General features: G+C 70.2%; 50 protein-coding genes (2 of these 50 cut by a window edge). 23 read left to right on the forward strand and 27 right to left on the reverse strand.

Translation table 11 applies throughout. The features are described from left to right. The 3 genes from lon to IT371_07315 form a co-directional block, all read right to left on the reverse strand. Positions 1 to 1,330: the 5' portion of an endopeptidase La gene (gene lon / locus IT371_07305; protein ID MCC6747447.1), read on the reverse strand. Its footprint begins 1,097 nt before the window's first position; only the first 1,330 of its 2,427 coding nucleotides appear in the window; its start codon is at positions 1,328 to 1,330; the stop codon falls past the left edge of the window. Positions 1,331 to 1,406: 76 nt separating this feature from the next. After that, a complete protein-coding gene (locus IT371_07310) occupies positions 1,407 to 2,657 on the reverse strand; it encodes a thiolase domain-containing protein (GenBank protein MCC6747448.1) in 1,251 nt (416 codons plus the stop codon). A gap of 146 nt (positions 2,658 to 2,803) precedes the next feature. Then, positions 2,804 to 4,396, reverse strand: a complete 1,593-nt coding sequence (locus IT371_07315) for a serine/threonine protein kinase (protein ID MCC6747449.1) — start codon at positions 4,394 to 4,396, stop codon at positions 2,804 to 2,806. A 196-nt stretch (positions 4,397 to 4,592) separates the two neighbouring features. On the opposite strand from IT371_07315, the gene IT371_07320 reads away from it, so the two are divergent. Next, positions 4,593 to 5,069, forward strand: coding sequence for a hypothetical protein (locus tag IT371_07320; GenBank protein ID MCC6747450.1), 477 nt, complete (start codon positions 4,593 to 4,595; stop codon positions 5,067 to 5,069). A gap of 13 nt (positions 5,070 to 5,082) precedes the next feature. Here the strand turns inward: IT371_07320 and IT371_07325 are convergent, their stop codons facing one another. The 9 genes from IT371_07325 to IT371_07365 all read right to left on the reverse strand — a co-directional run bounded on the left by IT371_07325 (position 5,083) and on the right by IT371_07365 (position 15,414). Beyond that, positions 5,083 to 6,258 (reverse strand): PLP-dependent transferase, encoded by a 1,176-nt coding sequence (locus tag IT371_07325; protein ID MCC6747451.1) that lies wholly within the window; start codon positions 6,256 to 6,258, stop codon positions 5,083 to 5,085. Between the two features lie 10 nt (positions 6,259 to 6,268). Next, on the reverse strand, positions 6,269 to 7,645 hold the full coding sequence (locus IT371_07330) for a pyridoxal-phosphate dependent enzyme (protein MCC6747452.1): 1,377 nt from the start codon (positions 7,643 to 7,645) through the stop codon (positions 6,269 to 6,271). Positions 7,646 to 7,742: 97 nt separating this feature from the next. Continuing rightward, the gene (locus IT371_07335; protein ID MCC6747453.1) at positions 7,743 to 8,540 is read right to left on the reverse strand and encodes a GGDEF domain-containing protein; all 798 of its coding nucleotides are present in this window, start codon (positions 8,538 to 8,540) and stop codon (positions 7,743 to 7,745) included. A gap of 131 nt (positions 8,541 to 8,671) precedes the next feature. Further along, the gene (locus IT371_07340) at positions 8,672 to 8,824 is read right to left on the reverse strand and encodes a hypothetical protein (protein ID MCC6747454.1); all 153 of its coding nucleotides are present in this window, start codon (positions 8,822 to 8,824) and stop codon (positions 8,672 to 8,674) included. Between the two features lie 133 nt (positions 8,825 to 8,957). After that, positions 8,958 to 9,248: a hypothetical protein gene (locus tag IT371_07345; GenBank protein ID MCC6747455.1), complete on the reverse strand. Its 291-nt coding sequence runs from the start codon at positions 9,246 to 9,248 to the stop codon at positions 8,958 to 8,960. After that, complete coding sequence (locus tag IT371_07350; GenBank protein MCC6747456.1) at positions 9,245 to 9,649, reverse strand: hypothetical protein; 405 nt, start codon at positions 9,647 to 9,649, stop codon at positions 9,245 to 9,247. The genes IT371_07345 and IT371_07350 overlap by 4 nt, the downstream gene beginning before the upstream one ends. Positions 9,650 to 10,190: 541 nt before the next feature. Continuing rightward, positions 10,191 to 12,197 (reverse strand): cation:proton antiporter, encoded by a 2,007-nt coding sequence (locus tag IT371_07355; protein MCC6747457.1) that lies wholly within the window; start codon positions 12,195 to 12,197, stop codon positions 10,191 to 10,193. A 29-nt stretch (positions 12,198 to 12,226) separates the two neighbouring features. Beyond that, positions 12,227 to 13,648, reverse strand: coding sequence for a Na+/H+ antiporter NhaA (gene nhaA, locus IT371_07360; protein MCC6747458.1), 1,422 nt, complete (start codon positions 13,646 to 13,648; stop codon positions 12,227 to 12,229). After that, a complete protein-coding gene (locus IT371_07365) occupies positions 13,645 to 15,414 on the reverse strand; it encodes a glycoside hydrolase family 15 protein (protein MCC6747459.1) in 1,770 nt (589 codons plus the stop codon). The genes nhaA and IT371_07365 overlap by 4 nt, the downstream gene beginning before the upstream one ends. A gap of 64 nt (positions 15,415 to 15,478) precedes the next feature. Between IT371_07365 and IT371_07370 the strand changes: the two genes are divergently transcribed. The 7 genes from IT371_07370 to IT371_07400 all read left to right on the forward strand — a co-directional run bounded on the left by IT371_07370 (position 15,479) and on the right by IT371_07400 (position 22,495). Further along, a complete protein-coding gene (locus IT371_07370) occupies positions 15,479 to 17,713 on the forward strand; it encodes a trehalose-6-phosphate synthase (protein ID MCC6747460.1) in 2,235 nt (744 codons plus the stop codon). Then, on the forward strand, positions 17,710 to 18,468 hold the full coding sequence (otsB, locus tag IT371_07375) for a trehalose-phosphatase (protein ID MCC6747461.1): 759 nt from the start codon (positions 17,710 to 17,712) through the stop codon (positions 18,466 to 18,468). Before IT371_07370 ends, otsB begins: the two co-directional genes overlap by 4 nt. After that, positions 18,465 to 18,959, forward strand: coding sequence for a winged helix-turn-helix transcriptional regulator (locus IT371_07380; protein MCC6747462.1), 495 nt, complete (start codon positions 18,465 to 18,467; stop codon positions 18,957 to 18,959). Before otsB ends, IT371_07380 begins: the two co-directional genes overlap by 4 nt. A gap of 163 nt (positions 18,960 to 19,122) precedes the next feature. Next, the gene (locus IT371_07385) at positions 19,123 to 19,392 is read left to right on the forward strand and encodes a hypothetical protein (GenBank protein ID MCC6747463.1); all 270 of its coding nucleotides are present in this window, start codon (positions 19,123 to 19,125) and stop codon (positions 19,390 to 19,392) included. 104 nt (positions 19,393 to 19,496) lie between these two features. Continuing rightward, a complete protein-coding gene (locus tag IT371_07390) occupies positions 19,497 to 20,432 on the forward strand; it encodes a hypothetical protein (GenBank protein MCC6747464.1) in 936 nt (311 codons plus the stop codon). Positions 20,433 to 20,521: 89 nt separating this feature from the next. Continuing rightward, positions 20,522 to 21,412, forward strand: coding sequence for a carbon-nitrogen hydrolase (locus tag IT371_07395; protein ID MCC6747465.1), 891 nt, complete (start codon positions 20,522 to 20,524; stop codon positions 21,410 to 21,412). Positions 21,413 to 21,472: 60 nt separating this feature from the next. Continuing rightward, positions 21,473 to 22,495: an agmatine deiminase family protein gene (locus tag IT371_07400; protein ID MCC6747466.1), complete on the forward strand. Its 1,023-nt coding sequence runs from the start codon at positions 21,473 to 21,475 to the stop codon at positions 22,493 to 22,495. Positions 22,496 to 22,701: 206 nt separating this feature from the next. On the opposite strand, the gene IT371_07405 is transcribed toward IT371_07400, so the two are convergent. The 3 genes from IT371_07405 to IT371_07415 all read right to left on the reverse strand — a co-directional run bounded on the left by IT371_07405 (position 22,702) and on the right by IT371_07415 (position 25,025). Further along, positions 22,702 to 22,986 (reverse strand): hypothetical protein, encoded by a 285-nt coding sequence (locus IT371_07405; protein MCC6747467.1) that lies wholly within the window; start codon positions 22,984 to 22,986, stop codon positions 22,702 to 22,704. A gap of 2 nt (positions 22,987 to 22,988) precedes the next feature. Further along, on the reverse strand, positions 22,989 to 23,318 hold the full coding sequence (locus IT371_07410) for a hypothetical protein (protein ID MCC6747468.1): 330 nt from the start codon (positions 23,316 to 23,318) through the stop codon (positions 22,989 to 22,991). A 162-nt stretch (positions 23,319 to 23,480) separates the two neighbouring features. Then, positions 23,481 to 25,025, reverse strand: a complete 1,545-nt coding sequence (locus IT371_07415) for a universal stress protein (protein ID MCC6747469.1) — start codon at positions 25,023 to 25,025, stop codon at positions 23,481 to 23,483. A 378-nt stretch (positions 25,026 to 25,403) separates the two neighbouring features. Here IT371_07415 and IT371_07420 point away from each other — a divergent pair, with 378 nt between their 5' ends. Continuing rightward, positions 25,404 to 25,913 carry a MarR family transcriptional regulator gene (locus IT371_07420; protein MCC6747470.1) on the forward strand — a complete coding sequence of 170 codons (510 nt, stop codon included), beginning with the start codon at positions 25,404 to 25,406 and terminating at the stop codon, positions 25,911 to 25,913. A 200-nt stretch (positions 25,914 to 26,113) separates the two neighbouring features. Here the strand turns inward: IT371_07420 and IT371_07425 are convergent, their stop codons facing one another. The 4 genes from IT371_07425 to IT371_07440 form a co-directional block, all read right to left on the reverse strand. Then, complete coding sequence (locus IT371_07425; protein ID MCC6747471.1) at positions 26,114 to 27,028, reverse strand: mechanosensitive ion channel; 915 nt, start codon at positions 27,026 to 27,028, stop codon at positions 26,114 to 26,116. 23 nt (positions 27,029 to 27,051) lie between these two features. Beyond that, the gene (locus tag IT371_07430) at positions 27,052 to 30,075 is read right to left on the reverse strand and encodes an AAA family ATPase (protein MCC6747472.1); all 3,024 of its coding nucleotides are present in this window, start codon (positions 30,073 to 30,075) and stop codon (positions 27,052 to 27,054) included. Between the two features lie 387 nt (positions 30,076 to 30,462). Beyond that, positions 30,463 to 31,332, reverse strand: a complete 870-nt coding sequence (locus tag IT371_07435; protein ID MCC6747473.1) for a mechanosensitive ion channel family protein — start codon at positions 31,330 to 31,332, stop codon at positions 30,463 to 30,465. Continuing rightward, complete coding sequence (locus IT371_07440; GenBank protein ID MCC6747474.1) at positions 31,317 to 32,582, reverse strand: cation:proton antiporter; 1,266 nt, start codon at positions 32,580 to 32,582, stop codon at positions 31,317 to 31,319. Before IT371_07440 ends, IT371_07435 begins: the two co-directional genes overlap by 16 nt. Before the next feature lie 668 nt (positions 32,583 to 33,250). Here IT371_07440 and IT371_07445 point away from each other — a divergent pair. Next, entirely contained in the window at positions 33,251 to 34,741 is a 1,491-nt protein-coding gene (locus IT371_07445; protein ID MCC6747475.1) for a DUF21 domain-containing protein, read from the forward strand. A 36-nt stretch (positions 34,742 to 34,777) separates the two neighbouring features. Here IT371_07445 and IT371_07450 read toward each other — a convergent pair whose 3' ends face one another. Further along, the gene (locus IT371_07450; GenBank protein ID MCC6747476.1) at positions 34,778 to 35,950 is read right to left on the reverse strand and encodes a hypothetical protein; all 1,173 of its coding nucleotides are present in this window, start codon (positions 35,948 to 35,950) and stop codon (positions 34,778 to 34,780) included. A gap of 280 nt (positions 35,951 to 36,230) precedes the next feature. Next, positions 36,231 to 37,319 carry a hypothetical protein gene (locus IT371_07455; protein MCC6747477.1) on the reverse strand — a complete coding sequence of 363 codons (1,089 nt, stop codon included), beginning with the start codon at positions 37,317 to 37,319 and terminating at the stop codon, positions 36,231 to 36,233. Positions 37,320 to 37,442: 123 nt separating this feature from the next. On the opposite strand from IT371_07455, the gene IT371_07460 reads away from it, so the two are divergent. From IT371_07460 to IT371_07475, 4 genes are all read left to right on the forward strand, one after another. Continuing rightward, the gene (locus IT371_07460; GenBank protein MCC6747478.1) at positions 37,443 to 39,086 is read left to right on the forward strand and encodes a trypsin-like peptidase domain-containing protein; all 1,644 of its coding nucleotides are present in this window, start codon (positions 37,443 to 37,445) and stop codon (positions 39,084 to 39,086) included. Then, entirely contained in the window at positions 39,083 to 39,562 is a 480-nt protein-coding gene (locus IT371_07465) for a transposase (GenBank protein ID MCC6747479.1), read from the forward strand. The genes IT371_07460 and IT371_07465 overlap by 4 nt, the downstream gene beginning before the upstream one ends. An 84-nt stretch (positions 39,563 to 39,646) precedes the next feature. Next, the gene (locus tag IT371_07470) at positions 39,647 to 39,820 is read left to right on the forward strand and encodes a hypothetical protein (GenBank protein ID MCC6747480.1); all 174 of its coding nucleotides are present in this window, start codon (positions 39,647 to 39,649) and stop codon (positions 39,818 to 39,820) included. 504 nt (positions 39,821 to 40,324) lie between these two features. Continuing rightward, entirely contained in the window at positions 40,325 to 41,752 is a 1,428-nt protein-coding gene (locus IT371_07475; protein MCC6747481.1) for a hypothetical protein, read from the forward strand. 131 nt (positions 41,753 to 41,883) lie between these two features. Here IT371_07475 and IT371_07480 read toward each other — a convergent pair whose 3' ends face one another. The 6 genes from IT371_07480 to asnB all read right to left on the reverse strand — a co-directional run bounded on the left by IT371_07480 (position 41,884) and on the right by asnB (position 48,356). After that, entirely contained in the window at positions 41,884 to 42,825 is a 942-nt protein-coding gene (locus IT371_07480) for a hypothetical protein (protein ID MCC6747482.1), read from the reverse strand. A 38-nt stretch (positions 42,826 to 42,863) separates the two neighbouring features. After that, on the reverse strand, positions 42,864 to 43,589 hold the full coding sequence (locus IT371_07485; GenBank protein MCC6747483.1) for a hypothetical protein: 726 nt from the start codon (positions 43,587 to 43,589) through the stop codon (positions 42,864 to 42,866). Between the two features lie 143 nt (positions 43,590 to 43,732). Further along, entirely contained in the window at positions 43,733 to 44,566 is an 834-nt protein-coding gene (locus IT371_07490; protein MCC6747484.1) for a hypothetical protein, read from the reverse strand. 97 nt (positions 44,567 to 44,663) lie between these two features. Beyond that, positions 44,664 to 45,188 carry a molybdenum cofactor biosynthesis protein MoaB gene (locus tag IT371_07495; GenBank protein ID MCC6747485.1) on the reverse strand — a complete coding sequence of 175 codons (525 nt, stop codon included), beginning with the start codon at positions 45,186 to 45,188 and terminating at the stop codon, positions 44,664 to 44,666. Positions 45,189 to 45,196: 8 nt separating this feature from the next. Next, entirely contained in the window at positions 45,197 to 46,270 is a 1,074-nt protein-coding gene (locus IT371_07500; GenBank protein ID MCC6747486.1) for a serine/threonine protein kinase, read from the reverse strand. A gap of 82 nt (positions 46,271 to 46,352) precedes the next feature. Next, entirely contained in the window at positions 46,353 to 48,356 is a 2,004-nt protein-coding gene (gene asnB / locus IT371_07505; GenBank protein ID MCC6747487.1) for an asparagine synthase (glutamine-hydrolyzing), read from the reverse strand. A 245-nt stretch (positions 48,357 to 48,601) separates the two neighbouring features. On the opposite strand from asnB, the gene IT371_07510 reads away from it, so the two are divergent. The 9 genes from IT371_07510 to IT371_07550 all read left to right on the forward strand — a co-directional run. Then, entirely contained in the window at positions 48,602 to 49,276 is a 675-nt protein-coding gene (locus IT371_07510; GenBank protein MCC6747488.1) for a hypothetical protein, read from the forward strand. 96 nt (positions 49,277 to 49,372) lie between these two features. Beyond that, positions 49,373 to 49,648 (forward strand): hypothetical protein, encoded by a 276-nt coding sequence (locus IT371_07515; GenBank protein ID MCC6747489.1) that lies wholly within the window; start codon positions 49,373 to 49,375, stop codon positions 49,646 to 49,648. A 65-nt stretch (positions 49,649 to 49,713) separates the two neighbouring features. After that, on the forward strand, positions 49,714 to 50,982 hold the full coding sequence (gene miaB, locus IT371_07520) for a tRNA (N6-isopentenyl adenosine(37)-C2)-methylthiotransferase MiaB (GenBank protein MCC6747490.1): 1,269 nt from the start codon (positions 49,714 to 49,716) through the stop codon (positions 50,980 to 50,982). A gap of 20 nt (positions 50,983 to 51,002) precedes the next feature. Then, positions 51,003 to 52,283, forward strand: a complete 1,281-nt coding sequence (locus IT371_07525; protein ID MCC6747491.1) for an HD domain-containing protein — start codon at positions 51,003 to 51,005, stop codon at positions 52,281 to 52,283. A gap of 114 nt (positions 52,284 to 52,397) precedes the next feature. Beyond that, positions 52,398 to 53,762 carry an FAD-dependent monooxygenase gene (locus tag IT371_07530; protein MCC6747492.1) on the forward strand — a complete coding sequence of 455 codons (1,365 nt, stop codon included), beginning with the start codon at positions 52,398 to 52,400 and terminating at the stop codon, positions 53,760 to 53,762. A 10-nt stretch (positions 53,763 to 53,772) separates the two neighbouring features. Continuing rightward, positions 53,773 to 54,309: a hypothetical protein gene (locus IT371_07535; GenBank protein MCC6747493.1), complete on the forward strand. Its 537-nt coding sequence runs from the start codon at positions 53,773 to 53,775 to the stop codon at positions 54,307 to 54,309. Between the two features lie 123 nt (positions 54,310 to 54,432). Continuing rightward, positions 54,433 to 55,002 (forward strand): hypothetical protein, encoded by a 570-nt coding sequence (locus IT371_07540; protein MCC6747494.1) that lies wholly within the window; start codon positions 54,433 to 54,435, stop codon positions 55,000 to 55,002. Between the two features lie 6 nt (positions 55,003 to 55,008). Next, on the forward strand, positions 55,009 to 55,938 hold the full coding sequence (locus IT371_07545) for an ABC transporter substrate-binding protein (protein MCC6747495.1): 930 nt from the start codon (positions 55,009 to 55,011) through the stop codon (positions 55,936 to 55,938). After that, positions 55,935 to 56,381, forward strand: the start of a protein-coding gene (locus IT371_07550) for an iron ABC transporter permease (protein ID MCC6747496.1). Its footprint extends 567 nt past the window's final position; 447 of the gene's 1,014 nt are visible here — the first part of the coding sequence; it begins with the start codon at positions 55,935 to 55,937; the stop codon falls past the right edge of the window. The genes IT371_07545 and IT371_07550 overlap by 4 nt, the downstream gene beginning before the upstream one ends.

A 56,381-nucleotide genomic window follows, 5' to 3' on the forward strand; every position in this document is an offset into this window, starting at 1 on the left:
CGCCCACCTTGTCCACCTCGTCCAGCATGAAGACCGGGTTCTGGACCTGCACCCGTCGCAGCGCCTGCAGGATGCGCCCGGGCATGGCCCCCACGTAGGTGATGCGGTGGCCGCGGATCTCGGCCTCGTCGCGCATGCCGCCGAGGGCGATGCGGTAGAACCGTCGCCCGAGCGCGTCGGCGATGGCCTGCCCGAGCGAGGTCTTCCCCACCCCGGGAGGCCCGAGGAGGCAGAGGATGGCTCCTCCGCGTCGCGGGTTCAGCTTGCGCACGGCGAGGAACTCGATGATGCGCTGCTTGACCTCCTTCAGGCCGAAGTGCGAGCGCTCGAGCTGGCGCGCCGCCTTGCGGATGTCCTGGCAGTCCTCGGTCCGCGCGGTCCACGGGAGCTCCACGAGCCAGTCGAGGTAGGTGCGGAGCATGTGGTACTCGCTCGAGTCCGCCGGGAGCAGCTGGGCCTTGGCCAGCTCTCGCCGCCCGCGCTCCTGAACCGCCTCGGGCAGCTCGTCGAGGCGCTTCGCGAAGCGCTCGAGCTCGAGCTCCTTCTCGTCTACCTCCTCGCCCAGCTCGCGCCGGATCTCGCGCAGCTGTTCGCGCAGGTAGGTCTCGCGCTGGCTCTTCTCGACGTTCTGCTGGATCTCCTCCTGGACCTTCTGGCCGAGCCGGGCGAGGTCGGTCTCGCGCGCGAGCAGCCCGAGGATACGCCGCAGCCGCTCGTCCACGAGGAGGGTGGCCAGGAGCGCCTGACGCTCCTCGATGGGAAGCGCGAGGCTCGCCGCCACGAAGTCCGCGAGCTGTCCCGGCTCGTCCAGCTCGGCGGCAGCGCGGCCGATGTCCTCGGGGGTCCAGCGGGAGAGGCCCGTCAGCTCGGCGACCGCCGAGCGCACGTTGCGCATCAGCGCCTCGACGCGCTTGGGGCTGCGGATGCGCTCCTCGGGGTAGGTCACCTCCGCCATGAGCCAGCCCTGGACCCGCTCGTAGCGCGTGACGTGCATGCGCCGCACGCCCGCCACCATCAGGCCATGCCGTCGCCCCGGCAGCCGCGCGTTGCGCAGGATCCGCCCGATGCAGCCCACGTCGAAGAGGCCGGGCTGGAGCTCTGGCTTCTCCGCCTCCCCCGGTGCCGCGGTCGTCGCGGCCGCGTGGACCGCGTCGCTTCGGAGGGCCACGCCCACGAGCCCCGTGGGGCCGGTGAGGGCCAGCAGCGCCTTCTGCTCCCCCTTCGGCACCGTGATCGGCAAGACCAGCGAGGGAAAGAGCACCTCCTCGGCCGGAAGGACCACCACGCGCGCGGGAAGCGCGACCTCGAGTTCCCGGGGCTCAGACAGCATGAGGGGAGCATACCGCGGGGGCGGCGGAGCGGCCACGGAGGGTTTTGTTATTAAATTATAGTAACTTGCGTAGCGACTAGACGTTTCGGAGCACGCAGACGACGGCGGTGCGGTCGTCCCCGCCCATGTTGGCGCTCAGGCCCAGGGTGGGGGCGGTCTTCAGCTGATAGTCCCCGCACTGGCCCTTCATCTGGCGGTAGAGCTCCAGCACCTGCTTGATCCCCGTCGCACCGACGGGATGACCGAAGGCCACCAGGCCGCCGCCCGTGTTCACGGGGAGCGTCCCGCCGAGCTCCGTCTTGCCCTCGCGGACCAGCCGCGCCCCCTTGCCCTGCTCGGCGAAGCCCAGGGCCTCGTACATGAGGAGCTCGGTGATGGTGAAGCAGTCGTGGACCTCCGCGACCTGCACCTGATGGGGCTTCACCCCCGCGGCGGCGTAGGCCCGGGCTGCGGCCGCGGCCGTGTTCTCCATGCGCAGTGGCGGGGGCTCGGCGCGCAGTGAGGCGGTGGCCACCTCGCAGGCGAGAAGTTCCGCGCAATCCGCGGCCTTGCGGCCGATGCGCTTCAACCCCTCCTCGGAGCAGAGCAAGAGCGCGGAGCCGCCGTCGGAGACCTGCGAGCAGTCGGAGACCCGGAGGTACTCCTTGTATTCGGGGTTCGAGATGAAGAGGGGATTCGCGTCCGAGGCGGTGTTGGCCTGCGCGAGGCCCATCTTCACAGTATGCATATGAGCGAAAGAATTGCGGTTTGCGTTGGCGTAGGCCTTCACGGCGGTCCGCGCGCAGTCCTCCATGGTGGTCTCGGTCTCCGCCATCACGGCCTTGGCCCGGCGCGCGAAGAGGCACGGGAAGGTGAAGGGGTCGATCGCGCGCTGGGTCTTGTAGTGCGCGGCACGCGCCAGGTAGTCGGCTCCGACCTTGGCGTTCTGCGTGGTCTGGATCTCCGCCCCCACCACGAGCACGACCTCGGCGCCGGCGCGGATGGCGTCCACCCCGCAGGCCACGGCCAGGCCCCCCGACGCGCAGGCTCCCTCGACCCGTGCGATCGGCTTGCCGCCCAGATCGGGGTCGGCCCCGGCGAGGAGCGCCCCCGCGTGGCCCTGGTTGTCGAAGAGCTCGCCCGCGAAATTCCCGACGAAGGCCTTGTCCACTGCCACCGCCGCGGCGTGCGTCGCCGCCAGCGCGCCGAGGGCCGCCTCCTTGATGTACCACTCCAGGTCGGGGTTCTCTCGCTTGCCGAACTCGGGGTGGCCCTTCCAGACGAAGTCCGGATGGAACTTCCCGATGTACTTGGTGTGGGCCCCACCCGCGACGAAGACCTTGCGCATGATTTCCTCCCCGGCGGGCCTAACCCGCCGCCGCGCGCCCGCAGCGCGCATATAGGATGGCGTACGTCGGGCCGGAAGCTACCGGATCGCTCCAGGGATGGCAAGGCGCGGCCCGGGCGGCAGGCGGGGCGCTCCCGCCCGCGCGGCTACTTCTTGCTCGGTGGGCGGTCGACGGCTGTGCCGAAGGGCGCCGTCGGGGTCTTCTTCTTCACGGGAGAGGTGGGGTGCTGCTCCACGGTCTCCTCGTCGGAGAGCGTGCCGATGCCGATGTCCGTGTCGCGACCGCTCCCCGTGCGCGAGCGAGGGGTGCCGATCACCGCATGGCGGCCCGCGGTGATGCCGCCCGTGCCGTGCGGCAACAGCGGCGGCGCCTCCCTTTCGGGGGGAGTGGCCGTCGAAGCCGGCGTGTTTGGCACGACCGCGCGCGCACTCGCCGACGGGAGCGCGCCGGGCGAGCCGCCCGAGGGATTCGTGGCCGAGAAGAGCTCGGCCAGCTCGTCGGTCAGGCGGGAGCTGGGCGTCCGGCCTCCCTGAGCGCCGGGGCGCGACGCGACCACTGCGGGGGAGGGCGGACTCGCGGGGCGCGGCGGCGCGGCGGCCGCCCCGGTGCTGCTCGCTCCCGCGGGGAGGGGGAGCTCGTCGGGCCGATCAGGCACGTGCGGGGGCACGATCCCCGCTTCCACGGCCCCGGGGAGCCGGTGGGCATCGCGCAGGAAGACCGTGTCGGTGAAGCAGTCGGCGAGCGCTTCGACCAGGTCGTCCATCGTCTGAAAGCGCCGGTCGGGCTTCTTCTCGAGGCAACGCATGATCGTGCGGTGCGTGCCCTCGTCCACTTGGACGCGCGGATTGCGTTCGCCCGGGGGGACCACCTTCCCCGAGACGTGCCCGTTCAGGATGTCGAGCGCCGCGTCTCCCTCGAAGGGCACCGTCCCCGTCACCATCTCGTAGAAGAGGATGCCGAGCGCGTACACGTCGCTGCGGCCGTCTACCGCCTCGCCGCGGGCCTGCTCGGGAGACATGTAGTGGGGCGTGCCGAAGATGATGCCGGTCTTGGTGCTCCAGCCCGAGGGCGCCTTGTCGGCGATCATGCGCGCCACGCCGAAGTCCAGGACCTTCACGAAGTCGAAGGTCCCTTCGGCCTCGACCACGAACTGGCGTCCGGTGTCGTTCTGCACCGCGCGAACGACGCGGCGGCGCCCCTCCCGATTGGTCAGGAAGATGTTGTCGGGCTTGAGGTCCTGGTGAACGATGCCGTGGTCGTGCGCGGCGGCGAGGGCGTGTCCGATCTGCCGCACGATGTTCACGGCCTTGAAGATCGGCACCACCCCCTGCCGCGCCAGGATCGTCTCGAGGCTCTCTCCCTCGAGGTACTCCATGATGAAATAGACCGACCCGTCGGGGCTCGTGCCGAAGTCGGTCACGTCCACGATGCTCGGGTGGCGAATGCGGCTCGCGGCGCGAGCCTCCTTGAGGAACTGGTCCGCGGCCCCTTTGCGGCGGGCGAAGCGTTCGTGCAGGACCTTGATCGCCACGGGCTTGCCGAGCAGGCTGTGCTCCCCGCGGTAGACGACCCCCATCCCCCCCTCGCCCAGGATCCCCTGGATGTCGTAGTTGCCGAGCTTGGCGCCCACGCGGGCCAGCACCTCCGGCCCGTAGAGCGGCGAGCCGTCGACGGAGCAACGGTCCGCGGGTTCGGCGAAGCGCCGACCACACTGCGGGCAGCTCAGCGTCAGGCTCATGGGCGTGGTCCCCGTGGCTTCATCGGCGGGATGATCGCGTCATTGAGGCAACGGCTACTATCCCACGCGGGCGCGGGGCGGTGCAAGGCTCACGCAGGGTTTCGGCTCGCGCTCGCTCAGCGGCTCGAGCGTCCCTCGTTGTGACCGGGTACGAGGGACTGCTACCATGCGGCGCGTTGCAGAGCGGAGTTGCCCGATGTCGTCGCGATCCCTGCGTGCGTTGCTCTTCCTGGTCCCTCTTAGCGCGCTCTCGGCGGGGTTCACGCCGTTCAGCCCCATCACGAGCGTGTGTCCGAAGTGCCCCGCGCCGAACGAGGACGTGGTGGTGCTCCTCTCCGGGGTGCGCGTCCCCTGCCGTGTCGTGGCGCACAACCGCAGCTACTACATCCTGGAGCGGCTCGGGGAGGTGCGCGCGGTGAAGAAGCGCGAGGTGGGGCAGGTCGTGTGGCGGGGGTCCGAGCAGCCGGTCCTGCAGACGGCCGACCAGGTGATCCTCAAGAACGGGGTGGTGCTGCACGGCTCCATCGTCGAGGAGGAGAAGGCGCGTTTCTTCGTCGTGCAGAGCGGGAGCCGGCGGCTCGTGGCCTGGGTGAGCCAGATCGCGGCGGTCTACAAGCAGGGGGAGGCCTACCGGTTCAAGAACTCCGAGCCGACGGCCCAGCCGAGCCCGTAGAACGTCGCGGGGACTACACCCGCTCTGCGGCGGCCAGCGCTGCGGCCAGATCGCCGCGGAGGTCCTCGAGGTCCTCGATCCCCACCGACAGGCGAATCAGGCCGTCGTCGATGCCGAGCTGCGCGCGCAGGTGCGGCTCCACCGAGGCGTGGGTCATGATCGCGGGGTGCTCGACGAGGGATTCGACGCCGCCCAGGCTCTCGGCGAGGGCGAAGACGCGGAAGGCCTTCAGCGCCGCGCGGGCCGCGGGGAGCCCGCCCTTGACCACGAAGGTGATCATCCCGCCGAAGCCCGTCTGCTGCGCCTTGGCGAGCGCGTGCTGTGGATGGCTCGACAGGCCCGGGTAGATCACCTTCTGCACGGCGGCGTGCTCGGCGAGGAAGCCGGCCAGGGCGCGCGCGTTCGTCTCGTGGCGCTCCATGCGGACGTGCAGGGTCTTCAGCCCGCGGAGCACGAGGAAGCAGTCGTTCGGCGACGGCACGGCACCGACGGCGTTCTGCAGGAACTTCAGCCGCGCGTGGAGCTCCGCGTTCGAGGTGAGCGCGATCCCCCCCACCGCGTCGGAGTGGCCGTTCAGGTACTTCGTGGTCGAGTGCACGACGAGGTCGGCGCCGAGCTCGAGCGGGCGCTGGTTGAAGGGGGTCATGAAGGTGTTGTCCACGACCAGGAGCGCCCCCGCCTGGTGCGCGAGCTCGGCCACCTTGCGGAGGTCGATGACCTTCAGCATCGGGTTCGTCGGGGTCTCGAGCCAGACGAGCTTGGTCCCCGCGAAGCGCGCCGGCACGAGGTTCTCGGGGCGGGTGAGGTCGAGGAAATCGAACGAGAGCCCGTGGCGGCGGTAGACCTTGTCGAAGATGCGGTAGGTCCCGCCGTAGACGTCGTCGGCGGAGACGACGCGGTCGCCGGCGTCGAGCAGGTGCATCACCGCGTCGGTGGTGGCGCAGCCCGAGGCGAAGGCGATCCCGTGCGCGGCTCCCTCGAGCGCCGCGATGCAGCCCTCGAGCGCCTCGCGGGTCGGGTTCTGCGTGCGCGCGTATTCGTAGCCCAGGTGCTCGCCTGGCCCCGACTGGACGTATGTCGAGGTCTGGTAGATGGGCGTCATGATCGCGCCCGTCGTGGGGTCGGGGCGCTGCCCGGCGTGGATGGCCTTCGTGCCGAAGCCGCCGGTAGGAGTGCGATCGTTCGACATGTCCTTCGTCCTAGGCGGCGGTGCGCTTCGAGATGTAGTCGATGAGGTCGATCTTGGTCAGCAGGCCCGTGAGCTTGTCGCCGTCGCGCACCACGGCCACGAGCCCCTGGGCCAGGATGTCGTGGAGCTTGCTCACCGGCGCGGTGGAGAGGATCACGCCGTTCAGCGGCTGCATGACCGTTTCCACCGGGGACTGCTTGGTCGCGCGTCCTTCGAGGAGCGCGTCGAGGAGGTCCAGCTCGTGGAGCATGCCCACGGGGCGGCCCGCCGCGTCCACCACGGGCATCTGGCTGAACGAGCGCTCCTTGAGCGTCGCGATGGCCTGCCCCACTCCCATCCCGGTCGACGCGGTGAGCAGAGTCTGGTCGGCCTTGCCCGCGAGCACGTCGGCCACGGTGCCGAAGGTCTCCGGCCGCGCCATGAAGCCGTTATCGATCATCCACTCGTCGGAGTAGAACTTGGAGATGTAGCTCTTCCCACCGTCGGGGAGCACGACCACCACCGTCTTGCCCTTGCCGAGCTCCTTGGCCACCTGCACCGCCACGTGCACCGCCGCGCCCGAGGAGCCGCCCGCGAAGAGCCCCTCCTGGCGGGCCAGCTTTCGCGCCGCCACGAAGGACTGCTTGTCGTCGATCTGGCGGATATCGTCGATGACGGACATGTCGAGCGCGCCGCAGATCATGTCCTCGCCGATCCCCTCCACTTTGTAGACGTGGGGCTTGGACATCTGGCCGGTTTTGAAGAGGCTGTGAAAGACGCTCCCCACCGGGTCGGCGGCGACGTTCTGCACCTTGGGATTCTTCTCCTTGAGGTACTTGCCGGCGCCGCTCATCGTGCCGCCCGTGCCGATGCCGGCCACGAAGACGTCGATCTTGCCTTCGGTGTCCTCCCAGATCTCGGGGCCGGTGCTGCGGTAGTGGGCCTCGATGTTCAGCTTGTTGTGGTACTGGTTCAGGTAGAAGGAACCCGGCGTCTCGCGGGCGATGCGCTTGGCCGTCTCGTAGTAGCTGTCGGGGGAGTCGGCGGGGACGTTGGTCGGCGTGACCACCACCTCGGCGCCCATGGCCTTGAGCGTGTTCACCTTCTCGGTGGACATCTTGTCGGGGATCGTGAAAACGCAGCGAAAGCCGTTCACCGCGGCCCAGAGCGCGATTCCGGCGCCGGTGTTTCCGGAGGTGTTCTCGACGATCGTGCCCCCCTGCTTGAGCTGCCCGGTCTGCACCGCCTTGGCGAGGATGTGCATGGCCATGCGGTCCTTCACGCTGCCGCCGGGGTTCAGGTACTCGCACTTGGCGAGCACGGTGGCGTCCTCGGGTCCCACCAGCTTGCGCAGGCGGACCAGCGGGGTGCGTCCAACAGCCTCGAGAATGGTTTCGAAAACGCGCATCGGGGGCTCCTCGTTTCGGCGTCTCTCATTAGATCAATCGCCCGCAAAAGACAATCGCCGCTGCGTGGGGCGCCAGAGTCGGAGGACGAGCTATTCGCTAGCGTTCCGGGAGCTGCATAGCCGCGAACGGCTCGACGTGCGCCGCGTTTTTCCCCGCGGCCTTCACGCGATACATGAGCTGGTCGGCCGCCGTGATGATCGCGTCGACGCTATCGGGTGGCGCATCGAAGGTGACGGCGCCGATGCTGCACGAGACAGGCCAGGAGCTCGCGGCCATGGCCTCCGCGACGCCCGTCCCGAGCCTTCGCAGCAGTCGGCGCGCGCCGGCGACGTCGGTCTCGGGCAGGAGCAGGGCGAACTCGTCGCCGCCCAGGCGGGCCACGGTGTCCGTTGCGCGCGTGGCCGCGCGCATGGCGTTCGCCGCTTCGAGGAGCGCCAGGTCTCCGACGGTGTGGCCGTAACGGTCGTTGACCTCCTTGAAGTTGTCGAGGTCGACGAAGGCGAGCGTCACGGGACGGGGATAGCGCTGCTGGCGGCCGAGCTCCGCCGTCGCGATCTCGTAAAAAGCGCGGGCGTTCAAGAGCCCCGTGAGGGGATCCGTGCGGGCCAGGCGGCGCTCGGTCGCCCTGCTTCGCTGCAGGAACACCACGAGGAAGACCACCACGGCGAAGGCCAGCAGGTGCGCCACGGCGTTGAAGGCCCAGGCCCAGGCCGGGAAGTTCTGACCAGCCAGCAGATGTGAGCCGGCCCAGGCCGCCAGGGCCAGCAGCGCCACGATGAGTCCTGCAGCCAGGCCCAGCTTCCAGGCGGTCAGCGCAACCGGCACGACGTAGAGCGGGTAGAGGCGCAACTCGACGCCCATCACGTGGTCGAGTAGCCCCGTGGCTCCGATCATCAGCAGGCAGGTCGCCAGGACCGTCGCCGCGCCTCCCCGCGGCTCAGTGAACGCCGGAGGGGGGTCAGAGAGACCCGTGGTCACAGCTCGCGCGGCTGCGTGTGGCGTCGGGGCGCTCACGGCGTCCGACCTCAGTAGCGACAGACCGCGCCCACCGGTGAGCCACGAAGGAGGACGCTCCTGGCGATCTCGAAGACCACTCCCCCCTTCAGCAACGTCAGCTCGCAGAGGTCATCGATGATGTCGCCGTCCTCGGTGTCTCGCTGCTCCTGCTTCTCGTGCATGACGAGCTCTCCGGTGTCGGGATCGACGCGTCCCCAGACGACGGCGTGGTGGCGACGTCGCTGCCCTCATTCGAGCGTTTGGACCGATGCCGTGATGCTCGTCTGAAACGCCCGAAGCCGGCCGTCGCTCTCCCTAATGGTGTTTCGCCGAGACGGCCTTTGGCTCCTCACCCTGGCCCGCGTAGGCCTCGACAAAGGCCTCCTTCGCCGCGTGGGAGGCCTCCTGGACAGCCTGCGGGAAATGACCAACTTTGCCCCGCGTGCGCGTGACGAAGGAACGAACGCGCGCGCGGTTATCGGCCTGGGCCAGGTAAGCGACCGCGGCGCCTGCCAGCGCCCCACCGGCGAACATCAGCAAGAGCGAGGTCCCACTGTAGCCCGCCCGACCATTGCTCGACTGTCCATTCATTCCTTCACTTGTCATGGCGAACGCTCCTTTTGCGCTGGAGCTGACGGCTCCGTTGCGGCCGATATTCCGTTTCCCCCCGCAGGGTCTTCGGCTTCTGCCGCCGGCTCGCGGAGCGCGCGGACGAGCGCGACCACGGCGGGTCCAACGGCGGCACCGATGGACGACATGATGCGGATCGAATCCTTGATCTGGGCGGCCGCGTGGGCGACCTCCTTGACCTCGGCGATGGTCTCGTTCAGTGCGACCACGGTGGTGGACACCTCGGCCAGAGTCTGTTCGCCGCGGCTACCCATGGTCTTGAGAAACCTTTGCCCAGCGCGCAGGGTGGCGAACAGCTGCAAGCTAACCGGGATCCACATCCCGACGAAAACCGAGGCCACCACCAACAGCGCGATCTGCCAGCTTTGCATGCCCATCGCTCCCCTCTTCGGACTGAGCCACCCTCGATGGAGGCAGTGGCAAGACCTGGACCGCGGCGCGAGAGCACGTGGAGGCCCAAGGCCCCGGCGGTCAAGACGCGCTCAATCGCACCAGATAGCCGTTCTTCAGCAGGATCGACGCCAAGGTTCGGCGCCGCAGCCGTTGCAATCTGCGGGCAGGAGCCGGCATTCCGCACGAGCTCCTCCCCGGCAACGCCATGGGCCCCCGGGGCCGCGAGGCCGAGACGCCTGGGCCGGAGATAACGGTTGCCTCACCGGGCGACTCGGCCCCCGGACCTCCTCCAACCCCGCGACAGGCCTTGTACAGCGGGTGAGGTGGGACATACTGTCTGGGGTGCTCACGATGATCGGTGCTTCCGCCACGGCCTCGGTGATTCGTCTGGCCTGTCCGCACTGCGGGGAGGTCCAGGCGCGCGCTCGCAAGCCGCGGGGAGAACGATACCGTTGCCGCGCCTGCCAGAGGCTCTTCTCGCGCGAGGAGGGTGAGGAGGCCGCAAAGCGAGCGCCCCGATAGAGCTCAGGGGCCGCCTGGAGGTGGCGGCTCCCCGAGCAGGACCAGCGCGTCGCGGATCGATTCCCGGGATCCAACCAGGTAGACCACGTCCCCCACGCGCAGCGGCTCTTGCGGCCCCGGATGCTCGAGGAGCTTCCCCTCGCGCCGGATCGCCACGACGAGCGCGCCGGTCCTCCGGCGCAGGTCCAGCTCGAGGGCGGTGCGTCCCGCGCAGGGGCTGTCACTCGTTACGAGCAGGCTCTCGATCTTCAGGTGCGCCAGCGCCTCGTGCTCCGCGAGGGTGGCTCGGGGTACGGAGACCTCGCGGCGGGAGGTGCGGTGCTCCTCGCGCGCGGCCTCGACGCGGCGGTCGATGACGTTGCGTGGGAGCTCGAGGCGGCGGAGGAGCCGCACGAGGATCTCGATGCTCGCCTCGACCTCCTCGGCGATCACGTCGGTGGCGCCGAGCGCGAGAAGTCGCTCGCTCTCGGCGAGGTGCCGGGTGCGCACAAAGAGGGGGACCTCCGGGGCGACCCGGCGCAGCGTGTCCACGACGCGAAGGGCGGCTTGTGGATCGTTGATGGCGACCACGACGGCGCGCGCGCCGGCCACGTTCGCGTGGGCGAGGGCCTCGGGGCTCGTGGCGTCGGCGTACTCGACAGGCTCCCCGGCGGCTCGGGCCCGACGCACGGTCTCGATGTTCAGCTCGAGGGCGATGTGCCTGAGGTTCGTGGCCCCGAGGGCGCGTGAAACGATGCGCCCCGCGAGGCCGTAGCCGATGATCACGGTGTGCCCCTCGGTAGCAGGAACCCCGCCTCCTTCGGGAAGGCTGTGGGCGCGGAGCCAGCGGGCGAGGGGGGCGAGCAGCGTCTCGGCGAGAGTGATCCGGGGACCGAGCGCGATGAGTAAGGGGGTGAAGAACATGCTCAGGATCCCGGCCGCGAGGATGAGCCCCGAGGTCGAGCGGTCGGTCAGCCCCGCGGCCTGGCCGAGCTTCAGGATCACGAAGCCGAACTCGCTGAACTGCGCGAGGCTGAGCCCGGCGAGCCAGGCGGAGCGCGCGGGGAGCCGCACGAGAAGCGCCGCGAGGGCGGCGAGCACGCCCTTACCGACGAGCAGGGCGAGGAGCAGACCGCCGACGGCCGCCGGTCGCGCTAGGACGAGTCGCGCGTCGAAGAGCATGCCGAGAGAGATGAAGAAGACGCTCATCAGGGCGTCACGCAGCGGCAGGATGTCCCCCATCGCGCGGTGCTGGAAGTCCGTGTCGGCGATCACCATGCCGCCGAGGAAAGCGCCGAGCGCGAGCGAGAGACCGGCGAGCGAGGTCAGCCAGGCGGTCCCCACACAGGCCGTGAGGATCGCGAGGAGGAAGACCTCGCGGCTGCGCGCGGCGTCCACGAAGCGGAGTGCACGCGGCAAGAGGAGGCGCGCGGCGAGGAGCACGGCGGTCACCACGAGCGCGGCCTTGGCGAGAGCCCAGCCGAGGGCGAGCGCCGTCGCGCTGGCGGTGCCCTTGCCGGCGAGGGCCGGGACGACGAGAAGCATGGGGATCACGCAGAGATCTTGCAAGACGAGCGTCCCGACGGTGAAGCGGCCGTGCGGGGCGTCGACCTCTCCGCGGTCCCCGAGCGCGCGGAGCACGATGGCCGTGCTGGAGAGGGCGCAGGCGAGCCCGTAAAAGGTGGCGCGACGCAGGTCGTGGCCGAGGAGTGTGGCGATGCCCGTGCCGCCGGCGAGCGTCGTCAGGACCTGGACCAGCCCGCCGAGCGCCGCGTTGCCGAGGACGCGGCGCAACCGGTCGGTGGAGAACTCGAGCCCGATCGTGAAGAGGAGGAAGACGACCCCGAGCTCGGCGAGGGTCTCGATCGCCTCCGCGTTGCGCACGAGCCCCAGGTCGAAGGGGCCGAGGAGGGCCCCCACCACGAGCAGGCCCGCGACGGTGGGCACGCGCGCCTTGGCGAGCAGCACCGTGACGAGGGCGGCGAGCCCTGCCGTGATCGCGAGCTGTTCGAGCAGCGCAAGGTGTCCCACGTCGGTCGCACTCCCACGTTTCGCGCGCGTCAGGTCGACAGTGCGGCTTCGGCCTCGTCCGCCGACCGCTCCGCCGCTGCGCCCTGTGGGGGTTTTAGCATCAGTCGGCCGAGAAGGAGCCCGCCGATGGCGGCCACAGCGCTGGCGCCGAGGATCCCGAGCTTGGCTCCCACGAGGAGCGTGGGCTGGGCGAAGGCGAGCTGGGCGATGAAGAGGGCCATGGTGAAGCCGATGCCCGCCACGACGCCGAGCACTGTCAGGTGGCGCCAGGTCAGGCCAGACGGAAGCACCGCGACGCCGAGCTTCAGGGCGAGAGCCACGGAGAGGAGGACCCCGACGGGCTTGCCGAGGACGAGCCCGATCGCGGTGCCGAGCGCGGCCCGAGTCGATTCGGGTCCGAGCGTGAGGTCGCCGAGGGACACACCGGCGTTGGCCAGCGCGAAGATAGGCATGACGCCGAAGGCAACCCAGGGGTGCAGCGACTCGATGAGGCTCTCCGCCGGAGACATCGCTTCTCGGCGCGCGAGGTCGACGCGTCGCAGCCGCTGGGCGAGGTCGTGAGAGGAGACGGTCGCGGGGGAGGTCTGCCCGAGGGACTCGAGCTCTCTGCCGACACTCTCGGCGAAGCCCTCCGAGCCGAGCCAGGCCCGAACCGGGGTGAGCAGTCCGACGATGACGCCGGCGATCGTCGGATGAACCCCTGCTGCGTAGGTGCCGCCCCAGACCACCAGCGCCGGGACGACGTAGGCGAGCTTCGTGCGGACGCCCACCCCTTGCATGGCCAGGATCCAGCCGATGCCGAGCGCCGCGACGACAAAGCCGGCGATGGAGACGCCCGAGGAATAGAAGACGGCGATCACGATGATCGCGCCGAGGTCGTCGATCACGGCGAGGGCAAGCAGGAGGACACGCAACGATGCAGGAACCCGCCGTCCGAGGAGCGTGAGGATCCCCACGGCGAAAGCGATGTCCGTGGCCATGGGCACGCCCCAGCCGCTGCGCGTGGCGGGGGCCCCCGCGATCGTCAGGTAGAGCAGGGCCGGAGCGACCATCCCGCCGAGGGCCGCGATGGCAGGCAGTGCTGCGCGTCGGGGGCTGGAAAGCTCACCGTGGTGCAGCTCGCGCCGGATCTCGAGCCCCACGACGAAGAAGAAGATGACCATCAGGCCGTCGTTGACGACCCAGTCGAGCGAGCGCTCGAAAGACCACGGCCCGAGCTTCACGCCGAGAGACAGGTGCCAGAGCTCGCGGTAGCTGCCGGCCCAGGGTGAGTTCGCCCAGACGAGCGCGACCGCCGCCGCCAGGAGCAGCAGGATGCCGCTCGCGGCCTCGATCTTGAGGAACCTGTCGAGTGGGCGCCGCGCGAAGCGAGCGAGCCGGATGAGCGGCTCCCAGGAGCCGGGGGGGGCAGGCGGCAGCGGGGCTGCGCCGTCGGCCCGGGTCGCGGTCATGAGCCCACCTCGGACCACCGCGGAGAGGCGGCGAAGGCCGCGTGGATGAGGCCCACGTGCGAGTAGGCCTGCGGGAAGTTTCCCCACATGGTGCCTGTCGCGGGATCGACGTCCTCGGAGAGCAGGCCGAGGGGGGCGCGGATCGCACGAACCCGTTCCATGAGGGAGCGAGCCTCCGCAAGACGCCCGAGTCGTGCAAGCGCCTCGATCTCCCAGAAGGTGCAGAGCATGAAGGCGACGCCCGGCACCCCGAAGCCATCGTCCGTCCGGTACCGCCGCAGCCAGCTCGCGTGCGCGAGATCCGCGCGGACCGCGTCCACTGTCGCGTGCAAGAGGGGTGACTCGTGCGGCACGAGGTGCAAGGTCACGGCCTGCAGGAGCGCCGCGTCGACCTCGGTTCCTCCGTAGTCTGCGACGAGGCAACCGCGCAGGGGATCCACCGCGTGGGTGAGAATCTCCTGCTTCAGTCGCGCCGCCGCGACCTCGAACTCGCTCGCGTCATTCGGCCGGTGCCGCTGTGCGATGCGGTGCATCCGGTCGGCGGCGGCCCAGCACATCAGGGTGCTGAAGGTCTGGGGCCGCCAGCCCGAGCGGTACTCCCAGATCCCGGCGTCGGGCTGCCCGGCCACGGCTATAGCCTTGCGGGCCAGGCGCGTGACGAGGTCCACGACCGGGAGCGTCACGTGCTCCTGAAACCGTGCGTCGAGAAAGAGGGGCGTCAGCGCCAGGACCATCTCACCGAAGACGTCGTGCTGCCGGTGCGCGGCCGCCGCGTTGCCCACGCGCACGGGGCGTTCGCCGCGAAAACCGGGCCACGCGTCGAGGACCTGCTCTTCGAGGTCCGCCTTGCCATCGATGCGGTAGAGTGGCGCGAGGTCCAGCTCGGGGGAGGACGCGGCCACGTTCAGGAGGAAGTGCAGAAACTGCTCCCGCTCTTCGAAATGCCCGAGCAGGCGGAACGCTCCGAGCGCATAGTACGCGTCACGGAGCCAGCAGTAGCGATAGTCCCAGCAGCGGCCGGAGCCTGGAGCCTCAGGAATCGAAGTGGTGAGGGCCGCCACGATCGCGCCGGTGTCCTCGAAGCAGTGGAGCTTCAGGGCCAGCGCCGAACGAATGACCTCCTCCTGGTAGACGGGGGGAATGTCGCAGTGCTTGACCCATTGCCGCCAGTATCGCTCGGTTTCCCGGAGGAAGCGGTCGCACAGCGGCTCGAGGGGCTCCTCCACGGGCGCACCCCAGGCGAGGACGAAGTGCTCGCGCTCGGTGAGGGCGAACGGAACGCCGTCCAGGTAGGAGATCGGCGCGTCCGTGGTGAGCCGGAGCTCCGCGTCGTAGCCCCAGAACGCGACGTGGTGGGATCCGAGCTCTCGCCGTGGACGGCCGCGCGACCAGCCCCGTATCGGGTCGCACACGACGCGAATGCGAGGGGTGCCGGAGAGCGGCTCGACCACGCGCACGAGCTTCGTTGGGCGGAAGCTGCGCTGGTGCTCGACGAAGCGCGGGGCGAAGTCGAGGACGCGAAACTCGCCGTCTGGGCCGGAGAACTTCGTCTCGAGGATGTTTGTGTTGGTCAGGTAGCGCTGCGTGCCCGTGGCACCGTCGGCCGGGCCGATCGAAAACGTGCCACCGGCGACGTCGTCGAGGAGAGCGGCGAAGATAGGTGGGGAATCGAAGCGCGGAAAACAGGACCAGACAATGGCTCCGTCGCGACGGACCAGCGCCGAGACCTGGCAATTGCCTATGAGACCCAGCTCCGAGAGCGTCATGGCTAGAGACCGTAGCACGAGATGGTTGGATATCCAATGAGTGTGTGCTAGCGTGTCGTTCGTGATTCCCCGCGCGGTAAGATTCCTTGGCTTGCTGCTGGCTGGGCTGGCGCTCCTCGCCTGGCTCGTCTTCCTGGCGCTCACTGGCGTGACCCGTCAGTGGCTGGAAAAGGATCTGAAGCTGCGTGCGCAGCTCGCGGTGACCGCGGCCCAGCAGGGCCTCGCGGCGCACTGGACGACCGACAAGCAGCGTCTGACGGCGATCCTGACGGATATCACCCGGGACGAACGGATCATGGGCGCCGCGGCGTGTGCGTCTGACGGCGTGCTGCTGGCCTCCACGGAGGCCTATCCGCACGAGTTCGGCTGCCGGAAAACGCTGGAGGCGATGGACCGGGAGTCGGGCGGCGCGCACGTCGCTTGGGCCATGACGACCGCCCTTCCGTCGGGGCGGGTTCAGCTCAGCGCGACCCGGATCGAGCCTCGCGGTGTCCCACTGGGCGTCCTCCTGCTGGTGCACGATCTGAGCTACGTCGAGCGGCGCGAGGCGACGACGCGGAACGTTATCCTCGGCATGTTCTTCGTGCTCGCGGTCTCCGCCTCGGTGCTGACGCTCGGCTTGGCTCGTCTCGCCTGGCGGAGGTGGGCGCGCGAGCTCCGCAGCGCCATCGCGGGGGATGGGAGCAAGGAGTTCCAGCCCTTGGCGCGGGACGTGCGCGCGCTGGTCGACGAGCTGGCGCGTGACCGCGAGGCCGAGGTGCGAACAGGAGCCTGGGGCCCCGACCGGCTGAGGGCCACCCTGAAGCAGCACCTTCACGGGGAGCGCGTGGTGGTCCTCGCGAACCGCGAGCCGTACATACACGAGCGCGACGGCGCGGGGGTGCGCGTCGTGCATCCCGCGAGCGGGCTCGTCACGGCGCTCGAGCCGGTGATGCGGGCCTGCTCCGGCGTCTGGGTGGCGCACGGTAGTGGCGGAGCGGACCGCGACGTGGCCGATTCGGCGGGACACGTGCGCGTGCCGCCGGGCGAGGAGTCGTACCTCCTGCGGCGCGTGTGGCTCACCCCTCAGGAAGAGGCTGGTTACTACTACGGGCTGGCCAACGAGGGGCTGTGGCCGCTCTGTCACCTCGCCCACGCCCGGCCGATCTTTCGCGCCGAGGACTACGAACAGTACGTCGCCGTCAACCGACGGTTCGCGGATGCGGTCTGCGAGGAGGCGGACACCGACGACCCGATCGTCCTCGTGCAGGACTACCACTTCGCGCTCGCACCGCGGATGATCCGCGAGCGCCTGCCGCGGGCCACGATCCTTTCCTTCTGGCACATCCCCTGGCCGAACGCGGAGCGCATGGGGATCTGTCCGTGGAGGGAGGAGCTGCTCTCGGGTCTTCTGGGATCGAGCATCATCGGGTTCCACACCCAGCAGCACTGCAACAACTTCATCGACTCCGTGGACGCCTTCATGGAGAGTCGCATCGACCGAGAGGAATTCGCCGTGGTCCAGGGGCCGCGGAAGACGCTGGTCCGTGCCTATCCCATCTCTATCGAGTGGCCTGTGCGCCGGATGGCGACCGTACCGACCGTGGAGGAGTGTCGGCGCTCTGTCCGCGAGGAGCTCGAGTTGTCCGACAACGCCCTGCTGGGCGTCGGCGTCGACCGGCTGGACTACACCAAGGGGATCGAGGAGCGCTTTCTGGCGGTGGACGCGCTCCTGGCGAGCCACGAGGAGTTCCGTGGACGATTCGTCTTCGTCCAGATCGCCGCGCCTAGTCGTACGAAGATCGAGCGCTACCAGCGACTCAACGACCGTCTCGAGACGCTGGCGGAGGAGATCAATGCGCGCTGGCGCTCCGGAGCCTACCGGCCGATCGCGTTCTTGCGCACGCATCACGAGCCGCTCGCCGTGTTTCGCCACTTCCGGGCGGCCGACCTCTGCTACGTGAGCAGTCTCCACGATGGCATGAACCTCGTGGCGAAGGAGTTCGTCGCCGCGCGGGACGACGAGCAGGGGGTGCTGGTGCTGAGTCAGTTCACGGGGGCGGCGCGAGAGCTCACCGAGGCCCTGGTGGTGAATCCATACGACATCCGGCAGGCGAGCGAAGCGCTGGCGACGGCCCTCAGAATGCCGCCTGCGGAGCAGCGAGAGCGCATGCGATCGATGCGCAGGATCGTGGCGGAGTTCAACGTCTACCGATGGGCAGGGCGCATGCTGATCGACGCCGCCGAGGTGCGACGTCGAGAGCGGCTCACGGGGCGCCTCTCCTCGACGATCTCCCGGGTGTTGACTGTCGGCCGATGAAGCACGTGCTGGCGGCTGCCAACCGAGAGGTGCTTGCTCAGTTCGCGTGGTCGCGGGTGCTGTTGGCGTTCGACTTCGACGGCACCCTGGCACCGATCGTGACGGACCGGGACGCGGCGCGGATGAGAGAGCGTACGCGAGCGCTGCTGGCGGAAGTGTGCGAGCTCTATCCCTGCGCGATCATCTCCGGACGCGGTCTCACCGACGTCTCGAGCCGGGTGGGTGGGCTACGAGTGCCATTCGTCGTGGGGAACCACGGCATGGAGCCCGGCAAGGGCCTGCCCGAATTTGCCCGAGAGGTTCGAGCGATCCGGTCGCAGCTGGAGGCGGAGCTGTCTGCATTCACCGGGGTCGATATCGAGGACAAGCAGTTCTCGCTCGCGGTGCACTACCGACGCTCGCGGCACAAGCGGGCCGCACGTGCGGCGATCCACGCGGCAGTGCCGAGGCTGCTCCACCCGGTGCGGGAGGTTGCCGGGAAGCTGGTCGTGAACCTGATCCCCGAGGGCGCCCCGCACAAGGGGGACGCACTCGTGCGACTGCGCTCGCGGGCACGCACCGACACCGCGATCTACGTGGGGGACGACGTCACGGACGAGGACGTGTTCGCGCTGGACCAGCCAGGCCGGTTGCTCTCCATCCGGGTCGGTTGCTCGAGGCGTTCGTCCGCGGAATACTTCCTGCGGGATCAGCGAGAGGTGGATGTGTTGCTGCGGCGGCTGGCCACGCTTCGGCGGGGGGTGAGGCGCGGATGACACAGGGGACCGAGAAGGGGGGAGGGGAGAGCCTCGCAGCAGCCGGGGAGCTGCTGCGGAGCCTCTCCAGGTTGAATCACGCGATGGAGAGAGCGTCGCGGGCGCTGGAGCGAACGGCGGGCGTGACGGCGCAACAGCGCGTGGTGATCCGATGGGTGGGACGATTCCCGGGCATGACCGCAGGTGACCTCGCGCGGCAGCTCTCTCTCGACGCGGGAACGGTCTCGGCGGCCTTGGGGCGACTTGAGAGGCGGGGGCTCGTGGAGCGGCGACGCGGCAAGAGGGACGGACGGCGAGTGGTGCTGGGGCTGACGGCAGCCGGCCGGGCAGTCGATCGCGAGGTGGTGGGGCCGGTGGAGCGGTCGGCGGAGCTCCTGGCGGCGACGATCCCACCCGAGGCCCTGGCGACGGCACAGCGGGTCATCGAGAGGCTTCGAGACCTGGTCGAGGCGCAGGGAGGGCGTTCCCCGGTGGGCGCAGAGGGCGGCTGAGTGCAGCGCCGGCGCGTTGCGGTAGCCGGTGTTCGGGACGTAGGGGTGGGGATTCGTGACTCCGGCATGGGGGGGGCCGCACCCGGAGAGGTCTTGGCGATCCCGACATTCTCGTCCCCTGGGCGGATGCGGACGTGGCGTGGCTCCTGCCATGATGGGGGAAATGTCCTTGGTGCGGCGAGGTCCCCTTCGGGCGAGGCGCGGCCGGCGCCTGCTGGGGTTCGCGCTGCTCGGGGGCGCGGCGGGCGTGGCCGATCGCGCCAGCGAGCGATTGGCACTCCGGGCGACGCGGCTCGGCTCGGCGGGGCATACGCACGGTGCGAGGTGCGTGGCGGTGCTGTCGCACCTCGTTGCGCACTTCTTCGGCAGCGAGGTGCTCTCCTGTAGCTCGGTCTGCGTCCGGGCCTGGGCGGGCTACCGGCCGGTCAAGTGATCCGGCGAGCCCATCCACCGAGCGACGAGTAGCCCGATCTTTTTCGCGACAGGACGGTGGCTCCTCACCGTATATGCATGAGCATGACGCGGAGCCTCTTCCAGATGACGAGACCTGCGTGCGCGTGCCTTGCCGCGTGCTTCTTCGTGGCGTGTCACTCGGCGACGCCGGGAGTAGGTGGCGATGGAGGGCCCGCAGACGGCGGGGCCCTCGAAGCGGGTTCGGTCTCCGACGGGTCCGGTGGCGAGCTCGGGTCGCGCGACGACGCCGGCGCGAACGACGGGGCGCAGGAGGCGAGTCCGGAGCGCGACCTCGGTGGGGCGGGGGACTACTTCGTGTGGGACGGGCGGTCTGCCGGCGCGGATCTCGCCGGGAGGCGGGACGTGGGGAGCGCGCGGGATGCCGCGGGGAAGCGGGACGTGGGCCCGAGCCCCGATGCGGCCGTGCGGCGGGACCTGACGAGCGCGCCCGATGCGGCGGTGCGGCGCGACGTGGGCCCGAGCCCCGATGCGGCGCCTCGTCGGGACAGCGGTAGCGTGGCGACGCCGCCCTGCGTGACCGGCCAGGGGGTGGCGGCCTACCGCTTTCACTTCGGTCCGTCGGGGACCTACGCCACGCTGGACGCGTGGGGGCTGCGCTCCACGGCCTGGTGGGAGGTCGTCCCCGTCTGGGCTGACAGCCAGCTCGTGGACCAGAACCAGAGCCTGCACCTCGGTTCCTCGTCGGCCTACGTGCGGGTGCGCTGGAGCTTCGACGGCATCCAGTCCTTCACGAAGGGGAGCCTCTGCATCCAGGCGCGCTCCTACAGCACCGGCACCTCGTCGAAGTTTCGCCCGTGGAGCCCGATCCACGGCGACACGGTCTCGGGGCTCGTCTCGGTGTATCCGTACGCCTGGTACTGCGTGGACTGGACCAACTTCATGAGCGTCAACGACCAGGCCGGGCTCCTCGGCTACCGGCTCTACCCGGATAGCTACGGCGCGGCGAGCCTGGCGATCCACGCGGTGGAGCTCTGCCTGCAAGGGGTGGTCTACAAGTAGATCTGGCCACCTTGGCCGCGCTCCCTCCCGCCGGGCTCCGTTGAAATAGCGCTTGGCCTTCGCGCGAGCCCTCGGTAGATCTTGCCCCCATGTCGCCTGGACGAACCTTTCAGCTCGCGGCCCTGCAGCTTCGAATGACCTCGCGTCCGGCGGAGAACCTGGACCGCGCCGTGGCGGCCATCCGCGAGGCCGCGGCCCGCGGGGCGAACATGGTCGTGCTCCCCGAGCTCTTCCGGTCGCTCTACTTCTGCCAGACCGAGGACCACGCGCAGTTCGACCTGGCGGAGCCGATCCCCGGGCCCACGACCGAGACGCTCGGGGCGCTGGCGAAGGAGCTGTCGATCGTGCTCGTGGCGTCCCTCTTCGAGCGGCGCGCCGCGGGGCTCTACCACAACACGGCGGTCACCTTCGACGCCGACGGGCGCATCGCCGACGTCTACCGCAAGATGCACATCCCCGACGACCCGCTCTACTACGAGAAGTTCTACTTCACGCCGGGGGACCTCGGCTTTCGCGCCTGCGATACGCGCTTCGGGCGGGTCGGCACGCTGGTCTGCTGGGATCAGTGGTTTCCGGAGGGGGCGCGTCTCACGGCGCTCGAGGGGGCGGCGCTCCTCTGCTACCCGACGGCCATCGGCTGGCATCCGAGCGAGAAGGCCGAGTTCGGCGCGGCGCAGGCGGACGCCTGGCGCACCATCCAGCGGGCGCACGCCATCGCGAACGGGGTCTATGTCTGCGCGGTGAATCGCGTGGGGCACGAGGGACCCGCCGGCGGGGGGATCGAGTTCTTCGGCGGCAGCTTCGTCTGCGACCCCTTCGGTGTGGTGCTGGCCGAGGCGGGGCGCGAGACCCCCGAGACGTTGCTCGTGGAGGTGAACCTCGCGTATCAGGAGGCTGTGCGGCAGCACTGGCCCTTCCTGCGCGATCGGCGGATCGACGCCTACGGCCCGCTCTCGAGCCGCTACCTGCATTCGAAGTAGCCCGTGGCCCGCCCTGCGAAAGCGCCTCTCGAGCGAAGCCCGCACGCGCTCGGCTATGCGATGCCCGCCGAGTGGGCTCCGCACCGGCGCACCTGGCTCGCCTGGCCGCACAACGCCGCCGACTGGCCGGGAAAGTTTGCACCGCTCCCGTGGGTCTACGGGGAGATGGTGCGGCACCTGGCGCGAGGCGAGCGCGTGGGGATCCTGGTCGGGGACGCGGCGCTGAAGCAGGCCGCGACGCGCGTGCTGGACAGAGTGGGCGCGGATCTCTCGCAGGTAGACTTCCTCGAGGTGAGGACCGACCGCTCGTGGGTGCGCGACACGGGGCCCTCCTTCGTGCGCCGCGCGAGCGGGGAGGTGGCCGCGGTCTGCTGGGCCTTCAACGCCTGGGCCAAGTACAACAACTGCAAGCTGGACGCGCAGGTGGGCGCGGCGATCGCGGGTGCGGCCGGCGCGGCGGTCTTCGAGCCGCGGCGACCCGACGGCGCGCGCTTCGTCCTCGAGGGAGGCGCGATCGACGTGGACGGAGAGGGGACGCTCCTCTGCACCGAGGAGTGCCTGCTCGACCGCGTGCAGGGGCGGAACCCCGGCGTCGCGCGCGAGGCGCAGGAGGCCGTGCTGCGCGAGGCGCTCGGGGTGGAGCGCGTGCTCTGGCTCGAGAAGGGCATCGTGGGCGACGACACGCACGGGCATATCGACGACCTGGCGCGCTTCGTGGCGCCGGGGCGCGTGCTCCTCTGCCGCGAGGACGCCCCCGCCGACCCGAACCACGCAGTGTGCGTCGAGAACCGCGCGCGTCTCTGCGAGGCGCGAGATGCGCGCGGCCGGCGGCTCGAGGTAATCGATCTGCCCATGCCCCGTCCACTCGTCTTTCGCGGGCAACGCCTCCCCGCGAGCTACGCCAACTTCTACGTCGGGAACCGCGTGGTGCTCGTGCCCACCTTCAACGATCCGAACGATCGTCTGGCGCTGAACCTGCTCGCGGAGCTCTTTCCGTCGCGCGAGGTGGTGGGCATTCACTGCGTCGACCTCGTCTGGGGGCTGGGCACGATCCACTGCGCGACGCAGCAGGAGCCGGGGTAGGGGGCTGCGCAGTAAACCCGCACGCCTGTCTCGTACGGAGGGATCGTCGCGCCTGCAATCGATCGATGTCGCATGGGCCAGGCCGGTCATCCTGCTCGACCCGAGGCCCACACCGGCCGGCGGATCTTCTCGACGTACCTCTCGAGAGCCGCCCCCCTCCTCGCTCCTCACCGGCCGATCAACGAGGTCCCGTGCGCCGCGAAGGGTCAGGGCCACCCCACCGCGCCCTGGGCCATCAGCGTGTCCCCCACCGCCCAGTTGGCGTCCAGGCGGGTGAAGCTCTCGTACCCCCCGATCGGTTGACCGTTCGTGCAGCCTGCGATGAGCGCGCCTTCCCAACCGTCCGGTAGTCCATGCAGGCCGTCATCTCGACGGTGGTTGTGAAGCACGTAGCCCCCCACTGGAATGGACCTCCCCGCCAGCAGCGTCTCGCTACCGTCGCTCCGGACATAGACGAAGTCTACCGCAGCAGGTTGGCTCCCCAGGTTCATGACTACGATCCCCGGTGCGTTCCTGTGCTCCGGCCTAAGGGAGAGAGTCGCGCGTCCTTCTCGTCGAAAGCCTGTGCGTACGGCGCCGGCTCGAGCGCGGCGAGCACCGGCCACGAGCTGATCGTCGGATCGAGGATGACGAGCCCTTGGGCCAGGTTGCCGGGCCCCACGCGACGCTGGCGCAGCACCAGCTCGAGCGTGCGGCCCACCTCGATCGGCAGCGCGCGCCTCGCGGGCAGGGAGTACGGCCGCGTGCGTCCGGCGGTGTAGTGACCGGCGATCCGCGCGAGGGCGAGGATGCAGCAGCCGGAAGTCGAACAGGATCGTCCCACGACCCTGCACAAGACACTCCTCCCCTGGTTCCAGGAGGCTGCTGACCGTCATCTGAAGGGGGACTACTGATCTCGCGCGATTCAGCCGAGAGGGGATGTGGAGGCGGACCCTGGCCCCCCCCGACGGCGCACAGTGAGCGCTCAGTCCTCCCCGAAGCGAGCTCAGCTCGGCGGCGTCTTCGCGTCCTCTGCAAGCCTGACCACGAGGACCGAGCACTTCGCCCGGCGAAGCACGTCCTCGGCGACGCTTCCGAGCAGCACACGCCGAATCCCGGTCCTCCCGCGCGTTCCGAGGACGATGAGGTCCGCGCCGACCTCTTCGGCGGTCGACAGAATCGCGGTGGGAGGAAACCCTTCGACGATCCGGCGGTCTCCTTCGAGGTGGAGGCGTTCCAGCGCCCCGGCCAAGCGCTCCATCGCGACCTCGCGCGCGCCCTCGGGGATGATCGGAGGCATAGCGTGCGGGGGCAGCCCACCGTACTCCGGTACGGCGACAAGATTGGTCAGCTCGAGGCAATGTATGACGATCAGTCGTGCGCCGCTGCGCTGAGCCTCGCGGTCGGCCGCGGTCAGTGCTGGAAGAGACGGATCGGACAGGTCCGTGGCGACCAGGATCGTTCTTGTCTCTGGCCCGCGACGCGCCACCAGGACGGGCGCGTGGGCGTAACGGACGATGCGCTCGGCGACGCTGCCCAGGAGGACACGGGAGAGACCCGTCGCACCGCGACTGCCGACGACGATCAGCTCGGCACCCGCCTTCTCTGCGCTCGAGACGACGCCGGCATAGGGGATCCCTTCCTCCACGACGGCGGTGAAGTCGGAAGGCTCGCGGCCGGTCACCTCGCACGTGCGCTCGACGAGCGCGATCAGGGCTCGTTCCTGCAGCTGCGCCTGGGCGGCGCGCTGCTCCGCATGCCGGTGCGGGAAGAGCATGTTCACCCGCATCAGGCTGGGAACGATGTGACACACCAGCAGCCGCGCCTCGGTGTCTCTCGCCCTTCCGTCTCCCTGGCGGAGCGCCTCGTTTCCTGCCTCGCTCAGATCCGTCGCCACGAAGATGATTCGCGCGCGGATGTCGCCCTCGATCGCATGCATCGCCTTCTCCTCTGGCATGTCTATCCCCGCGGGCCAGACCTCGACGCACCCGCCCCCGGCGCGCTTGCTCGCGTAGGCCGCCCGATCCGCCTGGTCGATGGACTGGCTCACGGGGATCGCGGCGCTCATAGTTGCAACTCCGATCGACGCGGTGAGCGACGTCCCGTCCGGCAGGACCGGATGGTGAGTCAGTCGCCGAAGCACCCCGCGCGCTGTGCCTGGTGTTGCCTCCGGCATGCACACCAAAAACTCGTCCCCTCCGTAGCGGTACACGAGGTCGTACGGTCGAAGGTCGCGTTCGAATCGCCGGGCCACGGACTTCAGCACCGCGTCGGCGAGCCGATGTCCGTATCGGTCGTTGATCCCCTTGAATCCGTCCAGGTCGACCATTGCCACGCACACGGGGTGTCCCGATCTGTCCCCTCGTGCGCGCTCGCTCTCGAGCTGGCGCCACATCGAGTGGCGGTTGAAGAGCCCGGTGAGCGCGTCAACCTCGGCGAGGTGGTCACGTGACGTTCGCTCAAGATCGAGGGACTCCTGCGCGAAGCGACGCGACAGCCTGACGAACCTGTCGTAGCTCTCGGGTCGAACGGACCCACTGGCGCCGATCATCGATGCGAGCCTCGCAGCCTCTCGATGGACCTGTTCGTGAAGGGCCGTGAGTGTCGCGAGCTGCTCCCTTCGGCGCGGGTCGCATGGCGTCGGCTGATCGCTCCACCGTGTGAAGGGGCACCGGCTACCGGGCTGCGTGCCTGGATCTACGGGAAGGCGGCAGATCAGCGCCCGGTTGAACTCGCTGAGCCAGATCCGATGCCCGTCGAACGAGTCCGCCAGGCCACGGACGAGCGACGACGACGCGTCGTCGGAAGCGGGATCTTCCGGGACGGCGGCGTCCTCCCACCCCTCGTGCACGCTATCCATCACGATTTGTAGCGTAGCGGCAATATAGTTGCGAGTCAAACGATATGTTTTGAAGTGCAACGATATCCAATGGTACATAGAACAGGTTGCGACCCGACGGTCGCATCTCGAGGAGATAGGGTGACGAGCAGCGACGGAGGGGACGGCGATGGTCTCGGACAGGTTCTCGGCTTCATGCGCACGCTGTGGGCCGTGGACCACGCGCTGCGCAAGGCGTCCAAGGAGATGAAGCGCCGCGTTGGCCTGACAGGCCCGCAGCGGCTCGCCGTGCGCGTCGTGGGACAGTTTCCGCAGGCCACTGCGGGCGAGATTGCCAGGGTGCTGCATGTCCATCCGAGCACCCTGACCGGCGTGCTGGACCGCCTGGGGAGGTCGGGCTTGCTGCGGCGAATGATTGACTCGAGCGACCGGCGCCGGGCCCGTTTCGAGCTCACGGCGAAGGGGGAGCTCGCCGATCGCGCGCGCGCGGGCACCGTCGAGGAGCGTGTGCGACGAGCGCTACGAGGAGTGCCGGCGGACGACATCAGGGTGGCGCGCGGGGTCCTCGCGCACCTTGCGCGAGAGCTCACGAACGGGTGAAACCGTCGCTAGCGCCTGCCCCGGCGGGCGGACGACCGGCAGGAGCTCGTGGGCGAGGACGTGGCTGGCAGACGAGGCTGCCGGAAGGGTCTTCGTCAGGATGGACACTGCATGGGCTTTACGGGGAGAGCTCCAGCAGCCGCTCCGCCCGGGGGAGACCACTCCCGTCGTGACGCGCTCGAGCCGACGGGTGCCGGCGTTCAGTCACGCACGGCCGGCGCGCGGGATAGCCCCTCGGTCATTCGTCGATGAAGAACTCCCGGCGGCAGGATGCCGTGGGCCGCGAAGGCCTCGAGGACCCGAAAATGAACATCCGTCTCGAAGTCCTTCTCGTACTTGCAGTCGAAGACGTACGGCCGGGCCTTGAGCTGGACGGCGAAGTAATTCTCGACGATCAGCTGTTTTGCCAGCACCGGAACGGGCCGGTCGAGATGCACGTACATGCTCACCAGACAGGCCTCGCGGATCAGCTCCGCGGCGCGCTTCACGTCCTGGTCGATGCCGACGTAGAAGTCCATCGGGACCTGCATCTCGAGCGCGCCGTAGTTCCCGCTCGCGGTGACGTCGGTGAGGATCTTGTTGTTCGGGATGGTGATCACGTTGTGGTCGAGAGTGTTCATCCGCACGCTGCGGAGCCCGATCCTGATGATGTCCCCATACTGGCCTGCATAGCCGACGCGATCACCGACCTGAAAGGGCCGATCGAAGAGAATCGTGATCCCGGCGATGAACGCGGCCACGAGGTCGCGCATGGCGAACCCGACGGCGAAGGCCATCGCGCCGCCGATTACTGTCACGGCCGTCGATTCGAGCCGGACACTCAGACCGAGGGCGATGCCGGCGGTGGTGAGCACGATGATGAAGCGCGTGATGGATTCGAGCTTCTGGACGGTGGGGCGCCGGTTCGTGAAGCGTTTGGCCAGACGATCCGAGACGTTTCCGACGATGCGCAGCGCGATCATCGCGCCAACGATGATCAGCACGGAGAAGGCGACGCCGCCCCAGCGTACCGCTCCGGCAAGCTTGCCGAGGTCCGGGAGCTCCTGAGCGTATGCGGTGGCAGGAGCCAGGAGCCCCGTTGCGCTCAGCGCGGCGGTCCAGCGCGCGATTTTCATGGTGGCGTTCCTCCTCTGGACGGTCAACGGCTGGCGGGAAGCAGGTGGCGCCGCTGCAACAGACGCGTGACGGCGCGGTACCAGCCCCAGGTCACGCGGTATCGGCCCTCAAGGTCTTCGAAATACCCTCGGGCCAGGCCATAGCGGAGAGCGCTCGCGACCTGGGCATCGGGGAGCATCGTGGCTCGCACGAGGTCCGCGGGCAGCGCCAGCTCGAGTCGGAGCACCGAGCGGAGCACGAAGACGACGTCGTCGGGAAGCCTCTCGAGGTCCACCGTGTCGGGGGCCTTGAAGAGCTTGACGAAGACCGTGCCCTCATCGTCGACGCCGAGGGACCGTCGCCACATGTGCAGCGCCACTCCCGGGTTGCCGGCGGAGTAGTCCCAGATCATGCGGTAATAGCTCGCCTCCGTTCGGGCGAGTGCCTCCTCTCGTTCGATCTCGTCGGCGTCGCCGGGGAGCTGCTCGAGCAGGTGATCAAACCGTGGCTCGATTCCGGCCTCGCGGGACCGCGTTTGCAGCAACGCCACGACGTCGGGCTCGCGCCAGATCGGCAGGGTCATCACGTCGTCGAAGGTCGGTCGCTCACCGCGGGCCCGGAGAAAGAAGCGCCAGATGGTCGCGTCGAGCGCCAGGACCCAGGCGCAGGAGGAGCTGTTGCGTCGCGCCACCTCGAGAAGCGCGTCGAAAGCCTGCAGGCCTCCCATCTGGGGATGGATCAGCCGGTGCGCATTGTCGATCACGAGGGCCGAGTCGGCGACGGTCGACCCGGCTCGATTGGCGACCTGGCCGGCCTCGTCCAGGGTCGCCCCATCCTCGAGCCGCAGCGCGCGGGCGAGCTCCGCACGGAGCGCGTCGAGGCCGGCAATCGGGCAGTCGACCAGGGAGACGGCGGTCAGCGCGTCGCGTGCGCGCCGAAGGACGGTGCTCTTTCCGCTGCCGCGCTCGCCGATCACCACGTACACTCCTCCTCCGTCCGCCTTGATTCGTCGAAGGACCTTCTCTACGCTGTCGTCCTGGTCGACGAGGATCTTCCGAGGCGGCGCCTCAGGAGATAGCTTCTGGAAGAGCTCTTCGGGGAGGGGCTTCAAGGAGACGAGCGCTCCCTCCGCAGCCTTCTTCTTCAGACCGCGCCGGAAGAGGTACGCCAGCAGGCGACGGGTGGCGTCGAAGCGGCCCACCCACGCGCGTGCCGCGCGACTCGCCCCGTGGACGAAGAGGTAGGCGCCGCCCATGGCCGCAGCGGGAAGGCTGCTCCAGCCGGCCTGATGCGCGTCGACCCAGCGGAAGAACGCCCGTCGCGTGCGGAAGCGTGCCATGCGCTGAAAGATCACCTGGCGCCACCAGCGGATGATCACGAGGAAGACGGGGAGAACGGCGAACCAGCAGGTCGAGAAGACCCAGCTGTAGATCGTCCCCTTTCCGACGATTCTCTGGCTGATCGCCAGGATCAATCCGACCACCACCACCGTGCGCCCGGTGAGCCGGAGCGAGCGCAACCGGAGCGCCGAGGTGGCTGAGCGGGGCGCGCCGCGGGCCTCGACCTGCCCCGCGAGCGCGTCGATGCTGAGCACCGCGAGCGACCCGCCGAGGATCCAGCCCACCACCACGAAGAGGATCTCGACCTCGAACAGGTCCTTCGCCTCTGGCGGGAGGAACCACAGCAGAGTGAGGCCGAGGAGCAGCCATTCGAGCGGCCGGCGCACGTGAAGGAGGTACCGGATGCCTCGCGTGCGCCAGCTCTCCCCGGCGCGTCGTGCGTGCCGATCTCTCTCGTGCAGACGCTCGCGCGCGCCCTCGAGGACCGCTTCGGCGCGTCGACGCCACCAGAAGAGGGCGATGAAGCAAAACAACCACTTCACCGCGATCAGACTGACCGTGACCAGCGACTTGCTGCGCTCCGAGCCCTGGCCGCCCCGGATCGCCGCGAGCCATCTCAGGGTCGCCTGAAGATGATAGCGGAGCACCAGCGTCACTTGCCGGAGCTCGGCTCCTGCCTGCTCTCGGCCCACCTCGGAGAAGCCCGTGATCGCACTCCGCTTCGAGGCCGAGAGCTGGGGCAGCAGACGCAGCCGGGCGTCGTTCAGCGCGAGCATCTCGGCGTGGAGGCCGTGGACTCGCGCCCACCGGGCCCGCTCCGCGAGAACGCGCAGACGCCGGGCCGCCTTCTCCAGCGTCGCGCGCGTCTGACCCACCGACTGCCGATCGACGTCGACGGCGAGACCGGCGAGCCGATCGTCGCTCGCGCCGGGCACCTCTCGTCGCGGCGCGGCCAGCGCCGCCGCGACCTCTTCGCGGGTGGCACGCACCCAGGCGCGCAGGTTCGCGTAGAGTGCGTCGGCGCCGGCGCCATTCTTCCTGGTCTGCTCCAGTTCCCGCACCTCTCGCAGCAGAAGCAGCGTCTTGTCGGCTCGCTCTTTGAGAGCCTGGCTCTCGCGGGCGATCCGCCCCTCCAGCTCGGCCTGCTCGCGCGCGACGTCGAGCAGGCGTGCCCGCTCCTCCGCGACGAGGCGCTCGGCTTCGCTACGAGCCCTCCGCGCCATCGAGAGGGCGAGTTGGCGTTCCTCTGTCGCGGCCAGCGCACGTCGGTTCGCCGCGCTGATCTCGGCCGCCTCCTTGTTCGCCCCCGCGCCCCGTTGTCGCGCTGCATGGCGTCCAAGGAGCTCTTCCCGGCGCGCCCTGGGAAGCACCAGGAAATCCAGTCGCGCGCGGTCGAGCTCGACTCTGGCGGCCCAGAGTGAGGCCGGGAGGTCTCGCGGTAGCTCGTGCGGGGTCGCATCCGGAGGAGCACCGGCGTCACGGCGGCGATCGTGCCCTCGCCGCGGGCGCGCCCTCCGCGAAGGCCCGGCGACGGTGGCGTCGGAGATCCCGGCGTCCGCCGGGATGCGCGCGGCGTGCGCGAGGATCGTCCGAAGCCGCTCGGCCTCGACGCGGATCGCCGCCTCATCTCCCAGCGCCACCTCGAACAGGCTGGAGGGATCGACCGTCAGATCGAGCCGCTCGGCCATCAGGTCTCGGATGTGCCCCGTCAGCTTCCGTGTCGCCAAGACCCATGGAGACTCGGTCGGCTGCGAGGATGCACCCGCGGAGGCCTCGCCCGAGGTGCCGCCCCCGTCGCGTGGGCCCGCATCGCGTGCGCCTGCGTCGGGAGTGGGCACGGCTGGCCTGGGTTTGCCCGCTTCGGCCCGGGGACCCGGCTCTGGCCCCCCGTCCTCCGGCCGCTCGGCTCTCGCCGTGGCGGGCTCTCCCGAAGCTCCGAGGACGAGCACGACAGCGAAAAGGCGCGAGAGGCGGATGCTCGGGCGGGCGCGAGCGGCTCGAGCCTGGCCCGACTTCCCTCCGTCGCCGCCTCTGACCCGCATCTCCGCAGCCCCCTCTGGCGGCCCTTGGAGGGCCACCGTCCCTGAGGTTACACGGTTCCCCCGCCGTGTCACTCAGGTCGGCGGCGTCCCCGCCAGCAGCGTCTGCCTGAGCTCCACGGGCGCGAGCTGGAGGGTCTCCAGCGGCATCTCGACCCGCGCCGCCCGCAGCGCCTCAAGGAGTCGCTCACGCAGGGCGAAACGCTCCGCGATGTGCTGCTTCTCGTCGGCCAGCCAGACCCGAAACTGGAGTGCGAGGTTGTAGTCATTGACGGCGGTGACCACCATCTCCGCCGGAGGGGTGGTCAGGAACCGGGGGTCCGCGCCTACCAACTCCGAGAAGATCGCGCGTACCCGGCTCAGATCCTCTCTGGGACCGACCGTCATGTCGATGTCCAGTCTGAGACCGGGGAAGTTGGTGTAGGAGGCGACGGTGGTGTTCACCATGGCGGTGTTCGGGATCGCGAGCATCTTCCCGTCGGGGGTCACCACGCGGGTCGAGCGCAGCGTGATGTCCGTTACCCGTCCGTACTTTCCGTCGACCTCGATCAGATCCCCGACGACGAAGGGCCGGTCCCAGAAGATGAAGAGCCCGCTGATCACGTTCGACAGCGTGTCTCGCGCGGCGAAGCCGATGGTGAGGCCCACGATCCCGAGGCTCGCGACGAACGCGCCGGTGTTGATGCCCAGCTCGGACAGCGCCGTGACCAGGGCGAGGGTCATCATTCCCACGCGCGCGACGGTCCGGATGAAGGTCATCGCGGTGCGGTCCAGAGCCGCCTTGCGGGCGAGCAAGCGGCTCGCTCGGTCCACGAGCCGCCACAGGCCGTAGAAGACGGCCAGCACGATCGCCGCGATGATCATCTTGGGCAGGATCTTTGCAAGCCAGTCACCGACGGTGTCCGGGCCAAAACGGTCGACCAGTCGACTCAGGATCTGTCGCATTGCTCCTCCTCCTTCGCCCCGCGCGCTCGTCCAGCCGGCCCAGTGGCGGGGCCGTCCCGCAAGAGTCTCTCCTCCTCGTCCTCCGTGAGGAGCGGAGCCTCCGGAGTCTCGAACTCGGGCGTCTGGCTGCGGAAGAACAGCGAAGGGATCACGGTATTGACCAGCGCGTAGAGGATCAGGCCCGCGAAGACGTCCGAGGAGACCTCGAAACGATCGCGAAGCACCTGGGCAATCACCAGGGTGAAGACGAGGGTGGGAAGCATGGGAATGCCCACTCGAAGGCTCTCTCGCGCGCGCTCCCTGAAACGGATGCGGCGGTGCAGCGCGACGAGCGCGAGCCGCAAGGGGACCGCAGTGGCGAGGAAGCCTGCGCCGTAGAGGAGCGCCGTCCACGACATGTCGCTGCGCTTCAGAAGGAGTCCGGCGCCGAAGAAGTAGAACGGGACGAAGATGGACGCAAAGGCCTCGACGGCGTGGAGCATCTTTTCCGACGCCATGGCGGGCAGCTTCTCGCGGAAGCGCTGGGCCACGATCCCTACCACGAAGGCGCCGACGAGGTAGTAGACCCCGAGCTTTCGCGTGACGAGGGCGCAGACCACCGCGACCATCAGGAGGAAGGCGAATTCCGTCTTCGGCGCGTGGGGAAGGACGAACCTCGCGAAGGCATGGAACAGCAGTGGCAGCAGCGCGATCATCGTGACCAGCACCGTCGCCGAGAGGGCGAATCCCATCGGAGTCGCGGACTGGAGCGTGACGAACATCGCGACCAGCGCCACGATCTCCGTGGCGATGGCCTTGGCGCGGATCCAGAAGACGGCGTCTTGAGCGAGCCCGAGTCCCGGCAACGAGTCCAGGATGAACCCCGTCGAGGGCGTGAGCAGGGCCAGCGCCACCAGGACGGCGGGTCTCGTGCCCATGCCGAGGGCCGTGGCGGCAGCCGCGGCCACGGCGCCCAGCGCGAGGAGGCGCACCGCGAGGTGCTCGCCGAGGATACGGGTCTCCTTCCTCAGCGCGCGAAGGTCAACATCGAGGCCCGCGAACAGAAAGAGCGAGACGATGCCGAGCGTGGACAGCAGCTTGATCGTCGGGTCCTCCTGGAAGAGCCCGAGGCCCGGGCCCGCGAGAGCGCCCAGCGCGAGGCTCGTGATCGCCGCCGGGATGCGCAGCCGCTGCAGGACCCGAGGAACGACGAAGAGGCCGAAGAGCAGCAAGACGTACCCGGCCTCGGGCGAGAGCGCCACCGCCGACATCACGCCACCTCGGAAGGGCGTGGAGGCAAGCCGGAGACGGAGACATGAAAGGAGCTCTGCTCTGACGTGCAGCGCGTCTCAGGCACGATGGGCCTTGCCGGGCAGGGCGGGTGTTCCGGAGCACGATCCACCGCGCAGCTCCCGAACGCACCTCTGTCCCGCTCGTCGAGGAGAGCGGCACGCACGGGAGGCGAGTCGAGGCGCGGCATGCATGCCCAGGCGACCGGCTCCGAGCGGCTCACGGGGGTCCGGGTCCGATCATGGCCGATCGGGGGCAGGTCGCCGGGCGCCATGGTCAGGATCGCATAGCACGCGGTTCGTTGCTCTGGAAGCGTGACACCTCGGGCGCGTGGTAACGCGCCGCGAGCTTCGGTCCCCCACCTGTCCGGGGACACCGGCTCTGCTCGCGGTGGCCCTCTGGCGAGGCCTCACGTAGACACCGAGCGCCGGCGAGGTGCAGCGCGGAGGCCGCGCTCCCCGTGGCTGCCCGAGGGGGACAGGGGGCCGCATGGACGCGGCCGGGCGAGACCAGCAATGCTATCCTGCCGCGCCGGCGGCGTTCGTTTGACCGCCAGCTCTGTCCCGGCCTCGGTCCTGCAGGCGCATGGGTCAGTGCCCTCGGTGCGGCGGTTCCTGCACGGTGGTCTGGGCACGAAAGGAGCGAGACGGTGCTGCTGCTGATTCTCGGGGGGGCGCTGGCGTTGCTGCTTTCGCTCAACGCCTTCTTCGTGGTGGCCGAGTTCGCGATCGTCAGGGTTCGACCCTCGCGCATCACGCAACTCGGCACCGCCGGTGACCGACGAGCCCTGCTGGTCGGTGCCATTCAGGGTCATCTGGACGAGTACCTCAGCGTCTGCCGGGTGGGCATCACCCTCGCCAGCGTGGGGTTGGGCATGCTCGGCGAGAGGACCGCCTCGGCGATCATGGGCGGAGGGGGCGGGAGCACGGCGCGGCAGGTCCTCGCGATCGCGGTCTCCTACCTGTTGATCTCGGGATCGCACATCCTGCTCGGCGAGCTGGTGCCGAAGTCCATCGCCATTCGCTTCGCGGAGCGGGCCGCGCTCTGGAGTGCGGCGCCGCTCAGGGTCTTCCATCGTCTCTTCTTCCCCCTGCTGTGGCTGCTCACACGGCTCTCCAACGGCATCCTGCGCCTGCTGCGCCTTCACCGCCGGGCGGGGGGCGAGCACCACAGCGAGGGGGAGCTGAGGATCATCCTGGACCAGTCGCAGGAGCGCGGCCTGATGTCGTTCCGCCGTTTGCTCTTCGTGGAGAATGTGTTCGATCTGGGGGCTCTGACGGCCCGGGAGGCCATGACGGAACGGTCCAGCGTTCCCGTGCTGGACGCCAGGCTCCCCTGGCCGGAGAACCTCCGGGTCATCCGGGCCGCGCGATTCAGTCGCTATCCCCTGATCCTCTCCGACACCGAGCCTGCGGGCAGGTGCGTGCACGTCAAGGACCTGATCCTCCGCGACGCGGGCGCGGCGCCCGACCTTGCGGCGCTCGCGCGCCCCGTGCTCAGCGTGGCGGAGACCACACCCCTCGAGGCATTGCTCGCCGAGATGCAGCGTCGGCGCAGCCACATGGTCCTGGTGACCGGCAGCGAGGGGCAGTGGACGGGGATCGTGACCCTCGAAGACGTGATGGAGGAGCTCGTCGGCACCATCCGCGACGAGTTCGAGGACGAGGAGATCGTGCGCCTCGCCGACACGCTGAGCCGCGACAGCGTTCTCTTCGTTCGAGAGGCGGCCTCGAGGATCGCTGCCGTTCGCGAGGCGCTCTCTCGCATGGCCCCGGCCGCGCTTCCGCTGCCGGCCGGTCAGATCCTGAGAGCCCTCGACGCGCGCGAACGGTTGCCCGGCAGCTATCTGGGGCAGGGAGTCGCCATGCTTCGGGCCCGCGTGAGCGGGCTGCCGAAGCCCTTCGTCATGATCCTGCTCTCGACAGACGGCATCGTTTGCGAGGGGACCACCGAGCCGGCCCACCTGCTCTTCGTGCTCCTCACTCCGGCGGGTCAGCCACGCGTTCACCAGCGGTTGCAGTCGATCATCTCCGCGATGTTGAACGAGAGCGCGTACGTGAAGGAGCGCTTGATGTCTGCCTCGTCGGCCGAGGAGGTGCTCGAGGTGATCCGGACGGGAGAGCAGGCTGCGCTCGACTGACCATGCTCGCGCTGTCTCCTTCGTCGGAGTCGGGCGTCAGTACCGGTAGATGGCGGCCACGCCGGTCCGGCTCGGCATCTGCTCGGCGGGAAGCGCTAGCACCTGCCCGCCCTTCCTTTCCACCAGCTGAGCCAGGTCGTCGAGCACATCGTTGACCTGCGGACCGCTCGAGTCGTCCACGTCGACCTGTCCTGTCGCCGTCTGGATCCGCCCCGCCACCTGGCGCTCGGCCTCGATCATCAGCGTGGCGACCTGCCCGGAGCTGGCGGCCCGAGCCACCTGGGCCAGGTCGTCGCTGCCCAGTCCCCTGGAGCGTGCCTGGACGAACGCCTCGGCCACGGCGGTCAGCCGCTCGCGACACCGAGGTTCGATGGCCTGCGAGGCCTGGACGCGCAGCTCTTCGATCGAGATGGCGTCCGGGTTGAGCTGAATCCCCGTGGCGGTCAGGAGCGGATTCTGGCTGACCTCGTGGAAGAGGTGATGGTGCTCCGGCAACGCGGCCAGGATCAGCGGCAGGCCCGAGGGATGCGAGTGGTGTTCCATCACGGCCCGATCGACGGCGCGGAAGAATCGTCTGGCGTCGAGGTCTGCCTCGTCCTTGCGCCCCCCGTGACCATGGTGCATCGGCGTGCTCCCCTGGCCCACGCCCCCATAGGAGGCGACGGTCCGATGCGGCTCGGTCAGCACTGCGCCCAGCGCCTCCTCGATGGTCCGAGGCACACCCGGCGCAAGATCCACCTCGTCGAGCACATCTCGGTCGCCCTCGAACAGCCGGACCTTGTGCAGGCTCAGGCCGAGGACTTGATACCGGTCGACCGACTGAAGGTGACGGCGCAATGGCCTGGTGTAGAAGGTGTCGGCCACCGCCACGAGCTCGCTCACGGGGCGCGCGAGCCGCAGCGCCCGAAAGACGTCGGGCCCGCCCAGCACGGCCAGTCCCTCCAGGGTGTGGTTCCAGAAGTCGCGATCGTCCGCCAGGGCTTCGAAGGGCTCGAGCAGGCGGCGGACCTCGACGGCCGGGAATTTCGGGCGGAGCAGCGCCTCCAGCTCCTTCACGAGGTTGCGAAAGCGGACCGGATCCTGGGCGTTTTCCGGAGCTCGCCGATGGGTCGGCTGATACAGCGAGAGACACGGCGGACGGTGCGGCGACGACAGCTCGTCGAAGAGCTTGCCGGTCAGCGAGGTGCTCGGTCCTTGCGTGGTGGTCATGCTCCCCTTCCGTCCTCGGGCATTCGCGCGGCGAAGGTCGGTCGCGGTGCCGGTCGCTCGCTTCCTCCGCAGCGGGATCGTGAGCAGGAAAAGCAACAGTCGTGCCACACAGCGCGCGGCCGCGTTCCACCAGCACGTCGCCTGCTTGGAGCGGCCCTGGCGACCTGGCCTTAGGAGCCCAGCCCGTTCAACCGGCTGTGGCCGTGCGGATTGCAAGGGCGGTCGTGCAGATTGCCAGGGTAGCGCGCCGGCTCCTCTGGCCGGATTTGGCGAGCAAGGCTCAGGGCCCGTTGCTCTCGGTCGGCAGCGATCGTCGCAGCTCCGGCACCACGCGCTCCAGGCGGGCATGGACGGCCTGCCTCACCAGCTGCCACAGCAATCCGTGGTCGGTGCCGTCGGCGAGCAGGCCGAGGGGAATCTGAAAGCCCCCCTTCTCCTCTCTGCCGCCGCCGTGGGGCTTGCCGTCGCGGTCCTTGCCGAATGCCGTGTGCAGGAACACCGCCGGGTCCACGCTCGGGTTGTTGGTGCGCAGGGAGCCATCGACGCGGTCGCCCACGATGCCGTAGACGATGATCGTGTCGATGTCCTCTCGCCGCAGAACGTAGTCTGCCGCGCTGGCGATGGCGTCCCGGTGTGCGACGGGCACGACGCCCACGCCGCTCAGGGCGAAGTTCCGCACCACGACCAGGTTCTGGAGCGCGAGCGAGACGACGTTCATGGCGACGGCGCTCACCATCTGGCGACCCACCTGCTCGAGCACGGTGCGGTCGCAGTGGGGCCGCAGGTAGGCGGCCGCGCTGAAGTCTGCGGCCGTGGCGGTGGCGAAGTCGTCCGTGTCGGTCTGGATGCCGAAGAGCAACGCGGTCGCGACCTGCTTGTCCTCGGAGCGTCCTCCGGTCAGCGGCGCGAGCCCCTGCTGCATGTACTCGGCGTAGATCGTGCTCGACGTTCCATAACCGCGGCGAACGTCGCAGAATGCGGCCTCGACCTTCGTCTCACCATAGTGGTGGTCTACCACGGTCAGCAGCTTGAGGCCGGCTGGCAGGTCGAGCGATGGTTCCGGAAAGGACGAATCGACGAGCGACAGGTGCTTGAAGGCCTCGAGGTCCCGCCCGCTCGCGAGGTGTCTCATCTGGATGCCGAGCAGCTTGAGCAGCGCCCGGTTCTCGCGGTGTGACACGGGGTGCACGTGGGCGATCGTGGCGGGCACCCCGAGCGCCGTGCAGATCCGCCAGTGGGCCAGCGCGCCGGCGATGGCATCCGGATCCGGATGTCCGGTGATCAGGATGACGAGGGGCTCGCCAGCGACGGCCCGGAGGACGCGCTCAAGCTCATCACGACGAGACCCCGCTGACGAATCCATGGTCATGACCGCAATTATCGCATGATCTCGAAGGGGGTCCCAGATCGCGGCCTCCGTCTCGGCGGTAACCAGCGCGCCGACCCGGTGAACCCTTGACCGCGCTGCGCGCGGCGGGTCAGAGTGCCGTCCATGTGTCGCGGCCCCCACTTCCTCGGGCGCTGGCGGATCTTCTTGCTCGTCCCGCTGATGCCTCTCGAGCCCGCCGTCGCGCGGGCCGATCGATCACCTTCCCCGATCGCGGCTCCTCCGGCCAGCCGGCCGACGGGGCAGCCTCCCCCGAGCTCGCGCGGTCTCGCACAGAACCCGGACGCACGCGGCGCTGGACCTCCCGCGAGCCGTGCAGCACGTTGCGCCGGGACCTACGCGACGGACCTGATCGCCCTCTCCAAGGATGCACGCGCCCTCGAGGAGCAGACGCGCTACACCCACTGCGTTCGATCGAGCGCCGTGTACCAGTGCGCCTACTACGCCGTCGACGGAACGCTGCAAACGCGTCGGATCACCACCGTGGCTCACGCCACGGCATTCGTCTTTCGCCGAGACGCGAAGCAGAGCTACCTGCTCACCAACCAGCACGTGAGTGAATGGCCGCTGGTCTCGACCAACACGGACCCGGGAGGGAGGGTCCCCGTGGGCTGCAAGCGGGTGACCCAGACCGTGACGATCGTGGACAACGAGGAGGACAGCTACTCGCAGGACGACAGACCTCTGGCTCGCGTGCTCGCCGACGAGACGCTCGACGTGAGCGTGCTGCGCACGCCGGAGAAGCTGCCGGCGCTGCCCTTCAGCCTTGGCCAGAGCGCGGCCCTCAGGGCGGGCGACGCGCTGCGCGTGCGCGGGTTTCCCCTCGGCGCCTTCCAGGCGATGCACGGTGGGAAGGTGGTCAGCGCGCGCGAGCGGGACCGGGAGGGTCGGTGGGACCACTGGGACTTCGTCACCGACGCCCAGCTCTCGGCCGGGAACAGCGGAAGTCCGGTGCTCGCGGTCTCCTGCGCCACGGGCCGGTTCGAGCTCGTGGGAGTCTTTCACGCGGGCTATTACCGAGGACAGTCCCTCAACGTGGTGGTCGGAGTCGACGAGCTGCGCCCGATCATGACCACCCTGAAGGCGCGGGCCCGCACCGAGCCTCTGGCGCCGCTGGTTGCCGCGCAGCGCCAGGAAATCCTGCGCGGTCTGGCGCGCGACCCTCCCGCCCACCTGGTTCCGTACGGCGGCCAGACGCTGGGCATCCGGGTCCTCGGCGGGCGCATGTTCTACGAGGTCTACTCCACCCGCTATCCGCTCCACACCTGGCCGCGCCTGATCGTCGAAGACCTGCCTGGTCACGGCTTCGGCCAGATCGGGCGGGTCTTCGCGGGCAGCGAGCACGGTCTGGTTGGCCGATCCTTCTCGGCACTCGAGCCGCGACATCAGCTGCGAGTCGGCCAGCTCGTCGACGACCTTCGGCGGCAGGTGCGGCTGATACTGACCTTCCGGGAGATGGAGATCCCCTCCCGGCGCAGCCGCCCGGCGTACGAGCGGTACCAGGCCATGGAGCGGCAGCTTGCCCGCGGCGAGGCGTTGCGGGCCTCCCGGCTGCGCGTCCTGCTGGATTGGGCCGTCCAGCTGGCACCAGGCCATAACGACCGGGCGGTGACCCTCGAGGCGCTCTGGCGGTCGGTCGAGCGAGACGTGCGCGCCGCAGAAGCGGCGAAGGAGCGCCGGAAGAAGCAGCCATCTCCGCAGCGTGCGCGCCCACCAGCCGTTGTGCCGGCACAGCCCACCCCGCGTTGAGATCTCTGGCGGCTACCGGCCTCGGGCAGCCGCCGCCGCGTCCGCAGATCGACGAGGCGGGCGTCGCGCCGCGACCCCGCTGCGGCATGGGCGTGACCAAGAGCCACTCGCGGCCGCACGTCTTCGACGACAACCGCTTCTCCGAGGCGCACTTCAAGACCCTCAAGTACCGGCCCGACTTCCCCGGCCACTTCGATGCCCTCGCCGCGGCCGTCGCGTACCACCGCGGCTTCTTCCGCTGGTACAACCACGAGCATCTCCACGAGGCGCTCGGCTTGCTCACGCCCGCCGACGTGCACTTCGGCCGCCCACCGGTCGTGCTCGCTGCTCGCCAACGCGTGCTCGACGCTCTGCCTACGCGGCACATCTCGAACGCTTCGTCCGCCGAGCACCGACCGCCGGCCTGCTCCCCACGGAGGCCTGGATTAACAAGCCAGCGACGGCGACGCTGCTGGCCACGAGAGAGGAGGCTCTAAAGTAAATGCGCCACAGAGCTGTCTCATTATCGTTGATGGGCACCGCGAGGCCTCGACGCCGCGAGGACTGGCGAGCGAGCAGAGATGACGCGCCACCTCGACGAAGGCTTGGGCGAGGGGGCCAAGAGAGGCCGCGTCGACCTGGCCCTCGTCGGCATGCAGAAGGTCCGCGACCAGGCGAAGAGGCGGAAGAACGACCTCGCCAACGGCACCCGCATCCGGCGCCAGCAGCAAGAGGTCGCTCTGCACGACCGGTAGCTCGGCCCTGACCAGGGGAGCCATCTGGACCTCGGCGGTCTAGCAAGCCGTCGGCGGACTCGGCCCCGCGACCATGGGTGACAAGCCGGCGCGGCGCAGCGAAATTGCGTCCTCGTGCTCCCAGAGCCACCACTCGTAGTCGTCGTCATCTCTCGGCCGCCAAAGCCGAGGGTCATGTGGCGCCAGGTCCGGAACGAGAGGCGCGGTGAGCTTCATCCGGCCGCCGCGACGGGTCAGGAGAACGTCCAGGCGGACCTGTTCTCGCCTTCCCACGGCGACGGTCCAGCTTCGCTCCTCGTCCCGCCCGAAGGGCAACTGGAGCTGCGCCGTTGGCAGCCCTGGGGACGTGCCGGCGAAATCCATCGACCGGTCGATCAGTGTTCTTAGCCACTCGCTCTCCGACATGTCCTGAGCGTGCCCGAGGGGCGTGCAACAAGGCTGCACAGTGGTCCAGGCGAGCGCGCTGTGCAGCGTACCTGCACACCTCTGCGCCATGCTCCATCCATGGCGCTCGTTTCCCGCAGGACCTTTTTGAAGTCGCTGGCGGCGGTGGGCGGTGGCGCGCTCCACGGACCGTACAGGGCGAACATCGACTCGGACGAGCTCCGCCGCGCTGCTCGCACGCTGCTGCGCGCACGCGGGGGCGAGGACTGGCACTGCGCGCACGAGGTGTTCGTGGCTGGCTGCCTCGGCCCCTGGGCCCGGTGGTACCCCGAGGGGCGCCGGCTGCTCCAGGCGATGGAGAGCGGGCCGGCCTGCTGCGCCGAGTCGGTGTCCGCCCTGGTTCGGGCGCGCGTGTACGGCGTCCATCCGCCGGCGATCGTCTTTGACGACCCGCTCGATCCGGCGGTCCTCGAGGACAGCTTCAACGCGTTCTTGAGGTGGCGGCACGAGGAGCATGTCATGCGAACGGGGCGATCACCCTCCTTCCCGCGAGGCGAGACGCCGGCCGAGGTGGCGTTCGACCTCCTGCGGACCACGACGGTGCCCTGGCTCGTGGATGGCGCGCCGCGCCCCTTCTTTGAAGCCCTGGGCTACGGCATCACGTCGCGGCCCGCGCTCTACCGCTCGATCTGGGGCACGACGCTGCAGCAGGATGCCGCTGTGCGGTCTGCGCGAGAGCGCCTGGCCCACCGGGAACGGGTCCAGTGGCTCGCGCGGGAACACTGGAGGGGCAAGGTCCGCTCGCTGGCGCGGCAGGTGCTCGGCGAGCTCGACGGCGAGGATCTCGTCGGCTTGCTGGCGTTCGAGGCTGCCGAGGAGGCCGGTTTGCTCGACGCGCTGCCTCGGCACGGTGCCGCCCCGATGGCGCTCACTCGACGCATCTTCCGGCGGGCCGTCGAGGCGCGTCCCGTCTCCGATGCCGGGGCGGTCGGCGCCGCGCTCCTGCGAGACCGCACCACCCTGCAGGTGTTCGCGGAGCGGCTCAAAGGGCAGAGCGTGGAGCGGCACGCGAGAAGGCGCACCCTGGCGTGCCTGGTCACGCTGGACTACGCGCGGCATTTGCCGGCTCTCCGGCGCTCGGTCTACACCGCAGGTCACACGCTGCCGCGAGCACACTGCACCGTCGGGGACTGGGTCTTCGCGACGGACACGGACGAGACGTTCTTCCCGTTCGCCTGTCCAAGCCTGCACGAGGGGCTCGAACACCTGTCCGACGCGGAGCTGCGGCGCGAGCTGCGTGATGCCGCTGGGTACGAGGGGCGCCTCGAAGCGACGATCGAGCTTGCGCATCGGTTGCGCGGACGGGCGCTGGCGCAGCTCGCCGGACCGACGCTGCGCAGCGCGGCGCCGGAGGAGGTCGCGCGGCTGCTCCAGGTCGTCGAGCAGGCAGATCCACGCACGGCGGGCGCCCTGGCCCGCCCGTTGCTCGGGCACCGGCAGTGGGTCGTGAGAGTCGCCGCCGCCGGTACGCTGCTCCGGACCGCGTAGACAGCGGGGCGGTGGGGACCGTGGCCTTCGCGCGGTGGACGCCGATCCAGCTCCGGCACGTGGGGACGAAGGCGCTGCGAGCTGACCATCAACGCGCCCCGTCGGGAGCTAGCGCGCGCACACGCGGCTCCCTACTCCAGGTCGGCGATGCGGAGGCGTTGCCATTCCTCCGGCGCCCCGGACGCGAGGTCGAAGGCCATCTCGACGGCGAAGGTCACCCGGACCCGTCCGTCGCGCTTCGCGACGCGCACGAAGGGCGGCGGGGGGCTCGGCGCTCGGTTATCCTGGTCGAGACAGGGCGACGCGAAGCCACGCGTGGCCAGCTCAAGATAGCCGAAGCGCGCGTCCCGACGGAGCACGCCCTGCTGCACGCGCGTCAGATCGAGGTGCTGAACCTTCCACGACGAGTCGTCGCCCCAGACGCACCCCCACACGAACCCGAACTCCCCGGTGGGCCATTCGTGGTCCTTGGTCCAGTACTCGCTCCCGGGACGGACGGAACCGTCGTGTACGTCCCACCAGTCGGGGACGTAGAAGCCCGCCGGACAGAACGGCGCCGCGGAGCCGGCTTCGCCCTCGGGCGTCGGAGGCTCCTCCGCGATCACCTCCCCGGACGCGAGATCCAGCACCGCCGTGCGCGTGTAGTCCCGCGAGATGAGCGCGAGCTCGCGGTCTCCCTGGCGGAAGGGTTCGAAGGTCTGGAACATGGTGTGATTGCGCTCGTAGGCGCAGCGCCTCTCGAGCGCGCGCGAGGACGGGTCCCGCCGGAAGACCTCCACCAGGCTCGTGTTCCAGCACCCGGGCGGACCGGGTCTGCCGGCGACCTTGACCGCGAACACGTCGCGCGGCCTGGGGCGGGATGGGAGCTCGAATTCGGTATCGACCGAGGCCTCGCGGATGACGAAGCCCCGGTTGTGGTACTGCGCGGCCCAGCTCTTGCCACCCAGCTCCCTGGCCTCGAGCTGCGCGATCGCAGCCTCGGCCTCCGGACGGGTAGGGAAGGCGCCGAAGAACGCGTCCTGCTCCCGTCCCTCGTGGAGAGCGTACACGCGATAGACGATGTCGCCGCGCATCGGAGGAGCACTCCCTTGTCGATGGTCCCGGCCGCGCTTCAGCAACTACTCGCCGCCACGCAGCCGCTGAAGGTGCAGGTGCTGCCGCAGGTCTTGACGCCCTTTCCGCCGGCCTTCGGCGTGCAGCAGCGCGTGACGCCCGGTTCGCAGCCGGTCTTCACACAGTCCCACTGGCAGCCCGTGCTCGTGTCGCAGGCCGCTCCGCGGCACGCCCCGCCGCCGCAGGCAGGGGGAGTGGCCGGGCAGCTCGAGACGCACGCGCCTGGCACCCACGCGTCCCACTGGCAGTTCGCGCCGCAGGTGCGCGTGGGACGTTGCGTCGAGCACTCGCCGCACGTTTGAGGCGCGCCGGTCTCGGGGGTGCCCGGCAGACACGCGCACCCGTCGGGGGTCGCGCCCCTGTCCCGCGGCCCGGAGGAATCGGAAAGGGCCTGGTCTGCCGGCCCTCCGTCGGGGAAGGGGTTCGTGCCCGGGCCTCCGTCGCTGGCGCCGGAGCCGCCACTGTCGGTGAAGCCGGGCCCCGCGCCGGCCACGCTGGGGGGGACGCATTGCCCTGCGGTCGTGCTCGAGAGGGTGCCGTAGCGGCGGCCGGAGTCGCACGCGGGATCCGCGTAGCTGCAGTACCCGGTCGTCTCGCAAACCCCGTGCTCGCCGCCCCGGTCGCACTGGGCCGCGTTCGAGCAGGTGTAAGGGGTCATGCTGCCGGCGCATCCCGACAGCTGGGCCAGCCCGAGCGCGGCTGCGAGGACGCTGAGGCGTCGCAACGCTAACGACTCCGACGTCGGTGCATACCATGATCTTGGTGTGGCCGTCCTGGGCTGTCAATCGTCACGAGGAGGGACCATTCGAGCCTGCGGTTCGCGACGCCGAGTCTGCGGCTCCGGGGCCGCGGACGGGCTCGTCCCGCTCAGCAGGGGGCGACGCCGCAGAGCCCGTAGCTGCAGTCGGACTTGCAGGTCTTGCTCCCCGGCTGACCGCTCGAAGTGGTGCAGCACTTCCAGGTTCCCGGCGTGCAACCGGACTTCTGGCAGCGCCAGGCGCAGCCCGTGCCGGCGTGGCATACCGGGGCGTGGCAGCTATCGCCGCAGTCGGGCGCCGGTCCGCAGAGCCCGACGCAGGTGCCGGCCGTCCACGGTCCCCACCGGCAATCCAGTCCGCACACCCGTGACGGGGTTCGCGAGACGCACTCGCTGCAGGTCACGGGCGTCCCATCTTGGCGTACGCCTGGAACGCACTCGCAGAGGTCAGGCGCGAGGGAGAGGTCAGCCGGGGGGCGTTCGGGCGCGGCATCGCGAGGCCCGTCGGTCGAGCGGCGCTGGTCCGTGACCCGGCTGCCGTCTCGCGCTCCACGATCCCTGCCTGCACCGTCGCGCCGCGAGGGGCCGTCGCCGAAGACTCCCGAGGGGCCGTCGCCGAAGACTCTCGAGGGGCCGTCGCCATGGAGGTGACCCCCGTCGGAGAATTCGGGGTTGGCGCCGTCGGTCCTCTGCGTCACGCAGCCGTTGTTCGAGGGGCCCGAGAGTTCCGCGTAGCGCCGCCCCGACGGACACGCGGGATCGGGAAAGCTGCAGGTCCCGCTCGCTTCGCAGAAACCCTGCTCGGCGCCCCGCGCGCACTGGCTCGCGCTGGTGCAGGAATAGGGCTGGGTGCTCGCGGAGCACGCCAGGCCGACCCCGATTGCGACCGCGAACAGCAGACTGGCCCACGGAGGAGGTGGTGCTGCGGGGCTCCGGTCCGGCATCCACCTATCAGGATGTGGTGTCGTCCGGACGGTGTCAACGACGCGAGCGGCCATGCCCCACTTCGGCCTTCGGGCGGACGCTGTGGTGATCGCGACGCTACCGCGCGACCTCCCACGCCAGGTGCGCGAGCTCGGGCTCGAGGAGTTTCTCCCAGGCCAGGCTCACCGCGGCGGGAGAGCCCGGGGTGCAGACGACGACCTTGCCCCGGTAGACCCCGGCCACGGCGCGCGAGAGCATGGCCGCCGCGCCCACCTGTTCGTAGCTCAGCATGCGAAAGAGCTCGCCGAAGCCGGGGAGGGTCTTCTCGAGCCGCTCCGCGAGGGCCTCGTAGGTGCTGTCGCGCTTCGAGAGGCCCGTCCCTCCGTTGAAGAGCACGAGCTGCGCGGGTCCCGCGGCGAGGCGGTCGAGGAGCTCGCGCACGGTTGCGGGGTCGTCGGGGACGATCTCGTAGGCCGCGACCATGTGGCCGGCCAGCTCCGCGCGCTCGCGCAGCAGGCGGCCGCTCTCGTCGGTCTCGGGGGTGCGGGTGTCGCTCACGGTCACGATGGCGAGGGTGACGGGGCCCTTCTTCGCCGCGTGGTGGCGGTGCTCTTCGGTGCTCTTCGAGTGGGTGTGCGCCATGGGCCGGGCTAGGCCGTCACGCGACGGTGCAGCGAGAAGCCGTAGACCGTGGCGTCCCCGCGGCGGCTCTTGATCATCGACGGCTCGAGCCGGTGGATGACCTGCGCCTCCTGCTGCCGGACCGCGCCGAGGGCAGCGAGCACCTCGTCCATGCTCTGGAACCGATCCTTCGGGTCGCGCGCCAGGCAGCGACGGACGAGCGCCTCGAAAGCCGCCGCGAGCGGGTCCACGCGGAGGTCGAGCCCGCTTAGCGGCGGGACTGCCTGCTGCTGCTTACGGAGGAGCTCCTCGAACGAGCGCCCCTGGAAGGGGACGCGGCCCGAGAGCGCGTAGTAGAGCACCACGCCGAAGGCGTAGATGTCCGAGCGGTGGTCCACGTCCCGCGTCAGGATCTGCTCGGGCGCCATGTAGCAGGGGGTGCCGACGGGGCTGCCGGGCTCGGTCATCTCCAGCAGGCGGCGCTTGCCGAAGCCCTTGGCCAGGCTGAAGTCCAGGATCTTCACGCGCAGGGTGCCGTCCGGCTGCCCGACGAGGAAGAGGTTCTCCGGCTTCAGGTCGCGGTGCATGAGCCCGGCGCGGTGCACGGCCGACAGCGCGTCGGCCATCTGCGTGGCGAGGGCCAGCGCGTCGTCGATGCCGAGCGGTCCCGAGCGCGTGACGCGCGTGCAGAGGTCCTGTCCCGCGAGGAGCTCCATCACCACGTAGACCAGCGGCGGGTCGTCGTCGGTGCGGTGCACGAAGTCCACCACGTCGATGATGTTCGGGTGCCCGATCTGGTTCACCGTGCGGGCCTCGCGGAACATGCGCAGGACCATGTCCGCGCGGCGCGCCAGCTCGGGGAGGAGGATCTTGATCGCCACGGGCCGCCCGAGGAGGACGTGCTCCGCCCGGTAGACGACCCCCATGCCGCCGCGCCCGATGCACTCCAGGATGCGGTAGGTGCCGAGGACGTGGCCGATCCAGCACTGCGGGTCGAAGCCTGCGGCGGGGATGGCCGGAGCGGCGGGCGACGCTAGAGCGGAGCCGGAGGCTCCAGGGGACGTTGGAGGGGGTGGGGCCGTGGTACCGCTGGACGACCGCATGATGTCGAAACCGTTAGCTTAGGTGCCTGCCTACGTCAACCGGAAATGTGGTCAAGAGTGAGAATTTATCCGCCCCCAGGCGTCAGGGCGCCCGGCGGTGGTCGTGGAGGTGGGTAAGGTCTCGATCGGCCACGGAGGCGAGGCCGGCCCCTTCGACCAGCTGGTGGTGCACGAGCTGGGTGGAGAGCACGCCCACCACGGCCATATTGTCCGTGTTCGACGGCGTTCGTTCTCGCGACTTCCGGCACTTGTCGAGCAGGCGCTGCACGGCGACCGGCTCGAAGAGGCCCGCCCGCGCGAGCCCCTCCGCGGAGAGGAGCTCGGTCAGGTACGGCAGGGGCCGGTCCTGAACGAAGCTCTGCGCGTCGGGGGCGCGGTAGGGTTGCTTGGGACGCTGCAGGATCTCGGGAGGCACGAGGTCGCGCGCGGCGCGCTTGAGCAGGTGTTTCTCGTCGAGCACGCGCAGCTTGGCCTCGGGGGGCAGGCCGTTGGCGAACTCCATCACGTGCTGATCGAGGAAGGGGAAGCGGCCCTCCACGGAGTTGCCCATCAGCATCCGGTCCCCCTGCGACGACAGCAGGTAGCCGGAGAGGAGGGTGACGATCTCGACGTACTGCGCCTTGCCGAGGGGATCCCAGCCGTGGATCTCCGGCGGGAGGCTGGCCACCAGATCCTCGACGGGATCGAAGCGCGCCAGCTCGGCCTGCAGCTCCGCCGAGAAGATGCGCCTGAGCGCCGCGGCGCTCTCCCAGCGCGGCAGGTGGGAGAAGTGCGGCTCGCGGCAGCGGTCCAGGTTGCGGCCGAAGAAGACCATCTGCAGGTTCTGCGACTGGCTCGGAGAGCGGGCGAGCCAGGGGTACAGGCGTTCGAGGAGGCGCGGCCGGAGCTGCGAGGTGGGGCGGCGGGCCCAGAACTGGCGCACCTTGGCCTCGCGGAAGAGATCGTAGCCGCCGAGGAGCTCGTCCGAGCCCTCGCCGGTCAGGACCACCTTGTAGCCGCTGCTCCGCACCAGGGCCGAGAGCGAGAAGAGCGGCGCGGGGGCGGCGCGGAGGAGCGGCGTCTCGGTGTGCCAGATGACCTCGGGGAACGCCCCCGCGATGGTCTGGTAGTCCACCTCCACGACGGCGTGGTCGGTGGCGAGGTGGCGCACCATCGCCTCCTGATACGCGCCCTCGTCGAACTCGCGGTTCGCGAAGCGGAGCGAGAAGGTGCGCAAGGGCCCGCCGTGGAAGCGCCGCACCAGCGCGCCGATCACCGAGGAGTCGATGCCTCCGCTCAGGTAGACCCCCACCGGCACGTCGGAGCGGGTCATGCGCAGGCGCGTGGCCGTCTCGAGGTGCGCGCGGAGCTCCTCGGCGAGCGTGTTCAGGCGGCGCTCGTCGGCGTAGTCGGCCGGCGGCGTCGGTCCCCGCATGCGCGGCTGCCAGTAGACGCGTTCGTCGAGGCGACCGTCCTCGACCACCAGGTTGCACCCGGGACGCACCTGCCGCACCGCACGAAACGGTGTGCGCGGCGCGACCGGGGCCCAGAAGGTGAAGACCTGGGCCAGCCCCGCCGGGTCGAAGGCGCGCGAGAGGGCGGGCTCCTGGAAGAGGGCCTTGGCCTCCGAGGCGAAGAGGAGCTGGCCGTCGTGTTCGGCGTAGTAGAGCGGCCGCACGCCGACGCGGTCGCGGCTCAAGAGGAGGCGACGCCGCGGACGGTCCCAGAGGGCGAAGGCCCACTGCCCGTTGAAGCGCTCCACGCAGGCGTCTCCCCACTCCTCGTAGCCGTGGAGGATCACCTCGGTGTCGCTACGCGTGGCGAACCGGTGACCGCGCGCGCGCAGCTCGTCGGCCAGCTCGACGTAGTTGAAGATCTCGCCGTTGAAGACGATCCAGAGCGCGCCCGTTTCGTTGGTCATCGGCTGGGCGCCCCCCGCAAGGTCGATGATGGAGAGGCGCGTGTGGCCGAGGGCGACCTGCGGGTCCAGATAGGCGCCGTTCTCGTCGGGGCCGCGGTGATGGAGCGAACCCACCATGCGGCGCACGAGCCCCTCGTCGGGGCTCTCGCCGCGTCCCAGATTCAGCACGCCGCAGATCCCGCACATGCGCTCGTTGCTCTCGATGAGAAGGGCTCCGCCATCGTAGCACGGCGTGGACCCACGGGAAGGAGCGTACCGGCCTGAGCGCACACGGGTGGGGTCTATTGACCTCGGCGACGGCGGCCCGGGGTCGGACGCCTCGAGGCCTCGCGGCGTTGCGTGCGCCATGCAGGGCCTGAGGCCGCGGAGTGTCCGGCCTCGGACTTGCAACGTCGTCCTCCCATGGAGTTTCCGCGGAGGGCGACGGACTGATGGGTCTGGCGCTCCGAGCCTTGGCGGTCGGGCTGATGCTGTGCGCGTCGGCCGCCTCCGCCGCGGCCGAGGACTACGGGCGCCCCGTGCCGCCACGCCTTCCCAAGGGGAGCTGGCTGCGGAGCGCGGCCCGGCGCGTCCTCTTCAGGCCGGCGAGCGCCCCCGAGCGACTGATCGCCGAGCTTAGCGCCTCGCCGAGCCAGCAACGGGCCCGCGAGGCGCTCACCCGCTACCTCGAGAGGACGCCGCGTGGAAACTTCTCCGAGACCTCGCTCTATCACCTCGGGAAGATCCTCGCGCTGGCGAGTAGGCGGTGGGCGCCGGAGGGCCTCGACCTCCTCATCGCCTACGAGCAGTTCTGGGCGCCGCGGCTCGGGCCGGCCGAGCTGACGGGACTCTTGCGGGCGGCGGGCCAGTACTCGCCGGGAAGCGGGGACAAGGTGGTCGTCGAGTACAACACCTTCCACTTCTTCGGACGGAGGTTCAGGCCGCAGGTTCGAGAGGAGCTGCAGCGTGGGCGGGGGCACTTCTTCGGCACCCTGCGGCAGGTCTCGGCCGAGGCGCGTCGCGGGGAGCTCGAGCGCTATGCTCGGGCTCTGGGCAAGGACCTCGCGTGGGCCGAGGGGGACTACGCGGCCTGGCTCGCCGAGGCGGCTGGAACCATGCGGCGCTGAGCATGTCGCTCGTCCCGGACCCTCGCGCGGCCGGGGGGAGAGCTTGACGGCCCGCGGGAGCGACTGTTATAGCGGCCTTCGCAGGCGAGGGTGTGTATGAGCGAGCCCGGCAAGATCATGTACGAAATCTATCGCGACAGCGGCTTCTCGGGCGGCTATCGCGTGGTCTATTACACGGAGCTCTCCGAGCGGAACAAGGAGCTCGAGATCGGCCGCGCCATGTCGGGAGAGCATCTCTTCGACGGCTTCATCGCGGAGGCCCGGAAGGGAGAGGCGAAGGCGATCATCGAGGGCTTCGTGGCGCGCCTGAACCAGGGCGAGAGAGCGCGTCCCGAGGAGCTCGAGGCAGCGCTCGCCGAGCTCTCGGCCTGAGCGGGACGCCGTCGGTGGACGCCCCCAGCTCGCTTCGGGTCTACATCGAGACCTACGGCTGTCAGATGAACGTGGCGGACTCCGAGCTGATGGCCGGAGTCTTCGCGGGGGAGGGCTTCGTCGCCGCCGCGTCAGCCGAGGAGGCGGACGTGGTGCTCCTCAACACCTGCGCCGTGCGCGACAAGGCCGAGGACCGCATCTTCGGCCGGCTCGGCTGGCTGAAGCCGCTGAAGGACCGGCGGCCGGAGCTCGTGCTCGGCGTGGCGGGGTGCATGGCCGAGCACCTGCGCGAGACGATCGTGAAGCGCGCCCCGTGGGTGGACCTCGTGGTGGGTCCGGACGCGTACCGGCGCCTCCCCGCGCTCGTGGACCAGACGCTCGCCGAGGAGCGGGACCCGACCATCGACGTGCGCCTGGATCGCCGCGAGCTCTACGCGGGAGTGGATCCCGTGCGCGCGCCCGGCGTCTCGGGGTGGGTCACCATCCTGCGCGGCTGCGACAAGTTCTGCACCTTCTGCATCGTCCCCTTCACGCGCGGGCGCGAGCGAAGCGTCCCCCCCGACGAGGTCGTGCGGCAGGCGGAGCAGATGGCCGCGGGCGGGTTCAGGGAGGTCACGCTCCTCGGTCAGACGGTCACGAGCTACGACGCCGACGGGTGCGACTTCGCCGAGCTCCTCGCGCGCGTGCACGCCGTGCCGGGCCTCGCGCGCATCCGCTACACCTCGCCCTGGCCCAAGGACTTCTCGCCGAGGCTGCTGGACGCGCTCGCCGAGCTGCCGCGCGTGGCGCGTCACATCCATCTGCCCGTGCAGAGCGGGAGCAGCCGCGTGCTCGCCGACATGCGGCGCGGGTACACGGCCGACGAGTTCCTCGCGCTCGTGGAGCGGATCCGGGAGCGCCTGCCGGGGCACGCGCTCACCACGGACCTCATCGTGGGCTACCCCGGTGAGACCGACGCGGACTTCGAGGAGACGCTCGAGCTCGTGCGCCGCGTGGGCTTCGACAGCGCCTTCACCTTCAAGTACAGCCAGCGGGACGGGACCCTCGCCGCGCGGGAACGCCCCGACGACGTCCCCGAGGAGGTGAAGGGGGAGCGCCTCACGCGGCTCATCAAGCTGCAGGAGCAGAGCTGCCGCGCGCGCAACGAGGCGATGGTGGGCCAGGCGGTCGAGGTGCTCGTGGACGGGCCGAACCCGCGCGACGCCGCGCAGATGGTGGGTCGCACGAGCTGCTTCAAGACGGCGGTCCTGCCCGGCGGCCCCGCGCGAGGGGAGCTCGTCACCGCGCGCGTGGTCGCGGCCACCACGCACACGCTCTTCGCCCAGCCGGTCTGATGTTCCGCCCCGCCGAGGAGATCCACATCCGCGACCCGATCCACGGGGCGATCCGGCTCACCCCGCGCGAGCTCGAGGTCGTCGAGTCGCCGGTCTTTCAGCGCCTGCGCGGGATCCGCCAGCTCGGCTTCACCGAGCACGCCTTCCCCGGGGCGACGCACTCGCGCTTCGCGCACGGTCTCGGCGCCATGGAGATGGCCACGCGCATGTTCGAGGCGATCTTCCCGCCCGGCGGCTCGCCGCTTCCGGCCGAGGAGCGGGAGCGGCTCCGGCAGCTGGTGCGCCTGACGGTGCTCTTGCACGACGTGGGGCACGCGCCGCTCTCGCACGCCACGGAGGTGTGCATGCCCCGGCGCGCCGCGCTGGCGCTCCCCGGCGACCTGGAGAGCGCGCGGGACGAGCAGGCCACGCACGAGGACTACACGCTGAAGCTGCTCCTCGAGTCGGAGCTGACCGACCGGCTGCGCCGCGTCTTCGGGCCGCAGGGGATCGACCCGCTCGACATCTGCTACCTGCTCTCGCACCGCTACCCCGAGCGGGCGGCGACGCTCGCGGTCGAGGGGCTCGATTACGGGCCGCTCCTCTCGCAGCTCGTGAGCGGCGAGCTCGACGCGGACCGCCTGGACTACCTGCAGCGCGACTCGTACTACACCGGGGTCAGCTACGGAAAGGTGGACGAGCAGTGGCTGCTCTCGAACCTCGGCTACCAGGTGGTGGAGGGCCAGGTCTTCCTGGCCATGTCGCACCGCGGGATCTTCGCCTTCGAGGACTTCCTGCTCAGCCGCTACCACATGTTCGTCAGCGTCTACTACCACCATAGCTCGGTGGGCTTCGACAACATGCTGATGCGCTACCTCGAGGACGCCGAGGGCGAGCTCGCGATTCCGACCGACGTGGAGGCGTACCTGGCCTTCGACGACGTGGCGTTCTGGTCGGTGCTCCGCCGGTCGAAGAACGTGTGGGCCGAGCGCATGGTGCGGCGCCAGCTCTACCGTCGGATCCTCGAGCTGAACGCGGAGACGGGCTACGACCTCACCGCGCTCCTCGACGCGCTCACGGCGGCCGGTGTGGACCACTTCGTGGCGCGCGACGAGGGGGTGCTCAGCCGCTACTACGGCAACGGCCGGGCCGCGCTGCCGATCTTCGTCATCAACCGGCCGCTCGGCTGGGCCACGCCCGTCGAGGCGTACTCCAAGCTCTACGAACGCTACGCGCAGCCCGCGCGCCTGACGCGGGTCTACTCGCGCCCGGACCAGGTCCCGCAGGCGCAGGAGTGCCTGCGCCGGGTGGTGGCGGGGTAGCCGCACGTTACCGGACCGCTCCGGCGGCGTACTGGAGGGGCCGGAAGAGCACCGCGACCACGTCGTTCGGGTCGCGGACGCTCCGGAGTGGCGGGTCGACCCTCGAGGTGACAGATGCACGACGTGGTGATAGTGGGCGCGGGAGTCGCGGGGGCGGCGCTCGGGGCGGCGCTCGGAGGCGCGGGCCGGCGCGTGCTCCTCGTCGAGCGCGACCTGAGGGACCCGAAGCTCTTCGTCGGAGAGCTCCTGCAACCGGGAGGCGTCGGCTCGCTCGAGCGGCTCGGACTGGCCGGGTGCCTCGAGGGGATCGACGCCCAGCAGGTGCGAGGCTTCGCCGTCGTGCAGGGGGAGTCGGGGCAGGCGCTCCCCTATCCGCGGCTTCGGGGGCAGGGGAGCACGCGACCCGCGGCGCGCGGCTTCGCGTTTCACCACGGCCGCTTCGTGGGGCGACTGCGACGGGCGGCGCGCGAGACGCCGGGGGTGGAGCTCTGCGAGGGGACCGTGACCGGACTTCTCGAGGAGGCGGGCCGCGTGGTCGGGGTGCGCTACCGCGACCGCGCGGGGGCCGAGCACGCCGCGCGTGCGAACCTCGTCTGCGCGGTGGACGGGCGCCACTCGCGACTTCGGCAGGAGCTCACGGGGGCCGAGCCGGTGCGGGCCTCGCACGCGGTGGGGCTGCTCCTGCAGGGCGTGGAGCTCCCGTACCCGGGGCACGGGACGGTCTTTCTCACCGAGCCGTCGCCGATGCTCTCGTACCAGATCGGCCCGACGGACGTGCGGGTCCTGGCGGACGTGCCCGGGGAGCTCCCCGCGGTGCGGACAGGGGCTCTCGCCGAGTGGCTCCGCTCGCGGATCGCGCCGCAGCTGCCGCGCAGCCTGCGCCCCGCCTTTCTCGAGGCCGTCGCGGGCTCGACGCTGAAGGTCATGCCGAACTACTTCCTGGCACCGAAGGCCCCGCCGCGGCCGGGAGTGGTGCTGCTGGCCGACGCGCTGAATCTGCGTCACCCGCTGACCGGCTCGGGGATGACCGTGGCGCTGAACGACGTGCGGTTGCTCGTCGAGGCGCTCGAGGGGGTCGAGCTCACCGATCGGTCGGCGCTGGCGGCGCGGCTCAAGCGCTTCTACCGGGCGCGGCGAGCCCTCTCCACGACGGTGGACATCCTCTCGGGGGCGCTCTATCAGATCTTCTGCGGCGGCGAGCCGGGGCTCGATGGGATGCGCGAGGCCGTGCTCCGCTACTTCCGCCTCGGCGGGCCGGCGGTGCGCGGTCCGATGTCGCTCCTTTCGGGGCTCAGCCCTCATCCTTCGCGGCTTCTGGCCCACTACGGGGCCGTGGCGATGGTGGGGATGGGGCAGAGCCTGCGCCCCGAGGCGGGCAGGGGCTGGCCGGGGGCGCCGGAGCTCCGGGATGCCTCCGCGCTGGCGCTGGCGGCCTTGCGAACGATCCGCCCGCAGCTTGAGCGGGCCCTGGGAGCGTAAGGAGGAACGGATGTCGCGTTCGAACGTGCTCGGACTGTGCGGCCTAGTCTTCGGGGCGGCCGTCGCCGCGGGGTGCGGCTCGCAGGGGCCGCGGCGGACGGGCAGTTCGCCGAGCGCCGAGCCGATGGAGGCCGTGACCGTCCCCGGTTTCACCGTGGCGAGCGGTCAGCTGCGGCGCGACGGCGACCTCGTGCGCTGCGTCTCGACGAGCTGCACGCTGCGCACGGCTTCCGATCGGTCCGAGCTCCTCCTCAGCGCCGACAGCCAACTTCGCGTCGGGGTGCGGGGGGCGCTGACGCTGGTGGACGGGGCGGTGAAGATCGAGCGACCACGACGCGCCGAGGCGTCCTCCCCGCTCCGCATCCAGGTGTCGCACGGCGTGCTCGAGCTGGCCGGAACCAGGGCCTGGCTGCGGCAGGAGAGGCACGGCGGCGAGGCCTGGCTTCTTGACGGACGACTCCGCTTCACGGCCCACGATGGCCGGGCGGCGGCCTTGCCACCGGGGAAGGCGCTCGTCTGGCCGCTGCTCGCCGACCGACGCCCCTGAACCGACGGGGCAGCGAGAGGGTTGCCGCGTCCTCCCAGCGGCCAAGAGCCTGTTGACCCGTGCGACCCGAAGGTGCCACGGTAGCCGCGCCTCGAACGGGAGAGCGAGCGAATGCGACGTGGGATGACGATCTGGTTCTGCGCCAGCCTGGCGGCCGTGGGCTGCGGCAGCACGACCCCCGCGCCGAAGGACGGCGGGGCGCGGCGGGACGCCGTCTCGTCGTGGGACGGGGTAGGGTTCCCGGATCTCGCCGGCGGCGGCGACGGCAACGTCCCGGGAGACGGCCGGGCCACCGGCGACCGAGGGGCGCTCGGCGACGGACCGATCGGGCCCGCGGGGATGGACGACGTGTGTCCGCCGACCAAGGCCTTCGTGACGGCCGACGCGACCCTGCAGGGTTCCACGAGCAAGCAGGACATCTCGAGCGTCTGTCAGGCGGGCAAGATGTACACCCAGGTCGTGGTGGTCCGTCTCACCGAGCGGAAGAAGCTGGAGCTGAAACTCACCTCCACGGCCACCATGGCCGAGCTCTCGGTTCGTCCCGACTGCAAGACCTTCAAGGGGTGCAGCGGAGGCGAACCCAAGAACGGGCTCAAGCACACCGCCACCCGCGACCCCGGGGACCACTACGTGGTCGTGGGGACCGGCAAGCCGGCCGACTACTCGCTCGAGATCAAGCTTTCGCCGCCGTAGCCCGACGTGCTCCGTCGCTGGCGAGCTCTGGCGCTGCTCCTCTGGGCCGGGTGCGCGAGCCCCTCCCCGGGCTCGACGGTGCCCGCGCCCGTGGCGGTGCTCGACGACCACGGCCTGCGCGTGGAACTCGCCGCCCCGGCGCAGCGCATCGCCTCGCTCTCGCCCTCGAACACCGAGATCCTGCACGCCCTCGGCTGCGGCGGACGCATCGTGCTTCGCGACCGCCTCTCGGACTACCCGCCCGAGGTGCGTGCGCGCCCCGCGACGGATCCGTTCCAGCTCTCGCCGGAGCACGTGGCGGGCTATCGTCCGGACCTCGTGCTGGTGAGTCACGGCGATCCGGGGCGTCTGGCGGCGCTGCGTCGGACGGGACTCGTCGCGGCCAGCTTCGACCCGCGGAGCTTCGCGCAGCTCGCCGCGAACGTGCGGGCCATCGGCAGCCTCTGCGGCGCGCGCGGGAGAGCGGAGGCGATGGTGCGCACGCTCGAGGCGCGGCTCTCGCGCGTCGACGAGCGGGTGCGGGGGCTCTCCCGCATACGGGTGTTCGTGGAGCTGGACGGTTCCGACCGGACGCGCCCCTGGACCGCGGGCCCGGGCTCGTTCGTGGACGAGCTGCTGCGTCGCGCCGGCGCGGAGAACGTGGCCGCGGGCCTTGGAAAACCGTACGGCACGATGAGCGCCGAGGCGGTCTTTGCCGCGCGCCCCGAGGTGATCCTCGTGGCCAGCACGGCGGCGCTGCAGAGTCGGGCCCTCGCGGCGTTGCGTGCGGCGCCGGGGTGGCGCGCGCTCGACGCGGTGCGCACGGGACGCGTCGTGACGGCGATCAGCCCCGACCTGCTGACCCGCCCCGGGCCGCGCCTCCTCGAGGGACTCGAGGCGCTCCTCACCGCCCTGCACCCGGGCGCGGGCCGCCGCGCGGAGCGGAGCCCTAGATGAGGCCGCGGCTCCTCGGCTACGCGCTCCTCGGGCTCGGCGTGCTCGCCGCGCTCTTCTACGTCGCGGTCGGCTTCGGGAGTCGCGCCGGAGCGCTCGAGCTCGCGGCGCGATGGCCCGCCGAGCTCCTCGGCGGCACGGCGGGCCTCGACCGGGACGTGCTCCTCTACCTCCGCCTCCCGCGCGCCGTCAGCGCCCTGATCGTGGGTGCGGCGCTCGCCCTCTCCGGGATGCTGCTCCAGGGCGTGACGCGCAACCCGCTCGCGGACCCCTACCTCCTCGGGATCTCGGGGGGGGCGGGGCTCTTCGTGGTCGTGCTGAAGGCCTTCTCCTCGGGGGCCGAGCCGTGGTGGCTCGTGCCGGTGGTGGCCTTCGCGGGGGCCTCGTGCGCGGCGTTCGTCGTGGTGCTCCTCGGGCGTGGTGGCGCCGGACGCCTCACGGCGGTG

Source organism: Deltaproteobacteria bacterium (genome assembly GCA_020848905.1).
Classification (GTDB): domain Bacteria; phylum Myxococcota_A; class Polyangia.

What these genes read in the sequence shown, in the direction of transcription:
- IT371_07310 (MCC6747448.1), bottom strand. Translation starts at nt 2,657, where the DNA reads ATGCGCAAGGTCTTCGTCGCGGGTGGGGCCCACACCAAGTACATCGGG.
- IT371_07315 (MCC6747449.1), bottom strand. Translation starts at nt 4,396, where the DNA reads ATGAGCCTGACGCTGAGCTGCCCGCAGTGTGGTCGGCGCTTCGCCGAA.
- IT371_07320 (MCC6747450.1), top strand. Translation starts at nt 4,593, where the DNA reads ATGTCGTCGCGATCCCTGCGTGCGTTGCTCTTCCTGGTCCCTCTTAGC.
- IT371_07325 (MCC6747451.1), bottom strand. Translation starts at nt 6,258, where the DNA reads ATGTCGAACGATCGCACTCCTACCGGCGGCTTCGGCACGAAGGCCATC.
- IT371_07330 (MCC6747452.1), bottom strand. Translation starts at nt 7,645, where the DNA reads ATGCGCGTTTTCGAAACCATTCTCGAGGCTGTTGGACGCACCCCGCTG.
- IT371_07335 (MCC6747453.1), bottom strand. Translation starts at nt 8,540, where the DNA reads ATGATCGGAGCCACGGGGCTACTCGACCACGTGATGGGCGTCGAGTTG.
- IT371_07340 (MCC6747454.1), bottom strand. Translation starts at nt 8,824, where the DNA reads ATGCACGAGAAGCAGGAGCAGCGAGACACCGAGGACGGCGACATCATC.
- IT371_07345 (MCC6747455.1), bottom strand. Translation starts at nt 9,248, where the DNA reads ATGACAAGTGAAGGAATGAATGGACAGTCGAGCAATGGTCGGGCGGGC.
- IT371_07350 (MCC6747456.1), bottom strand. Translation starts at nt 9,649, where the DNA reads ATGGGCATGCAAAGCTGGCAGATCGCGCTGTTGGTGGTGGCCTCGGTT.
- nhaA (MCC6747458.1), bottom strand. Translation starts at nt 13,648, where the DNA reads ATGACCGCGACCCGGGCCGACGGCGCAGCCCCGCTGCCGCCTGCCCCC.
- IT371_07365 (MCC6747459.1), bottom strand. Translation starts at nt 15,414, where the DNA reads ATGACGCTCTCGGAGCTGGGTCTCATAGGCAATTGCCAGGTCTCGGCG.
- otsB (MCC6747461.1), top strand. Translation starts at nt 17,710, where the DNA reads ATGAAGCACGTGCTGGCGGCTGCCAACCGAGAGGTGCTTGCTCAGTTC.
- IT371_07380 (MCC6747462.1), top strand. Translation starts at nt 18,465, where the DNA reads ATGACACAGGGGACCGAGAAGGGGGGAGGGGAGAGCCTCGCAGCAGCC.
- IT371_07385 (MCC6747463.1), top strand. Translation starts at nt 19,123, where the DNA reads ATGTCCTTGGTGCGGCGAGGTCCCCTTCGGGCGAGGCGCGGCCGGCGC.
- IT371_07390 (MCC6747464.1), top strand. Translation starts at nt 19,497, where the DNA reads ATGACGAGACCTGCGTGCGCGTGCCTTGCCGCGTGCTTCTTCGTGGCG.
- IT371_07395 (MCC6747465.1), top strand. Translation starts at nt 20,522, where the DNA reads ATGTCGCCTGGACGAACCTTTCAGCTCGCGGCCCTGCAGCTTCGAATG.
- IT371_07400 (MCC6747466.1), top strand. Translation starts at nt 21,473, where the DNA reads ATGCCCGCCGAGTGGGCTCCGCACCGGCGCACCTGGCTCGCCTGGCCG.
- IT371_07405 (MCC6747467.1), bottom strand. Translation starts at nt 22,986, where the DNA reads ATGAACCTGGGGAGCCAACCTGCTGCGGTAGACTTCGTCTATGTCCGG.
- IT371_07415 (MCC6747469.1), bottom strand. Translation starts at nt 25,025, where the DNA reads ATGATCGGCGCCAGTGGGTCCGTTCGACCCGAGAGCTACGACAGGTTC.
- IT371_07420 (MCC6747470.1), top strand. Translation starts at nt 25,404, where the DNA reads ATGGTACATAGAACAGGTTGCGACCCGACGGTCGCATCTCGAGGAGAT.
- IT371_07425 (MCC6747471.1), bottom strand. Translation starts at nt 27,028, where the DNA reads ATGAAAATCGCGCGCTGGACCGCCGCGCTGAGCGCAACGGGGCTCCTG.
- IT371_07435 (MCC6747473.1), bottom strand. Translation starts at nt 31,332, where the DNA reads ATGCGACAGATCCTGAGTCGACTGGTCGACCGTTTTGGCCCGGACACC.
- IT371_07440 (MCC6747474.1), bottom strand. Translation starts at nt 32,582, where the DNA reads ATGTCGGCGGTGGCGCTCTCGCCCGAGGCCGGGTACGTCTTGCTGCTC.
- IT371_07450 (MCC6747476.1), bottom strand. Translation starts at nt 35,950, where the DNA reads ATGACCACCACGCAAGGACCGAGCACCTCGCTGACCGGCAAGCTCTTC.
- IT371_07455 (MCC6747477.1), bottom strand. Translation starts at nt 37,319, where the DNA reads ATGACCATGGATTCGTCAGCGGGGTCTCGTCGTGATGAGCTTGAGCGC.
- IT371_07460 (MCC6747478.1), top strand. Translation starts at nt 37,443, where the DNA reads ATGTGTCGCGGCCCCCACTTCCTCGGGCGCTGGCGGATCTTCTTGCTC.
- IT371_07470 (MCC6747480.1), top strand. Translation starts at nt 39,647, where the DNA reads ATGACGCGCCACCTCGACGAAGGCTTGGGCGAGGGGGCCAAGAGAGGC.
- IT371_07475 (MCC6747481.1), top strand. Translation starts at nt 40,325, where the DNA reads ATGGCGCTCGTTTCCCGCAGGACCTTTTTGAAGTCGCTGGCGGCGGTG.
- IT371_07480 (MCC6747482.1), bottom strand. Translation starts at nt 42,825, where the DNA reads ATGCGCGGCGACATCGTCTATCGCGTGTACGCTCTCCACGAGGGACGG.
- IT371_07490 (MCC6747484.1), bottom strand. Translation starts at nt 44,566, where the DNA reads ATGCCGGACCGGAGCCCCGCAGCACCACCTCCTCCGTGGGCCAGTCTG.
- IT371_07495 (MCC6747485.1), bottom strand. Translation starts at nt 45,188, where the DNA reads ATGGCGCACACCCACTCGAAGAGCACCGAAGAGCACCGCCACCACGCG.
- IT371_07500 (MCC6747486.1), bottom strand. Translation starts at nt 46,270, where the DNA reads ATGCGGTCGTCCAGCGGTACCACGGCCCCACCCCCTCCAACGTCCCCT.
- asnB (MCC6747487.1), bottom strand. Translation starts at nt 48,356, where the DNA reads ATGTGCGGGATCTGCGGCGTGCTGAATCTGGGACGCGGCGAGAGCCCC.
- IT371_07510 (MCC6747488.1), top strand. Translation starts at nt 48,602, where the DNA reads ATGGGTCTGGCGCTCCGAGCCTTGGCGGTCGGGCTGATGCTGTGCGCG.
- IT371_07515 (MCC6747489.1), top strand. Translation starts at nt 49,373, where the DNA reads ATGAGCGAGCCCGGCAAGATCATGTACGAAATCTATCGCGACAGCGGC.
- miaB (MCC6747490.1), top strand. Translation starts at nt 49,714, where the DNA reads ATGAACGTGGCGGACTCCGAGCTGATGGCCGGAGTCTTCGCGGGGGAG.
- IT371_07530 (MCC6747492.1), top strand. Translation starts at nt 52,398, where the DNA reads ATGCACGACGTGGTGATAGTGGGCGCGGGAGTCGCGGGGGCGGCGCTC.
- IT371_07535 (MCC6747493.1), top strand. Translation starts at nt 53,773, where the DNA reads ATGTCGCGTTCGAACGTGCTCGGACTGTGCGGCCTAGTCTTCGGGGCG.
- IT371_07540 (MCC6747494.1), top strand. Translation starts at nt 54,433, where the DNA reads ATGACGATCTGGTTCTGCGCCAGCCTGGCGGCCGTGGGCTGCGGCAGC.